The organism is Stenotrophomonas sp. IS26 (assembly GCF_054188265.1).
Genome location: NZ_JBSZJV010000007.1, coordinates 111,471 through 166,556, shown reverse-complemented (window position 1 = coordinate 166,556; position 55,086 = coordinate 111,471). Strand labels below are relative to the sequence as shown.

Annotated in this window: 54 protein-coding genes and 1 tRNA gene; 18 read left to right on the top strand and 37 right to left on the bottom strand. The window is 66.9% G+C overall.

Annotated features, from left to right (window positions below; translation table 11 throughout):
- From ACW6W5_RS08950 to ACW6W5_RS08940, 3 genes are all read right to left on the bottom strand, one after another.
- On the bottom strand, positions 1 to 2,272 hold a 2,272-nt coding region (locus ACW6W5_RS08950; protein WP_458233640.1), incomplete at its 3' end, for an efflux RND transporter permease subunit.
- A 160-nt stretch (positions 2,273 to 2,432) separates the two neighbouring features.
- Positions 2,433 to 3,644, bottom strand: coding sequence for an efflux RND transporter periplasmic adaptor subunit (locus ACW6W5_RS08945; protein WP_121041918.1), 1,212 nt, complete (start codon positions 3,642 to 3,644; stop codon positions 2,433 to 2,435).
- A 90-nt stretch (positions 3,645 to 3,734) separates the two neighbouring features.
- Positions 3,735 to 4,508 (bottom strand): SDR family NAD(P)-dependent oxidoreductase, encoded by a 774-nt coding sequence (locus tag ACW6W5_RS08940; RefSeq protein ID WP_121041916.1) that lies wholly within the window; start codon positions 4,506 to 4,508, stop codon positions 3,735 to 3,737.
- Between the two features lie 366 nt (positions 4,509 to 4,874).
- On the opposite strand from ACW6W5_RS08940, the gene ACW6W5_RS08935 reads away from it, so the two are divergent.
- Complete coding sequence (locus tag ACW6W5_RS08935) at positions 4,875 to 5,897, top strand: LysR family transcriptional regulator (RefSeq protein ID WP_121041912.1); 1,023 nt, start codon at positions 4,875 to 4,877, stop codon at positions 5,895 to 5,897.
- Between the two features lie 224 nt (positions 5,898 to 6,121).
- Here the strand turns inward: ACW6W5_RS08935 and ACW6W5_RS08930 are convergent, their stop codons facing one another.
- A complete protein-coding gene (locus ACW6W5_RS08930) occupies positions 6,122 to 6,817 on the bottom strand; it encodes an OmpA family protein (protein ID WP_088432184.1) in 696 nt (231 codons plus the stop codon).
- Between the two features lie 151 nt (positions 6,818 to 6,968).
- Positions 6,969 to 8,384: a cryptochrome/photolyase family protein gene (locus ACW6W5_RS08925; protein WP_152151588.1), complete on the bottom strand. Its 1,416-nt coding sequence runs from the start codon at positions 8,382 to 8,384 to the stop codon at positions 6,969 to 6,971.
- Between the two features lie 187 nt (positions 8,385 to 8,571).
- Here ACW6W5_RS08925 and ACW6W5_RS08920 point away from each other — a divergent pair, with 187 nt between their 5' ends.
- Together ACW6W5_RS08920 and ACW6W5_RS08915 are read left to right on the top strand one after the other, a co-directional pair.
- A complete protein-coding gene (locus ACW6W5_RS08920; protein WP_152151586.1) occupies positions 8,572 to 9,201 on the top strand; it encodes a superoxide dismutase in 630 nt (209 codons plus the stop codon).
- A 31-nt stretch (positions 9,202 to 9,232) separates the two neighbouring features.
- Entirely contained in the window at positions 9,233 to 9,559 is a 327-nt protein-coding gene (locus tag ACW6W5_RS08915; RefSeq protein ID WP_121041906.1) for a tetratricopeptide repeat protein, read from the top strand.
- A gap of 24 nt (positions 9,560 to 9,583) precedes the next feature.
- Here ACW6W5_RS08915 and ACW6W5_RS08910 read toward each other — a convergent pair whose 3' ends face one another.
- From ACW6W5_RS08910 to ACW6W5_RS08895, 4 genes are read right to left on the bottom strand one after another with little or no spacing between them, the layout of a single operon-like run.
- Entirely contained in the window at positions 9,584 to 10,219 is a 636-nt protein-coding gene (locus ACW6W5_RS08910) for an inorganic diphosphatase (protein ID WP_152151584.1), read from the bottom strand.
- A gap of 49 nt (positions 10,220 to 10,268) precedes the next feature.
- A complete protein-coding gene (locus ACW6W5_RS08905) occupies positions 10,269 to 11,618 on the bottom strand; it encodes a purple acid phosphatase family protein (RefSeq protein ID WP_193222756.1) in 1,350 nt (449 codons plus the stop codon).
- A gap of 32 nt (positions 11,619 to 11,650) precedes the next feature.
- Complete coding sequence (locus ACW6W5_RS08900) at positions 11,651 to 12,766, bottom strand: NHL repeat-containing protein (protein ID WP_152151580.1); 1,116 nt, start codon at positions 12,764 to 12,766, stop codon at positions 11,651 to 11,653.
- A complete protein-coding gene (locus ACW6W5_RS08895; protein ID WP_152151578.1) occupies positions 12,766 to 15,336 on the bottom strand; it encodes a TonB-dependent receptor in 2,571 nt (856 codons plus the stop codon). The genes ACW6W5_RS08900 and ACW6W5_RS08895 overlap by 1 nt, the downstream gene beginning before the upstream one ends.
- 162 nt (positions 15,337 to 15,498) lie before the next feature.
- Here ACW6W5_RS08895 and upp point away from each other — a divergent pair, with 162 nt between their 5' ends.
- Together upp and ACW6W5_RS08885 are read left to right on the top strand one after the other, a co-directional pair.
- Entirely contained in the window at positions 15,499 to 16,134 is a 636-nt protein-coding gene (gene upp / locus ACW6W5_RS08890) for a uracil phosphoribosyltransferase (RefSeq protein ID WP_121041896.1), read from the top strand.
- A 108-nt stretch (positions 16,135 to 16,242) separates the two neighbouring features.
- A complete protein-coding gene (locus tag ACW6W5_RS08885) occupies positions 16,243 to 16,527 on the top strand; it encodes a PsiF family protein (protein WP_121041894.1) in 285 nt (94 codons plus the stop codon).
- Between the two features lie 142 nt (positions 16,528 to 16,669).
- Here the strand turns inward: ACW6W5_RS08885 and ACW6W5_RS08880 are convergent, their stop codons facing one another.
- From ACW6W5_RS08880 to rsmD, 6 genes are all read right to left on the bottom strand, one after another.
- Positions 16,670 to 17,557, bottom strand: a complete 888-nt coding sequence (locus tag ACW6W5_RS08880) for an MBL fold metallo-hydrolase (protein WP_121041892.1) — start codon at positions 17,555 to 17,557, stop codon at positions 16,670 to 16,672.
- 96 nt (positions 17,558 to 17,653) lie between these two features.
- On the bottom strand, positions 17,654 to 19,390 hold the full coding sequence (ggt, locus tag ACW6W5_RS08875; protein WP_152151576.1) for a gamma-glutamyltransferase: 1,737 nt from the start codon (positions 19,388 to 19,390) through the stop codon (positions 17,654 to 17,656).
- Complete coding sequence (locus tag ACW6W5_RS08870; protein WP_070427136.1) at positions 19,387 to 19,671, bottom strand: YfhL family 4Fe-4S dicluster ferredoxin; 285 nt, start codon at positions 19,669 to 19,671, stop codon at positions 19,387 to 19,389. Before ACW6W5_RS08870 ends, ggt begins: the two co-directional genes overlap by 4 nt.
- 125 nt (positions 19,672 to 19,796) lie before the next feature.
- Entirely contained in the window at positions 19,797 to 20,288 is a 492-nt protein-coding gene (locus ACW6W5_RS08865) for a hypothetical protein (RefSeq protein WP_019183240.1), read from the bottom strand.
- A 47-nt stretch (positions 20,289 to 20,335) separates the two neighbouring features.
- Positions 20,336 to 20,845 (bottom strand): pantetheine-phosphate adenylyltransferase, encoded by a 510-nt coding sequence (coaD, locus tag ACW6W5_RS08860; RefSeq protein ID WP_121041888.1) that lies wholly within the window; start codon positions 20,843 to 20,845, stop codon positions 20,336 to 20,338.
- Positions 20,846 to 20,852: 7 nt separating this feature from the next.
- The gene (rsmD, locus tag ACW6W5_RS08855; RefSeq protein WP_121041886.1) at positions 20,853 to 21,455 is read right to left on the bottom strand and encodes a 16S rRNA (guanine(966)-N(2))-methyltransferase RsmD; all 603 of its coding nucleotides are present in this window, start codon (positions 21,453 to 21,455) and stop codon (positions 20,853 to 20,855) included.
- Positions 21,456 to 21,884: 429 nt separating this feature from the next.
- On the opposite strand from rsmD, the gene htpG reads away from it, so the two are divergent.
- Positions 21,885 to 23,783 carry a molecular chaperone HtpG gene (gene htpG / locus ACW6W5_RS08850; RefSeq protein WP_152151573.1) on the top strand — a complete coding sequence of 633 codons (1,899 nt, stop codon included), beginning with the start codon at positions 21,885 to 21,887 and terminating at the stop codon, positions 23,781 to 23,783.
- Positions 23,784 to 23,874: 91 nt separating this feature from the next.
- On the opposite strand, the gene ACW6W5_RS08845 is transcribed toward htpG, so the two are convergent.
- Positions 23,875 to 24,171, bottom strand: a complete 297-nt coding sequence (locus tag ACW6W5_RS08845) for a hypothetical protein (RefSeq protein WP_152151571.1) — start codon at positions 24,169 to 24,171, stop codon at positions 23,875 to 23,877.
- Positions 24,172 to 24,343: 172 nt separating this feature from the next.
- On the opposite strand from ACW6W5_RS08845, the gene ftsY reads away from it, so the two are divergent.
- The 3 genes from ftsY to ACW6W5_RS08830 are packed head-to-tail and all read left to right on the top strand — an operon-like array spanning position 24,344 to position 27,249.
- The gene (gene ftsY / locus ACW6W5_RS08840) at positions 24,344 to 25,780 is read left to right on the top strand and encodes a signal recognition particle-docking protein FtsY (RefSeq protein ID WP_152151569.1); all 1,437 of its coding nucleotides are present in this window, start codon (positions 24,344 to 24,346) and stop codon (positions 25,778 to 25,780) included.
- Positions 25,781 to 25,835: 55 nt separating this feature from the next.
- Positions 25,836 to 26,975, top strand: coding sequence for an A/G-specific adenine glycosylase (gene mutY / locus ACW6W5_RS08835; protein WP_152151567.1), 1,140 nt, complete (start codon positions 25,836 to 25,838; stop codon positions 26,973 to 26,975).
- 4 nt (positions 26,976 to 26,979) lie between these two features.
- On the top strand, positions 26,980 to 27,249 hold the full coding sequence (locus ACW6W5_RS08830; RefSeq protein WP_088432204.1) for an oxidative damage protection protein: 270 nt from the start codon (positions 26,980 to 26,982) through the stop codon (positions 27,247 to 27,249).
- A 63-nt stretch (positions 27,250 to 27,312) separates the two neighbouring features.
- Here ACW6W5_RS08830 and ACW6W5_RS08825 read toward each other — a convergent pair whose 3' ends face one another.
- The 10 genes from ACW6W5_RS08825 to ACW6W5_RS08780 all read right to left on the bottom strand — a co-directional run bounded on the left by ACW6W5_RS08825 (position 27,313) and on the right by ACW6W5_RS08780 (position 34,384).
- A complete protein-coding gene (locus ACW6W5_RS08825; RefSeq protein WP_152151565.1) occupies positions 27,313 to 27,777 on the bottom strand; it encodes a DUF6491 family protein in 465 nt (154 codons plus the stop codon).
- A gap of 105 nt (positions 27,778 to 27,882) precedes the next feature.
- On the bottom strand, positions 27,883 to 28,596 hold the full coding sequence (lolD, locus tag ACW6W5_RS08820; protein ID WP_152151563.1) for a lipoprotein-releasing ABC transporter ATP-binding protein LolD: 714 nt from the start codon (positions 28,594 to 28,596) through the stop codon (positions 27,883 to 27,885).
- Positions 28,589 to 29,830: a lipoprotein-releasing ABC transporter permease subunit gene (locus ACW6W5_RS08815; protein ID WP_088432207.1), complete on the bottom strand. Its 1,242-nt coding sequence runs from the start codon at positions 29,828 to 29,830 to the stop codon at positions 28,589 to 28,591. The genes lolD and ACW6W5_RS08815 overlap by 8 nt, the downstream gene beginning before the upstream one ends.
- 23 nt (positions 29,831 to 29,853) lie before the next feature.
- On the bottom strand, positions 29,854 to 30,303 hold the full coding sequence (locus ACW6W5_RS08810; protein ID WP_152151562.1) for a hypothetical protein: 450 nt from the start codon (positions 30,301 to 30,303) through the stop codon (positions 29,854 to 29,856).
- The gene (locus tag ACW6W5_RS08805; RefSeq protein ID WP_019183252.1) at positions 30,254 to 30,502 is read right to left on the bottom strand and encodes an FAD assembly factor SdhE; all 249 of its coding nucleotides are present in this window, start codon (positions 30,500 to 30,502) and stop codon (positions 30,254 to 30,256) included. Before ACW6W5_RS08805 ends, ACW6W5_RS08810 begins: the two co-directional genes overlap by 50 nt.
- A 105-nt stretch (positions 30,503 to 30,607) precedes the next feature.
- Positions 30,608 to 31,393 (bottom strand): succinate dehydrogenase iron-sulfur subunit, encoded by a 786-nt coding sequence (locus ACW6W5_RS08800; protein WP_088432210.1) that lies wholly within the window; start codon positions 31,391 to 31,393, stop codon positions 30,608 to 30,610.
- Between the two features lie 163 nt (positions 31,394 to 31,556).
- Positions 31,557 to 33,347, bottom strand: a complete 1,791-nt coding sequence (sdhA, locus tag ACW6W5_RS08795) for a succinate dehydrogenase flavoprotein subunit (RefSeq protein ID WP_121041870.1) — start codon at positions 33,345 to 33,347, stop codon at positions 31,557 to 31,559.
- 31 nt (positions 33,348 to 33,378) lie between these two features.
- Positions 33,379 to 33,765, bottom strand: coding sequence for a succinate dehydrogenase, hydrophobic membrane anchor protein (gene sdhD, locus ACW6W5_RS08790; protein WP_121041868.1), 387 nt, complete (start codon positions 33,763 to 33,765; stop codon positions 33,379 to 33,381).
- Complete coding sequence (sdhC, locus tag ACW6W5_RS08785; RefSeq protein ID WP_046273608.1) at positions 33,762 to 34,154, bottom strand: succinate dehydrogenase, cytochrome b556 subunit; 393 nt, start codon at positions 34,152 to 34,154, stop codon at positions 33,762 to 33,764. The genes sdhD and sdhC overlap by 4 nt, the downstream gene beginning before the upstream one ends.
- A gap of 56 nt (positions 34,155 to 34,210) precedes the next feature.
- On the bottom strand, positions 34,211 to 34,384 hold the full coding sequence (locus ACW6W5_RS08780) for a DUF1674 domain-containing protein (RefSeq protein WP_102788321.1): 174 nt from the start codon (positions 34,382 to 34,384) through the stop codon (positions 34,211 to 34,213).
- A gap of 39 nt (positions 34,385 to 34,423) precedes the next feature.
- Between ACW6W5_RS08780 and ygfZ the strand changes: the two genes are divergently transcribed.
- Complete coding sequence (ygfZ, locus tag ACW6W5_RS08775) at positions 34,424 to 35,293, top strand: CAF17-like 4Fe-4S cluster assembly/insertion protein YgfZ (protein ID WP_152151560.1); 870 nt, start codon at positions 34,424 to 34,426, stop codon at positions 35,291 to 35,293.
- A gap of 130 nt (positions 35,294 to 35,423) precedes the next feature.
- Here ygfZ and ACW6W5_RS08770 read toward each other — a convergent pair whose 3' ends face one another.
- Positions 35,424 to 36,515 carry an ABC transporter ATP-binding protein gene (locus ACW6W5_RS08770; protein ID WP_152151558.1) on the bottom strand — a complete coding sequence of 364 codons (1,092 nt, stop codon included), beginning with the start codon at positions 36,513 to 36,515 and terminating at the stop codon, positions 35,424 to 35,426.
- A gap of 354 nt (positions 36,516 to 36,869) precedes the next feature.
- Between ACW6W5_RS08770 and zwf the strand changes: the two genes are divergently transcribed.
- The 5 genes from zwf to ACW6W5_RS08745 all read left to right on the top strand — a co-directional run bounded on the left by zwf (position 36,870) and on the right by ACW6W5_RS08745 (position 42,854).
- Positions 36,870 to 38,309 carry a glucose-6-phosphate dehydrogenase gene (zwf, locus tag ACW6W5_RS08765; RefSeq protein ID WP_121041862.1) on the top strand — a complete coding sequence of 480 codons (1,440 nt, stop codon included), beginning with the start codon at positions 36,870 to 36,872 and terminating at the stop codon, positions 38,307 to 38,309.
- Positions 38,306 to 39,313 (top strand): glucokinase, encoded by a 1,008-nt coding sequence (glk, locus tag ACW6W5_RS08760; protein ID WP_121041860.1) that lies wholly within the window; start codon positions 38,306 to 38,308, stop codon positions 39,311 to 39,313. Before zwf ends, glk begins: the two co-directional genes overlap by 4 nt.
- Entirely contained in the window at positions 39,310 to 40,032 is a 723-nt protein-coding gene (gene pgl / locus ACW6W5_RS08755; RefSeq protein WP_123728961.1) for a 6-phosphogluconolactonase, read from the top strand. Before glk ends, pgl begins: the two co-directional genes overlap by 4 nt.
- A 45-nt stretch (positions 40,033 to 40,077) precedes the next feature.
- The gene (gene edd / locus ACW6W5_RS08750) at positions 40,078 to 41,994 is read left to right on the top strand and encodes a phosphogluconate dehydratase (RefSeq protein ID WP_152151556.1); all 1,917 of its coding nucleotides are present in this window, start codon (positions 40,078 to 40,080) and stop codon (positions 41,992 to 41,994) included.
- A 200-nt stretch (positions 41,995 to 42,194) separates the two neighbouring features.
- Positions 42,195 to 42,854, top strand: coding sequence for a bifunctional 4-hydroxy-2-oxoglutarate aldolase/2-dehydro-3-deoxy-phosphogluconate aldolase (locus tag ACW6W5_RS08745; RefSeq protein ID WP_152151554.1), 660 nt, complete (start codon positions 42,195 to 42,197; stop codon positions 42,852 to 42,854).
- A 54-nt stretch (positions 42,855 to 42,908) separates the two neighbouring features.
- Here ACW6W5_RS08745 and ACW6W5_RS08740 read toward each other — a convergent pair whose 3' ends face one another.
- The 3 genes from ACW6W5_RS08740 to ispG form a co-directional block, all read right to left on the bottom strand.
- A complete protein-coding gene (locus ACW6W5_RS08740) occupies positions 42,909 to 43,556 on the bottom strand; it encodes a response regulator (RefSeq protein WP_019183265.1) in 648 nt (215 codons plus the stop codon).
- A gap of 222 nt (positions 43,557 to 43,778) precedes the next feature.
- Positions 43,779 to 44,486, bottom strand: coding sequence for a phosphatase PAP2 family protein (locus tag ACW6W5_RS08735; RefSeq protein WP_121041851.1), 708 nt, complete (start codon positions 44,484 to 44,486; stop codon positions 43,779 to 43,781).
- A complete protein-coding gene (gene ispG / locus ACW6W5_RS08730; protein ID WP_152151551.1) occupies positions 44,467 to 45,732 on the bottom strand; it encodes a flavodoxin-dependent (E)-4-hydroxy-3-methylbut-2-enyl-diphosphate synthase in 1,266 nt (421 codons plus the stop codon). Before ispG ends, ACW6W5_RS08735 begins: the two co-directional genes overlap by 20 nt.
- Positions 45,733 to 45,876: 144 nt before the next feature.
- Here ispG and ACW6W5_RS08725 point away from each other — a divergent pair, with 144 nt between their 5' ends.
- Together ACW6W5_RS08725 and ACW6W5_RS08720 are read left to right on the top strand one after the other, a co-directional pair.
- On the top strand, positions 45,877 to 47,103 hold the full coding sequence (locus ACW6W5_RS08725) for an ATP-binding protein (protein ID WP_152151549.1): 1,227 nt from the start codon (positions 45,877 to 45,879) through the stop codon (positions 47,101 to 47,103).
- Positions 47,100 to 47,684: a response regulator transcription factor gene (locus ACW6W5_RS08720; RefSeq protein WP_121041845.1), complete on the top strand. Its 585-nt coding sequence runs from the start codon at positions 47,100 to 47,102 to the stop codon at positions 47,682 to 47,684. The genes ACW6W5_RS08725 and ACW6W5_RS08720 overlap by 4 nt, the downstream gene beginning before the upstream one ends.
- 65 nt (positions 47,685 to 47,749) lie before the next feature.
- On the opposite strand, the gene pgi is transcribed toward ACW6W5_RS08720, so the two are convergent.
- From pgi to pcnB, 6 genes are all read right to left on the bottom strand, one after another.
- Complete coding sequence (gene pgi, locus ACW6W5_RS08715; protein WP_152151547.1) at positions 47,750 to 49,264, bottom strand: glucose-6-phosphate isomerase; 1,515 nt, start codon at positions 49,262 to 49,264, stop codon at positions 47,750 to 47,752.
- Positions 49,261 to 49,641 (bottom strand): aspartate 1-decarboxylase, encoded by a 381-nt coding sequence (gene panD / locus ACW6W5_RS08710; RefSeq protein WP_019183273.1) that lies wholly within the window; start codon positions 49,639 to 49,641, stop codon positions 49,261 to 49,263. The genes pgi and panD overlap by 4 nt, the downstream gene beginning before the upstream one ends.
- Positions 49,642 to 49,824: 183 nt before the next feature.
- Positions 49,825 to 50,667: a pantoate--beta-alanine ligase gene (panC, locus tag ACW6W5_RS08705; RefSeq protein ID WP_121041841.1), complete on the bottom strand. Its 843-nt coding sequence runs from the start codon at positions 50,665 to 50,667 to the stop codon at positions 49,825 to 49,827.
- On the bottom strand, positions 50,664 to 51,479 hold the full coding sequence (panB, locus tag ACW6W5_RS08700; protein ID WP_121041839.1) for a 3-methyl-2-oxobutanoate hydroxymethyltransferase: 816 nt from the start codon (positions 51,477 to 51,479) through the stop codon (positions 50,664 to 50,666). Before panB ends, panC begins: the two co-directional genes overlap by 4 nt.
- A gap of 31 nt (positions 51,480 to 51,510) precedes the next feature.
- Positions 51,511 to 51,999 (bottom strand): 2-amino-4-hydroxy-6-hydroxymethyldihydropteridine diphosphokinase, encoded by a 489-nt coding sequence (folK, locus tag ACW6W5_RS08695; RefSeq protein ID WP_152151545.1) that lies wholly within the window; start codon positions 51,997 to 51,999, stop codon positions 51,511 to 51,513.
- A gap of 3 nt (positions 52,000 to 52,002) precedes the next feature.
- Positions 52,003 to 53,370 carry a polynucleotide adenylyltransferase PcnB gene (gene pcnB, locus ACW6W5_RS08690; protein WP_152151658.1) on the bottom strand — a complete coding sequence of 456 codons (1,368 nt, stop codon included), beginning with the start codon at positions 53,368 to 53,370 and terminating at the stop codon, positions 52,003 to 52,005.
- A 50-nt stretch (positions 53,371 to 53,420) separates the two neighbouring features.
- Here pcnB and ACW6W5_RS08685 point away from each other — a divergent pair.
- A tRNA-Glu gene (locus tag ACW6W5_RS08685) sits at positions 53,421 to 53,495 on the top strand.
- Positions 53,496 to 53,646: 151 nt separating this feature from the next.
- On the opposite strand, the gene ACW6W5_RS08680 is transcribed toward ACW6W5_RS08685, so the two are convergent.
- Positions 53,647 to 55,077, bottom strand: a complete 1,431-nt coding sequence (locus ACW6W5_RS08680; RefSeq protein ID WP_121041833.1) for a sugar porter family MFS transporter — start codon at positions 55,075 to 55,077, stop codon at positions 53,647 to 53,649.
- Positions 55,078 to 55,086 lie beyond the last annotated feature (9 nt).

Below are 55,086 nucleotides of genomic sequence, written 5' to 3'. Positions count from 1 at the left end.
GGTAGGTCTGCAGCGTGTCGAACAACTCGGTCAACTCCACGCCCTGGGCCTTGGCCTTGACGCGGTCCACTTCGGCATCCAGCTGCGGCACGTTGGCCTGGTAGCTGGTGATCGGGAACGCCATGCCCGGGGTCTGCGCGACGGCGCCCTGCATCGTGCTCACTGCAGTCTGCAGTGCGCCGTAGCCGAGGTTGCCGCGGTCCTGGATGAACATCTGGTAGCCGTTGCCGTTACCCAGGCCGAGGATCGGCGGCGGCATCATGGAGAACGCGAAGCCCTCCTGCAGCCCGGCGATCTTGGCGTTGATCTCGGCATTGATCTGCGCGGCGGTGCGTCCCTTGCGCTCACTGAACGGCTTGAGCGGAACGAACGCTACACCGGTGTTGGGCGTGTTGGTGAACTGCAGCGCGTTCAGACCCGGGAACTGGATCGTGTGCGCCACGCCATCGGTGTTGCGCGCGATCTCGGCGACCTTGGCCAGCATGGCGTCGGTACGTGCGATCGAGGAGCCTTCCGGCAGCTTCACACCGGCGATCAGGTACAGCTTGTCCTGGGTCGGAATGAAGCCGGCCGGCACCGCCTTGAACATCAGGCCGGTGGCCAGCAGCAGGCCGGCATACACCACGAACACCAGGCCACGGCGGCCCAGCAGGCGGCCGACCGAACCGTGGTACTTCTCCGAGCTGGTCTTGAAGAAGCGGTTGAACGGACGGAAGATCCAGCCGAACAGACGATCGATCAGACGGGTCAGGCCATCCTTCGGTGCACCGTGCGGCTTGAGCAGACGTGCGGCCAGGGCCGGCGACAGGGTCAGCGAGTTGATCGCCGAGATCACGGTCGAGATGGCGATGGTGACGGCGAACTGCTTGTAGAACGCACCGGTCACGCCCGACAGGAACGCCATCGGCACGAATACGGCACACAGCACCAGCGCGATCGCCACGATCGGCCCGGAGACTTCACGCATCGCCTGGTGTGCCGCGGCCAGCGGGGTCAGGCCTTCTTCGATGTTGCGCTCGACGTTCTCCACCACCACGATCGCGTCATCGACCACGATGCCGATCGCCAGCACCAGCCCGAACAGGGTCAAGGTGTTGATCGAGAAGCCCAGCACGTACAGCGCCGCAAACGTACCCACGATGGACACCGGCACGGCGATCAGCGGAATGATCGAGGCGCGCCAGGTCTGCAGGAACAGGATCACCACCAGCACCACCAGCGCGATCGCTTCCAGCAGCGTGGAGACCACGGCCTTGACCGAATCGCGCACGAAGATCGTGGTGTCATACACCGCTTCGTATTTCACACCCGGCGGGAACTGCTTGGTCAGCTCGTCCATCGTGTGGATGACCGAGTCACGGATCTCCAGCGCGTTGGCACCCGGGGCCTGGAAGATACCGATGCCGACCGCGTTCTTGCCGTCCAACTGCGAGCGCAGCGTGTAGTCACCGGCGCCCAGTTCCAGGCGGGCGACATCGGACAGGCGCACCACTTCACCGTCGTCACCGGCCTTGAGCACGATGTCGCGGAACTCCTGCTCGCTGCGCAGGCGACCCTGGGCGTTGATCAGGGTCAGGAAGTCGCTGCTCGGCATCGGTTCGGCGCCGAGCTGGCCGGCCGAGACCTGCACGTTCTGTTCGCGCATCGCACGCACCACATCGCTGGCGGTCAGGCCACGGGCGGCGATCTTGTCCGGGTCCAGCCACGCACGCATCGCGTAGTCACCGCCACCGAACATCTGCGCATCGCCGACGCCCTGCAGGCGTGCCAGCGAATCCTTGACGTGCAGGCGCGCGTAGTTGCGCAGGTACAGCGAGTCGTACTTGCCGTCCGGGGAGGTCAGGTGGACCACCATCAGGAAGGTCGGCGACTGCTTCTGGGTGGAGACACCCTGGCGGCGCACGTCTTCCGGCAGGCGCGCCTGCGCCTGGGCCACACGGTTCTGCACCTTGACCGCGGCTTCGTCCGGATCGGTGCCCGGGCGGAAGGTCACGGTCATCTGCAGCACGCCGTCAGAGCCGGCGACGGACTTGATATACATCATGTCCTCCACGCCGTTGATCGCTTCTTCCAGTGGCGTGGCCACGGTTTCAGCAATCACCTTGGGGTTGGCGCCCGGGTACACCGTGCGCACCACCACCGAGGGCGGCACCACTTCGGGGTACTCGCTGATCGGCAGCATCGGGATCGCGATCAGGCCGGCGGCGAAGATCACGATCGACAGCACCGCCGCGAAGATCGGCCTGTCAATGAAAAAACGGGAAAAGTCCATGGGTGGATTCCTGGGGTTTCACCAGCGCCGGCGTGCACGACCCCGGCCGCTGTCGCAGGCGACAGCGGTGGCGGGTTCCCCTGCACGGGGCGATGGCAGTCACGGTAGAGCCGACCGTTGGTCGGCTGCTATGTAGAACCGACGGTCAGTCGGCTGCCCTTCAATTCTTTGCAACAGCCGGCGCGGCTACCGGTGCGGCAACCGGCTGCATCGCAACGGCCTTGGCCTGAACCGGCATGCCGGGCATGAAGACTTTCTGCACGCCGTCGATGATCACGCGGTCACCGGCCTTCAGGCCCTGCTCGACGATCCGCAGGCCGTCGGCGTTGCGGCCGAGCTGGATATCACGGCGCTGTGCCTTGTTGTCCTTGTCGACCACGTAGACGAACTTGCGGTCCTGGTCGGTCAGCACGGCCTTGTCATCGATCAGCATGGCCTGGAACTGGCCGCTGCCCAGCAACTGCACGCGGGCGAACAGCCCCGGGGTGAAGGCGCGGTCGGCGTTGTCCAGCAGCGCGCGGACCCGGATGGTGCCGGTGCTGCGGGTGACCTGGTTGTCCAGGAAATCGACCTTGCCTTCATGCGGGTAGCCGTCCTCACCGGACAGGCCGACCTTCACCGGCAGTTCGCTGTCGCGCTCGCTCGGGCGTTCCCCCTTGCGGGCCATCTGGGCGTAGCGCAGGAAGGTGCCTTCATCGGCATCGAAGTACACATGCACCTTGTCCAGCGAGACCAGCGTGGTCAGCACGCTGGCGCTGTCGCCGGCGGTGACCAGGTTGCCGGCGGTCACCATCGCGCGGCCGGCACGGCCGTTGATCGGGGCGCGCACCTGGGTGAATTCCATGTTCAAGCGCGCTGCATCCACCGCCGCCTGCGCGGCCTGCACCTGCGCTAGGGCCTGCTCGGACACGGCACGGCGCTGTTCCCAGGTCTCCGTGGAAATCGCCTGCTGGTCGGACAGGCGGCGGGCACGGTCGGCTTCGCTGCGGCTCACCTGGGCCTGGGTGCGCGCGCGGTTGAGCTCGGCGGTGGCGCGGTCCAGCTCGGCGCGGTAGCTGCGTGCGTCGATGGTGAACAGCACATCGCCCTTCTTGACCTCCTGGCCTTCGACATAGTTGACCTTGTCGATGTAGCCGGAGACGCGCGGGCGCAGTTCAACGCTTTCGACCGCTTCAACGCGGCCACTGAAGTCGTCCCACTGGCTGACCTGCTTGACCAGCACCGGGGCGGCACTGACCGAGGGCGGCGGCGGCATGCCGGCTTCCTCAGCGTGGCTGCCACTGCAGGCGGTCAGCACCGCGGCGGCAAGGATGGAAACGCCGGCCATGGCCAGCCGTCGGGTGAAACGATGCGGGGAGGAGTTGGAAGTCATGTCATGCATCCGTACGTAGGGGTGGTGATACAGAATCGAAAACGTGGGCGACGTGGGGGGCGTAGCCTGGGACCTGAACCTTGGTAGAGGTCAAGCAGTGCCGGCCGTGTTGCGCGACATCGGCGGAGGGCGGTCCAGATGCAGCAGCCCGCGCGGCAGTTCGGCATCGCGTGCATCGCAGCGCACGATGGCGCGGTTGTCGGTGCAGTTGTCGAGCAGCGAGACCACACGCCGGCCAACCAGCAGCGCGCTCGGCCATTCGATGCAGGCCTTGGCGGCATTGGCCGGGGTGCACACCGGATCGCACACTTCCAGCATCTGCGCGCGCACGCCCAGTGCCTGGGCTTCCTGGTGCAGCACCTGCGCGTACATGCGGGTGGCGGACATGGTGATGGAGGACTCACCGTGCCCGGCCCACGGTTTGAAGCCGGCCGGCCCGCCAACCAGCACGTAGCGCCGTACCTGGGCGCCACCGCGCACCAGCGGCAGCAGATGGCGGCCGGCATGCACGTGCGGCATCACGTCGGCCTGCAGCGCCTGCAACAGCGCATCGCCGCTGCGGTCGGTCACCCGCCCACGGTTGTACGGCCCGCCCATCGCATCCACCACCGCGGCGAGCGCGCGGGCACGTCCGCCGACGCGCTCGGCCACGGTCCGCGCCGAGCCGTCGTCGCCCAGCGAACCGAGCAGGACCTCCAGCCCCGGCTCATCGGCGAACTGCTCCTGCAGCGCGGCCAGCCGGCCGGGGTCGCGGCCGACCACCAACACGGGGCTGCCGGCCTCCAGCAAGGCCGCCACGATCCCCTGGCCCACGCTGCCGGTGCCACCGAGCACCAGCACCTCGGGGGCCAATGTCCCATTCATGGGACTTTCACTCCCGTCGCCGGGATAATCCCAATTCGGCCCAGTCGGTCGCCGTTGCGGGCGCCCAGCCGGAAGCTGCCGCCGCGCTGCATGTTGGCAGGCGGGGTGAACTCCCGAAAAGCCTTACGGGACAAGGAACCCGGACGGACTTCCACGGTCATCGCGAGGTCCAGCGGGGCGTTGGGGCCGCTACGCAGGCGGCCAAGAATGTTCCGCAACCACATGGTTGTCGTCCTTCATATCTGGAATGGCGCCAGATTAGTCCTCAAACTCCCCCTTGATTAGTCCGGATTTAGGGGAATAATCATCCCGTGCCCGGCACAATCATTTGCGGCACTCTCTCCCTCCCCGACTTTGGATCCCGTCATGGCCCACGATCTCAACGACACGCTGATCTTCGTCAAAGTGGTCGAGCAAGGCAGTTTCATCGCCGCCGCCACTGCACTGGGGTTACCCAAGACGACGGTCAGCCGCAAGGTGCAGGAACTGGAAACGCGCCTCGGCGCGCGTCTGCTGCACCGGACCACCCGCCGCCTCGGCCTCACTGAAGCGGGCTCGGTCTATCACGAGCACTGCCAGCGCATCGCACGCGAGCTGGAAGAAGCCGAAGGCGCGGTCAACCAGCTGCAGTCCGGCCCGCGCGGCTGGCTGCGCTTCACCGTGCCCTACTCGATCGGCATCACCTGGATCGCGCCGCTGCTCGGCCAGTTCCATGCGCAGTACCCGGAAATCCAGCTGGACATGCATCTGGGCAACGAGAAGCTCGACCTGATTGCCGGTGAAGCGGATCTGGCGCTGCGCGTGGGCACCCTGCCCGACTCCAACCTGGTGGCGCGCAAGCTTGGCAGCCTGCGCACGCAGGTGTTTGCCAGCCCGGCCTACATCGAACGCTATGGCGAGCCGCTGCACCCGGATGAACTGCAGTTCCACCGCATCCTGGCGATGCGCAAGGCCCGCAACCTCAACAACAACCGCTTCTTCTGGCAGTTGGGCGAGAACGGCGGCGAACTGCTGGATTTCCCGGTGAATCCGCTGCTGGTGGCCAATGATCCGTCCGCATTGAACGGCGCACTGGTGTGCGGCGAAGGGTTGCTGTTGACCGGTGACGTGATGGCCAAGCCGTTCGTCGAATCGGGGATGGTGCGCCGCGTGCTGGCCGGCTGGACCGGGCCGGAAGTGGACTTCAACGCGGTGTTCGCCGGCGGCCGGCTGGTCTCGCCGAAGGTGCGCGCGTTCGTCGATTTCCTGGTCGAGAAGATGAACTTCGACGCAAACTACATGCTGGCCCAGTGCCCGGCCGCGAAGCTGGCCAAGCAGCAGCAGACGCAGGTGGAAACCGAGCTGCAGGCGGCCGGGAAGCGGATTCTGGAGACGGTGACCGCAGGGTGATGCTGGCGATGCTTCATCGGCGCAGTGCCGTTTGAACGACAACGCCGCCCTTGGGCGGCGTTGTCGTTTGGGCGGTGCGGTCGTGTGGGTGTGCGAGCGGACGGAGTTGTTCCGGGCGTACCGGCCAGCGGCCGGTACCTACAAAAAATGCCGCCTGTAAGGGCGGCATTTTCGTGTTGCGAACCTGGGCTCGCAACACGCAATAACAGCGCGCTGGCGCGCTGTTACTGCTGCAAGGGAATCACACGGATCTCGACGCGGCGGTTCTGCGCGCGGCCGGCATCGGTGTTGTTGTCGGCAATCGGGTAGGCCTTGCCGGCACCGAGGGTTTCGATGCGGGCACGCTGCACACCCTGGCCGGCCAGATAGGCGGCGACCGAGTCGGCGCGTTCCTTGGAGAGGCGGTTGTTGACTGCGTCGCTGCCGATGCTGTCGGTGTGGCCGACCACTTCGATCATGGTCTGGTTGTACTCGGCCAGCGTGCTGGCCACGCCGTTGAGCGAGCTGTAGAACTGCGGCTTCAGCGTGGACTTGCCGAAATCGAAGGTGATGCCGTCCGGCAGGTTCAGGACCAGGTTGTCGCCATTACGGGAGACGTCGATACCGGTGTTGGCGGTACGTTCGCGCAGCGCGCGTTCCTGACGGTCCTGGTACTGGCCGACGGCCGCGCCGCTGAGTGCGCCGATACCGGCACCGATCATGGCGTGCTGGCGGCGCTCGGTGGCGCTGTTGCCGCTGAGCAGGCCGGCGGCGACGCCGACCGCGGTGCCGATCAACGCGTTGCGGCCGGTGCGGTTCTGCTGTTCAACGGGGTTGCCGTACTGGTCACTCTGCACGTAGGAGCCACCGGTGGCGCAGGCCGTCAGGGCGGCAGCAGTCATCAGGGCCAGGGCCACGTTGCGGGTTGCGGGTCGAATCATGAGGTTTCTCCTTGGTTACCGGACGGCGCCGGCGTGCGGGCCGTGAAGAGCATAAACAGCCCAACGCGATGCCGGCATGATGAATGGCACGCCCGGCAGCTCCCTGTTCAGGTAAACGGTTACGGCGAAAGCGACCTTTCCGGGACGCCGGTCACGCCCCGCCGGTATGCCGATACGCTGCCAACGCGGCATCCCGACCCTCGCTCAGATCCACCAGTGGCAATGCCGGGTAGCCCGGCGCGAGCTCGGCCAGCAGCTGCGGCGATTGCCACGGTGCGAAGCGGGCCTTCAACGGAAGCGCTTCCAGTTCCGGCACCCAACGAGTGATGTAACGTGCCTGCGGGTCGAACTTCTGCGACTGTGTGACCGGGTTGAAAATCCGGAAGTACGGCGCGGCATCCGCACCGGTGCCGGCGACCCATTGCCAGCCCATGGTGTTGTTGGCCAGGTCTGCATCGACCAGTGTGTCCCAGAACCAGCGCGCACCTGCGCGCCAATGCTGGCGCATGTGCTTGCACAGATAGCTGGCGACGATCATGCGCACGCGGTTGTGCATGTAACCGGTCGCCCACAGCTCACGCAGGCCGGCATCGACGATCGGGATGCCGGTGCGCCCCTGCTGCCAAGCCTGCAATGCCGCCGGGTCCGGCTTGGCCCACTGGAACTGATCGAAGCGCGGGTTGAGGTTGTGGTCCGGGGTCTGCGGAAAGTGATGCAGCAGGTGGTAGGAGAACTCACGCCAGCCCAGCTCGCGGATGTAGCCATCGATATCCGCATCGCGGCTGGCGCTGCGCTCGCCCTGCAGGCGACGCGCGATCTGCCACGGCGCGATCTCGCCGAAATGCAGGTGCGGCGACAACAGCGAGGTGCCGACCCGGTCCGGCAGATCACGCTGCTGGCGATAGCCGTTGAGGGCACCATCGATGAAAACGGTCAGCGCCTCGTGCGCGCCCGCCTCGCCGGGCTGCCAATGCGTCCAGAACTGCCGGTCCCACGCAATGGAGGGCGCAAGGTCGAGCGCGTCGACACTCTCGCCGCTGGCGCTGTGCGCGGGCAGCCGCTCGGGCAAGCGGGTCGGGGCCGGCAACTGCAGACGGGTCAGCGCATTGCGCCAGAACGGGGTGAACACCTTGTACGGGCCGCCCTGCTGGGTCGCCACATCCCACGGCTCGAACATCAGGCTGCCGTTATGGCTTTCGGCCTCGATGCCCTGCTCGCGCAGTTCCCGTTTGATCTTCGCATCGCGCGGCTGCGTGGCCGGCTCGTACTTGCGGTTCCAGTACACCGCGCCCGCACCGGTCTGCTCGATCAGCTGCTGCAGCTGTGCCTGACTGTCGCCTTGGCGCAGTACCAGCGACGAGCCGCGCGCACGCAGGTCCGCGTCGAGCGCGGCCAACGAGCGGTGCAACCAGGTGTTCGACGCGCCACCGGGCGCCCAGTCGCCTTCTTCGTGTGGCGCATGGATGTAGACCGGTACCGGCACATGGCCGGCATCCAGAGCGGCCTGCAGGGCCGGGTTGTCCTGCAACCGCAGGTCACGGCGAAACCACACCAACGCTACCGACACGAGACTACCCCGGAAGATTCGACAGGCAATGATAGCCAGTGCAGGTGAAGGAGAGGCAGCGATCGCGCGTGGATGGCCCGCACTGTTCCACATCGCCGCGCTTGACCTCAATCACGCTTGAGGTTCTATCGTGGCATCCCCGTGCTGCGTGCCGGCACCGCCCCCACCTGCTCTTCCGGAGATATCCATGGCCTACACCCTCCCCGCCCTGCCCTACGCCTACGACGCACTCGAACCGCACTTCGATGCACGCACGATGGAAATCCATCATGCCAAGCACCACCAGACCTACATCACCAATCTCAATGCGGCACTCGCCGATGCCGGCATCGAAAGCACCGACATCGATGCACTGATCGCCGATATCGGGTCCCTGCCCGAGGGGGTGCGCAACGCCGTCCGCAACAACGGCGGCGGACATGCCAACCACAGCCTGTTCTGGACCGTCCTGACGCCGGACAGCGGCCAACCGGACAATGTGGTTGCCGCCGCCATCGAGCGTGACCTCGGCGGCCACGGCGCGTTCAAGGAGGCCTTCACCAAGGCCGCGCAGACCCGCTTCGGCAGTGGCTGGGCGTGGTTGACGTTGAACCGGGACGGCAAGCTTGCGGTGGAGAGCAGCCCGAACCAGGACAACCCGTTGATGGGCGAGTTCGCCGGCCTCTCCGGTGGCACGCCGATCCTGGGGCTGGATGTATGGGAACACGCGTACTACCTCAACTACCAGAACCGGCGCCCGGACTACATCGCCGCCTTCTTCGAGCTGATCGACTGGACTGAGGTCGCGCGCCGTTACCAGGCCGCCGGCGGGCGTTGATGGGCGCCGGTATTGCACGGTAGAGACATCGATGGATATCCCCGCACTGCAACGTCTGCTCGAACGTGGTCGCGACAGCGCCCTGCTCCGCTTCGGCCTGGGCAAGGCCCTGCTCGATGCGGGCGACACCGCGGAGGCGGTCATCCATCTGCAGCGCTGTGTCGCTCAGGACCCGCGCTACTCGGCGGGCTGGAAATGGTTGGGCAAGGCGCATCTGGCTGCCGGCGATACCGACGCGGCGGCACAGGCGTGGCAGGAAGGCAGTACTGTGGCCGGGACCAACGGCGACAAACAGGCGGTCAAGGAGATGGCCGTATTCCTGCGGCGGCTGCACAAGGCGACTGCGGGCCGGGCGTGATCGCCCGGCATCGCACGTGGCTGATCAATCGCCCTTCGCGCGCCGCTGCTGCGCATCGAAGCGCTGCATGGAGGCACGAATCAGCGCCTTGGCCTCGGCGGCATTGCCCCAGCCATTGAGCTGGACCGGACTGCGGCCGGCCGGCAGGTCTTTGTAGACCCGGAAGAAAGCTTCGATGCGCTGCCGCTCGATCAGCGGCAGATCGTCCAGATCGCGGATGCTGGCGTAGGTCGGGTCGATCTTGTCGGTCGGCACGCCGATGACCTTTTCGTCCTGCTCGCCGTCATCGACCATCTTCAGGAAACCGATCGGACGGAACCGCACGATCACGCCGGGATGCAGCGGCTCACGGGTCAGCACCAGCGCATCCAGCGGGTCGTTGTCGCCCGCCAACGTGCGCGGCATCGAGCCGTAGTTGGCCGGGTACGCCACCGGCATCGACTGGAAGCGATCCACATGCACCAGACCGTCGTCCTTGATCTCGTACTTGGTGAAGCTGCCGGCCGGGATCTCCACGGCCAGATTCACCTCCTCCGGAGCATTCTTCGGCTGCGCGGCAAGGAACGGGTGCTGCACCGCGTTGCCGGCCACGCTGGCACCGGCGAGCAGCAGCAGCGAGGTGGCCAAGGCGGCCCGCGCGATGGAACGGCGATGGATCATCTCGATCTCCACGGAAGGCCGGGCACGCCGCAGCGGCCCGGCCGGTCGGTCATTCCCAGCAACGGTCGGCGCGGCCCTTCAGGGTCTGGGCGCGCGTGCAGTCACGGGGGGCGATGCGTCCCTGCGTCAGTTCGGCCTTCTGTTTGCGGCCATCGGCGCCACGTGTCAACTCGAAGCCGTCGTACAGGCGGCCGGTGACGGTGCGTGCCTCGTAGCGCAGGTGGCTCGGATCAATCTTCAAGACCTGGAACAGCTGCGTGTCCTCACCCACCGGCGCCATGGTGGCACGGGCTTCGTCCGAGAGCCGGTACTGCTTCGGCCCGGCCACGGTGACCACGAACTGCGGCGTCGCACCCTTCCCTTCGCCACGGCGGCCGTAGGTGTGGTCGTGGCCCTGCAGGACCAGATCGACCTGGTGGCGCCGCACCACGGGCAGCAGCACATCGCGCAGTTCGGCGTTCTCGCGGCCTTCGCGCGGGGAATAGAACGGCTGATGCAGCAGCACGATGCTCCACGGGTGCGGATTGTCGGCCAGCACCGTGTCCAGCCAGGCGGCCTGCGCCTTGGCGGTGCCCAGATCGAGCGCGGAGGTGCCGTCGAGTACGGCGATGCGCACGCCCTGGTAATCGAACCAGTAGGTACTGGTGTCGGCGGCGTCCACGCCGTTGCGTGGCAATGCGAACGTCACCGGCCAGTGACGGCCGAGCACGCGGCGCTCCTGCGGCGTGTCTTCGAATTCCTCGACGTACTCATGGTTGCCGATTGCCGGGGCGACCGCGGTTTCCTGCGGCAGCCAGCCGGCGGCGGCGAACCACTCGCCCCACTCGCTGTCATCCTGCCCGTCGCCACCGCTGACCAGATCACCGGCGAACAGGCTCAGGCGTGCATCCGGGGCGGCCTTGATGACGGCCCGCATGACGCGCGAAACGTGGCTGAGGTTCTTGTTCTGGGTGTCACCGAAGTACAACAGCGTGAGCGGCTGGTCGGCACGGCCGGCAGTGCGCAGCTGGTTCCAGGCACTCCAGGTGTTCTGACCCTGCACGCGCCACAGGTACAGCGTGTCCGGCTGCAGGCCGGTGATGTCGGCACGGTGATGATGGGACGTGCCCAGTTCGGTGGTCAGCGCCTGCGTGCTGGCGGAGATGCGGGTGGGCGTCCCCACATCCGGCGAATCACCGGCCAGCACCCATTCCAGCACCGGCGCCTTGACCGAGGTATCGGTCCGCCACGCCACCGAGAAGCCGCGCGCCGCGTCCTGTGCCGGCGAGGCGACCAGGCGGTCGGGGAAGCCGGTCGCTGCGTAGTGCCGGTTGCCGGCCGGCACCTGGGTGTTGGGCTCGGCCCCGGTCTCGGCGTCCTTCTTTGCCACGGCGCTGCCACTGCACAGCAGCAGCGCCATCGTCAGCGCGGTCAAGGCGGCAGGAACGCGGCTCACGCGCCGCACTCCAGCGGCAGCGACACCTGCTTGGCGATGCTCGCCCAGTCGAAGGCCACCACGCCCTGATCATCGTGCACGGCATACAGCGCGCCATGCGGGAAGCGCGCGGACGGTGCCTGCATCGACCAGATGCCGTCGGTGTTGGCCACCGTATTACCCTGGAATGCACCGACATGTTTCAGGCTGTGCCGGTCGAACAGATGGAACACGCTGCGCTGCTTGCCCTGCTCGGTGGTGATCCACCAGCCGTCCTTGCCACAGGTGCGCAGCATCACGCCTTCGGCCTGGGCCTGGAAGGCATCGCGGCCGAACGTGGCGCCGCTGAAGCGGCCTTCCAGCGTGTAGACCTTGAACTCGCTGGCGTAGGTTTCGTCTTCTTCAGCGATCAGCAGGCGGTCGTTGGCCGGGTCGCCCCAGATCGATTCGACCACCCGCAGCGCGCCGGCCTCGGTGGTATCACCGATGCTGGCGGTGAGCGTGGCCTGCGCCTTGCCGCCCTCCAGGGTGAGCGCGTAACGACGCACGCGCTTGTCCAGTTCGGCCAGCGGCGGCAGCACGTCGTTGCCCTGCGCGTCTTCGCCCGCGTCGTAGGAATCGGTGACGTACACGTCGTAGCCGTTACCTTGCTTGTTCACCCACAGCCCGTACGGCTTGCGCAGATCGTCGGCGCCGAACACGCCCAGCGGGCTGAAGTCTGGCAGCTGCAGGACCTGCACGCGGTGATTGTCACGCTCCACGATCAGCACGAGGTCATCGACCACGGCGATGCCGTTGGGGCGGTCGAACTGGCCCGGGGCGGTGCCAAGGCTGCCAACGTCACGCAGCTTCGCGCCGGTCTGCCCGTCATAGACCACCAGCTTGTCGGTGGCCTTGGCGGTTGCGATCAACCAGACCTGGCCCTCGGGCGTGGTCCAGCTGGCCGGCGAGTCGATGTTGTCTTCGGGGGTCATCGGGGTCAGGAACGCCTCGGCGACCGTGGCGACATCGCGTGCGGAGGCGTCGGCGGCCGTCGGGGACGCAGCGGGTGCAGCAGCCTGCGGCGTAGCCGCCGGCCGGCAGGCAGTCAACAGCGCCAGTGCGAGCAGGCTCAGACCATGGGACGCGCGCATCACAGGGCCACCTTCAGGCCAAGGGCGTAGGTGCGGCCATATTCTTCGTTCTGCAGGGTGCGCGAGCGCACGCCCTGGTAGAGCTCCAGCGGCTTGTCGAGCAGGTTCTGGGCTTCGAAGTAAACGCTCACGTTCGAGGTGATCTTGTAGTCCATGCTGAAATCGAGCTGGGTGTTGGGCGCCACATAGATGTCATAGGCGGGGCTGTCGCCGAGTGAATCCAGATACTCGCTGCGGTAGACCGCGGCCACGCGGGTGCTGAAGCCGGCCTTTTCATAGCCGAGGTGCGCGCTGTACACGTGCTTGGAGGCACGCGGCAGCATGAAGTCGTCGCGCTCGCGGCCCACAACGCCTGGATCGAAATCGGTATCCAGCCAGGTGCCGCTGGCGCCGACCAGCAGACCATCCCAACCGGCCGGCAGGAAGGCGAGCTGCTGCTGCCAGTTGAACTCGGCACCCTTCACCGTGGCCTTGTTGCCGTTGATCACCCGGGTGACCTCGTAATCCGGGTACGCCGGATCGGTGTTGCTCACCGTGTTGACGATGTAGCCGTCGATCGACTTGTGGAACACGCCCAGCGAGACGATGCCGGTGCTGCCGAGGTATTTCTCGAGCGACAGGTCGATGTTCCTGGATTCATAGGGATTCAGCTGCGGATTGCCGATCCGGACTTCCTCATCCCCCCGGCTCAGGCCGACGCGCGGTGCCACATCGCCGAACGACGGGCGCGAGACGGTCTTGTTGGCGGCCGCACGCAGCACCCAGTCATCGCCGGCGTCGTAGCGCAGGTGCAGGCCGGGCAGCACGTTGGTGTAGCTGCGGCTCACGCTCAACGGGGTGACCGTGAAGCTGCGGCCATTGGGTGCCACGTCCACGCTGTTGCCAGTGGCGCTGAACTGGGTGTTCTCCACGCGCACGCCACCGATGATGCGCAGCGCGCCGATATCCCAGGTGCCCATCGCATAGCTGGCGAAGATGTCTTCGCTGGCGGTGTAATCCTCTTCCAGCGAGGTCAGCGCATTGCCGCCGGTATCCTGCGGGCGGGCGCTGTACTGACCACCAGACTGCGCCCAGTAGCGGCGCATCGCATCCGAGCTCATGCCCTGGCCGAGGCTGCCGCCGCGGTGATCGGGGGTGGAGGTGGTCCAGTCCGACAACGCCACGTCCGGGCCGACGCGCAGTTCGCGCTCATCGACATTGACGTCGCGGTCGCGCCAGCGGCCGAGCAGGCCAAACTTGATGCTGGAGGATTCGCCATCGAAGCGCACGTTGATCTGCGCGCTGCGCTCGCTGTCGTTGACCTGTTTGGGCGACACCACGAAGCGATCGAAATCGTAGTTGCCGTTATCCATCCACTGCGCGCTGGTCAGGGTGTAACGCGGAATGCCGCTGTTCTGATCGACGCTGGCGCCGAGGTCATCGCCGTTGTACTCGAAGCGCGCCTCCATCTCATCGTTGACGCGCTCTTCGGTACGCGTGTAGCCCAGCTTGTAATCGACCACCGCATTGGAGAGGCGGTTCTCGCCGCCGGCGCTGGTGGTGAAGGTGTTTTCCTTCTTGGTGCGATAGCGCATGCGCTTCTGGATCGCATCGGCCGGCAGGTCGTCCACCCGGTACTGGTTGTTGCCCAGCGCGGTGACCTCGCCATCGCCGAAGTTGAAGAGGGTGCGCTGGCGGGTTTCGGCATCGTCGAACTGGCTGTACAGCGTGCGCAGGTAATAACGATTGTCTTCATCCGGGTGCCAATCCAGATTGAGGTTCGCACCGATACGCTTGCGCTCGATCTCGTACTTGCGCTGCTGCAGGCTGGTGGCGAACAGGTCGTCTTCGGCACCGCCGTCGAACTCGCCGTACTCCACTTCGGTGTTGTCCGATTCGAACTTGCGGTTCTGGTAATTCACGCCCAGCGCCACGCCGAAGGTATCGGCGAACACTTCGCTGTAGTTGATCGCGGCCTTCGGGCTGGTATTGCCGGAGAGCTGCTGGTGGCTGGCCTCGATCTTGCCGCGCAGGTTGCGGCCTTCGCGGTCGAACGCCGAGGCGGACTCGACCAGGATCGCACCGCCGATGGCGTCACCCGGCATATCCGGGGTGGGCGACTTGACCACGCGCAGGCGCTCGGTCGAGTCGGAGGGAATCACGTCCAGCGGTGCAGCGCGGCTGGAGTCTTCCGGGGTGCCGATGGCGATGCCATCCACGCTGACGCTGTTGAGGTTGGCATCCAGGCCACGGATGACCACGAAGCGCCCCTCGCCCTGGTCACGGGTGACACTGACGCCGGGCAGGCGCTGCAGCGATTCGGCCACGTTTTTGTCGGGGTAGACGCCCATGGCATCGGAGGACACCGCATCTTCAATCGCATCGCTGCTGCGCTTGAGGTCGACCGCGCGGGTCTGCGACTCCAGCTGCGGGCGGACTTCGACCCGGTCCAGATCGATCGCGGCGGCACCGGCGGCGGCGCTGCCGGCCACCGTGCCGCCATCGGGCGTATCGGCGGCATGGGCCGACGGGGTGATCACCGCCAGCAACGAAAGGCTGATCGCCAGGCCCAACGGACGCTTCTTCTGCACTGCCTTCCCCAATCTGTGTAAAGAATGGGTCAGCACGGTATGTCCGGGAGGTTGCATGGGGATGACACCGGGGACATCGAACGGTCGGTGGCGGCGTCGGCTTTTGGCTTCGGTGGGGTGTTGCGGCACACTATCGGCCTCTCCTTTGCCAGTCATTCCCCCATGAAAATCGTCGAAGTGCGCCATCCGCTGGTGCAGCACAAGATCGGCCTGATGCGCGATGCGTCCCTGAGCACGAAGGACTTCCGCGAGCTGGCCAATGAGCTTGGTGGGCTGCTGGCCTACGAGGCCACCGCCGATCTGGATACCGAAGCCCACACCATGGCCGGCTGGGCAGGCCCGGTGACGGTGCAGCGCATCGCCGGGGCCAAGATCACCGTGGTGCCGATCCTGCGCGCCGGCCTGGGCATGCTCAGTGGCGTGCTCTCGCTGATCCCTGCCGCGCGCGTAAGCGTGGTCGGCCTGCAGCGCGATGAGGAAACCCTGCAACCGGTGCCCTACTTCGAGCGCCTGACCGGCCGCCTGGAAGAGCGCGATGCGCTGATCCTGGACCCGATGCTGGCCACCGGCGGCACCCTGATCGCCACGATCGACATGCTCAAGCGTGCCGGCGCACGCCGCATCAAGGGCATCTTCCTGGTGGCCGCACCGGAAGGCATCGCCGCCGTGCAGGCCGTGCATCCGGACGTGGAGATCTATACCGCCGCCATCGATGCCCAGCTCAACGAGAAGGGCTACATCCTGCCGGGCCTGGGCGATGCCGGCGATCGGATTTTCGGGACCCGCGTGGTCGGTTGATTTCCTCGTTCCGACCGGCGGTCACCACCAGCCGCCGGTGCTTCACACGGCCTAGCCATGCCCGGGCAGAAGCTGCGCGCATCCTCAACCCGTGCGTGGAGCTGCGTCATGAAGACCTTGTCCCTGCTGGCCTGTCTGCTGCTTCTGGGTGGCCCGGCCGTTGTCAGTGCGGCGACGCCGCAGCAACAGCGCATGGCCGATTGCTCGGCCAAGAACAAAGGCAAGACCGGCGAGGACTACAAGACCGCGCAGAAGGCCTGCCTGAGCGCTCCGGCGCCGGCGGCGAGCACGCCGCAGGAGCGCATGAAGACCTGCAACGCCGATGCGGCTGCGAAGAAGCTGGCCGGCGATGCGCGCAAGACGTTCATGAGCGGCTGTTTGAAGGCGCATTGACGCATCGGGCCGGATTCATGCCCGGTGTCGTGAGGTGCCGTGCCGACCAACGGTCGGCATCTACCGGTGTGGTTGCCCAGGCGGGAGTGCCGGGCGCGGCGCGGTAATACCGGCCGGTGCGCGGCCGGACCTGCCGCAGGCGTCAGGCCAGCGCGCGGGCCTTCAGTTCGCCCTGTTCGTGCACGGTGCCGAAGCGGCCCTTCTCATCGCGTGACACCTGCGCCAACGCGCACTGCGGGTCGTGGGTGAAGAACAGATGGACGTTGCGGGCCAGTTTGTCTTCCAGGAAGCTGCGCTTCTCGTCGATCAGCAGTTCGGCGTTGCGGTCGTAACCCATCGTGATCGGCACATGCACCCACGAGCGGCCCGGGATCAGGTCCGCGCAGAACACCACGCCGCCCCGCGCCTGCCCATCCACCGTCTCCGGCCCGATGATCTCGGCCAGCATCAGCCCCGGGGTATGCCCGTCGCTGAAGCTGAAACGTACGCTGTCGCCCAGGGCGGTGGAATACGGACCGTCGACGATTTCCAGGCGGCCACTGGCCTGCAGCAGACCGGGCAGTTCCGGGATGAAACTGGCCCGATCGCGCGGATGCGGATGCAGCGCGCGCGCCCAGTGCTCGGCCCCGACCAGGAAGGTCGCATTCGGGAACAACAGTTCCGGCGCGCGACCTTCGCTCCACGGTGCCAGCAGGCCGCCGGCATGATCGAAGTGCAGATGGCTCAGCACCACCACGTCGATGTCTTCGTGCTCGAACCCGGCCTCGCGCAGGGATTCGATCAGCACATGGCTGGGTTCCTGCACACCGTAGCGGTCCCGCAGTTTCGGCTCGAAGAAAGCGCCGATGCCGGTTTCAAACAGCACCGTCTTGCCGGCCAGCGGGCTGGCGAGCAGTGCACGGCAGGCCAGTTCGATCCGGTTGAGATCGTCCGGCACTGCCCACTTTTCCCAGACCGCGCGCGGCGCATTGCCGAACATCGCGCCACCGTCGAGTTTCTGGGAGTTACCGCGGATGGACCATAGTTTCATTGGCAAATTATCGTCGTGGCCCCGTTAAATATTCGCTAGCCATCGCCCATGAAAAAACCCCGCCACTGGGACGGGGTTTCTCGTCTGTGCGGTCAATCAGTGTGCTTGGCTGACCGCGGCGCTGCCGACCGGATTGCGCGGGTCGCTGCCACCGCTGAGGACATTGCTGCGGCGGTCCCATTCCACGGTCTGCAGGTTGCCCCAGACGTGGCTGGAGCCGCGGCCACCCGCGGCGGTGTCGCCGGGCAGATCGATCTTGTGGCCCATTGCCTGCAGCTGTTTGATGGTGCCCGCATCGAAAGTGCCGCTCTCGGCCTCGATCAGATCCGGCAGCCACTGGTGGTGGTAGCGCGGCAACGCGGCGACCTGCTGGGCAGTCAGGCCATCGTCGTAGCCGAGGATGCCCAGCAGCACCATGGTGATGATGCGGCTGCCACCGGGCGTGCCGAGCACCACGACCTTGTCGGCGGACTCCATGAAGGTCGGGGTCATCGAGCTGAGCATGCGCTTGCCCGGCTTGGGCGCATTGGCCGCGTAGCCCATCACGCCGAAGGCATTGGGCGTGCCAGGCTTCAGCGCGAAATCGTCCATTTCGTTGTTCAGCAGCACGCCGGTACCCGACGGAATCAGGCCCGAGCCGTACAGCAGGTTCACGGTCTGGGTGGCGCCGACGCGGTTGCCCTCGCGGTCGATGATCGAGAAATGCGTGGTCTCGTCATCTTCAAGCGGGGTCGGGTTGCCCGACAGCAGATCGCTCGGGGTCGCCTTCTCCGGGTGGATGGTGGCACGCAGGCCCTGCGCGTAGTCCTTGCTGGTCAGCACTTTCTGCGGGATGTCCACGAAATCCGGGTCGCCCAGGAAGAAGGTGCGGTCGCGGTAGGCGCGGCGCATGGCTTCCACCACCAGGTGGGTGCGATGGGCCTGGTCCAGCGATTTCAGGTCCCAGCCTTCCAGGATCTGCAGCATGGCCGCCAGCGCGATGCCGCCGGAAGACGGGGGCGAGGCGGTGGTGATGGTCCAGTCGCGGTACTTGAAGGCGATCGGCTCGCGCAGCTTGACCCGGTAGCCGGCCAATTCCTCCGCGGTCCACTGGCCGCCGGCCTGCTTCACGCCCTTGAGCAGCAGCTTGCCGGTCTCGCCCCGGTAGAAGCCATCGAAGCCCTGGTCGGCCAGACGCTCCATGGTCCTGGCCAGTTCCGGCTGGCGGAACACATCGCCCTCGGCGATCGGCTTGCCGTTGCGCTCATAGACCTCGCGCGTGCCGGGATAGCGCTGCATCACCGCGCGCCGCGATTGGTAGCCCTTGGACATGCGCGCATACACCGGGAAGCCATCGCGCGCGATGCGCATGGCCGGTTCCAGCGAGGTCTTCAGCGGCAGCTTGCCGTGCTTGGAGGACAGTTCCACCAACGCTGCCGGCAGGCCCGGGATACCGGCCGACCAGGCACCGTTGACCGAACGGTCGCGGTCCAGCTCGCCCTTCTTGTCCAGGAACGCCTCGGGCGTGGCGGACTGCGGCGCGGTTTCGCGCGCGTCCAGCATCACGTCCTTGCCGGTGGCCGCATCGTGCAGCAGGAAGAAGCCGCCGCCGCCAAGGCCGGAACTGATCGGCTCGACCACCGCCAGCGTGGCGGACACGGCCACGGCCGCATCGAATGCGTTGCCGCCCTTGGCCAGGATTTCCATGCCGGCTTCGGTGGCCAGGTGATGGCCACTGGCGACGGCCACGCCGTCAGGATGTTTGGCCAGCGCCGCCTGCGGGGATTCCGCCGCCCAGACGCTCGGGCTGACCAACAGGACGAGCAGCAACCAACGACGCGACAGCGTTCTCATTTGGGCAGAAACTCCGTGACATACAATTCGGGATGATCGCGCTGCAGCCCGTGCAGCTTGGCCAGCAGGGCGTCCTGGGTTTCCGGAATGTCCGGATCGGGATCGATGCATTCGACCGGGCAGACGACCACGCACTGGGGTTCGTCGAAATGCCCCACGCACTCGGTGCAGCGGGCCGGATCGATCACGTAGATGGTTTCACCCATCGAAATGGCCTGATTGGGACAGGCCGGCTCACAGACGTCGCAATTGACGCAGAGCTCATTGATTTTCAGCGACATGGCGTTACTCCACGCCCGCGCCGGCGGATGAGAACCGGCCCACGCGGGCGCGCGGGCCGGTCATCGGTGACGCCCCTGCGGGCGCCACCCGGGCCGCGCACACGGCGCAGCCGCCACTGCACGGGTTACTTGGCTTCGACGAAGATGTACTCGGCGCCGGTCGGCTGGATGATCGACTGGACGCGGGCGTTGTCGGCGGCTTTGCCGATGAACACCACGCGCACACCCTTCATCGAATCCGGCGAGACGTCCTTGAACACGGCCTGGATCATGTCGGCCATCTTGGCCGAGGCCGAGGAACCGAAGGCCAGCATGTTGCCCGGCTGCACGCCACGGCCCACGGCCTGGGTCGCGCTTTCGACCTGACGCTCATACTTGGCCGCGAATTCCGGGTCCGATTCCGGGGCGAGGTAGTACAGGTACGGGCTGTTGCTGATGTTGCCCATGTTCTGCACGGCCACGGCCTGCAGGTACTTCTTCCAGCCGGCGTCGTCATCGGCAGCCGGGGCGACCAGCGCCTGCTGGGCTTCGACGACCGGCGCGGCCTCTTCCTTCTTGCAGGCGGTGAAGGCCAGCGCGAACGACGCGATCAACATGGCACGCATGGTGTTGTTCATGGAATTCCTCCCTTGGTGATTCTTGGTATGTATGGGTCTGACAGGTACTACGCTTGGGCCGACTTCGCTTCACGGACCTTGCGCAGCGCCTCAAGCACGGCGGACGGCACAAAGCCGGACACGTCGCCGCCCAGACGGGCGATCTCGCGGACCAGCGAAGACGAAATGAAACTGTGTTGCTCGGCCGGGGTCAGGAACAGGGTCTCGACCTCCGGGATCAGATGGCGGTTCATGCTCGCCATCTGGAATTCGTATTCGAAATCGGACACCGCGCGCAGGCCGCGCAGCAGCACCCCGCCCTGCACCGAGCGCACGAAATGCGCCAGCAGGGTATCGAAACCACGCACTTCCACGTTGCGGTTGTGGCCCAGCGCATCGCGGGCCAGCTGCACGCGCTGCTCCAGCGGCAGGGTCGGCCCCTTGGACGGACTCTGCGCCACGCCCACCACCACCTTCTCGAACAGGGGTGCGGCGCGGTTCACCAGATCGATGTGACCGTTGGTGATCGGATCGAAGGTGCCCGGGTAGACAGCAATGCGGCGGTTGGCCACGGTCATACGTCAGCTACGCGTGTTGGTCTGGTGAAAGTGTAGCAGTGGCGCGCCGATACAGGGCAAAACGGACCTCCCGGGTGCCCCCCTCACGGTGCAGCAGCCACGGCGCGGGCATCTTCGGCGCCTGATCGGCCGGGGACTCCACGTACAGCCAGGCATCGGCGGCCAGATGCGAGGGCAGCCCGGCGATCACCGCCTCCCACAGCCCATCGGCGAACGGCGGATCGATGAACACGATATCCGCCAGCGCCCCGGCCGGCTGCCGCAGCCACTGCAGCGCATCGGCCTGCACCACCGCGATCTGCTCCTGCGCCCCCAGCTTGGCGACCGACTCGCGCAATTGCCGGGACAACGCCACATCGCGCTCCACCAGCGTCGCCTGCGCCGCCCCCCGCGACACCGCCTCCAGCCCCAGCGCCCCGCTGCCGGCGAACAGATCCAGCACCCGCGCCCCACCCAGCCGCGGCATCAGCCAATTGAACAGCGTCTCGCGCACCCGGTCACTGCTGGGCCGCAGCCCCGGTGACAGCGGCACCGGCAGCTTCGTATTGCGCCACTTGCCGCCGATGATCCGCACCTGGCCCACGGCGGCCACCGGCTGACGCGGCGTCATGCGTGGCTCCGGAGACAGCTGGCAGCGGGATGGGCGAACGGGCAGAAGAGAGTCATGGGCACGGATGGCAGGCGGTTCAGGACGACATTCTAGGTTGTAGCGGTAAGAGCCGCCTCGTCCTCGGACCAAATCATGTGCCGGGGCAACGACGTCCATGTACCGCACGGATCCAACCGCACCACACGCGCCCCCTGACAGGAGGGTGGCGGGTACGGGGGGCCGGGACCGTTGGGCAGCATGGATGCTGCCCACGAGGCCCCATGGAGGGGTTCACGCCGCGTCCCGGCACCCCGTACCCGCCGCCCTCCCCACGCAGACAGGCAGGCGCCGTGCCGGACCGCGCGGCCTTGAATTCGGGACAATCCACCCCTACCCCTTGAGCCAGCCGCCGCGCCGGGCGCGGCAATGCCCCAAGGAGCAACACGACCCATGACCGTGCAGACCCAAAAAGAAACCCTGGGCTTCCAGACCGAAGTCAAACAGCTGCTGCAGCTGATGATCCACTCGCTGTACTCCAACAAGGAAATCTTCCTTCGCGAGCTCATCTCCAACGCCGCCGACGCCTCGGACAAACTGCGCTTCGAAGCGCTGACCCAGCCGGCCCTGCTCGAGAACGACGGCGACCTGCGCATCCGCGTCAGCTTCGACGCCACCGCCAAGACCCTGACCATCGACGACAACGGCATCGGCATGAGCCGTGACGAGGCGATCGCGCACCTGGGCACCATCGCCAAGTCCGGCACCGGCGACTTCCTGCGCCAGCTCTCCGGCGACCAGAAGAAGGACTCGCAGCTGATCGGCCAGTTCGGCGTCGGCTTCTACAGCGCCTTCATCGTCGCCGACCAGGTCGATGTCTATTCCCGTCGTGCCGGCCTGCCCGCCAGCGAGGGCGTGCACTGGTCTTCGCGCGGCGAAGGCGAGTTCGACGTGGAAAGCATCGACAAGCCCGAGCGCGGCACCCGCATCGTGCTGCACCTGAAGGACGACCAGCGCGACTTCGCCGATGGCTGGCGCCTGCGCGGCATCATCAAGAAGTACTCCGACCACATCGGCCTGCCGATCCAGATGGCCAAGGAACACCACGGCGAAGACGCCCCGGCCGAGATCGAATGGGAAACCGTCAACCGTGCCAGCGCGCTGTGGACCCGCCCGCGCACCGAGATCACCGACGCCGAGTACCAGGAGTTCTACAAGCACGCTGCGCACGATCATCAGGATCCGCTGGCGTGGAGCCACAACAAGGTCGAAGGCAAGCTCGAGTACACCTCGCTGCTTTACGTCCCCGGCCATGCCCCGTTCGATCTGTACCACCGCGACGCGCCCAAGGGCCTGAAGCTGTACGTGCAGCGCGTGTTCGTGATGGACCAGGCCGAGCAGTTCCTGCCGCTGTACCTGCGTTTCATCAAGGGTGTGGTGGATTCCAACGATCTGTCGTTGAACGTCTCGCGCGAAATCCTGCAGTCCGGCCCGGTCATCGATTCGATGAAGTCGGCGCTGACCAAGCGCTCGCTGGACATGCTGGAAAAGCTGGCCAAGGACAAGCCGGAGATCTATGCCGGCTTCTGGAAGCAGTTCGGCCAGGTGCTCAAGGAAGGTCCGGCCGAAGACTTCAACAACCGCGAAAAGATCGCCGGCCTGCTGCGCTTCGCCTCGACCCATGATGCCAGTGGCGAGCCCAGCGTCTCGCTGGCCGACTACGTGGGCCGCATGATCGAGGGCCAGGACAAGATCTACTTCCTGACCGGCGACAGCCACACCCAGGTCAAGGACAGCCCGCACCTGGAAGTCTTCCGCAAGAAGGGCATCGAAGTACTGCTGCTCACCGACCGCATCGACGAATGGCTGATGGGGTACCTGACCGAATTCGACGGCAAGTCGTTCGTCGATGTCGCGCGTGGCGATCTGGACCTGGGCGCGCTGGAAAGCGCCGAAGACAAGCAGGCGCAGGAAGCCGTCGCCAAGGACAAGCAGGCGCTGGTGGACCGCATCAAGTCCGCACTGGGTGAGGACGTCGCCGACGTGCGCGTCTCGCACCGCCTGACCGATTCCCCGGCGATCCTGGCGATCGGCGAGCAGGATCTGGGCCTGCAGATGCGCCAGATCCTGGAAGCCAGTGGGCAGAAGGTGCCGGACAGCAAGCCGGTGTTCGAGTTCAACCCGGCCCATCCGCTGATCGGCAAGCTGGACCAGGAAGGCGATGCCGCGCGCTTCGACGACCTGAGCCGCGTTCTGTTCGATCAGGCCGCGCTGGCCGCGGGCGACACGCTGAAGGACCCGGCCGCGTATGTGCGCCGGCTCAACAAGCTGCTGCTGGAGCTGTCGGCGTAAGTCGTGCTGCCGATGGGTGCCGGCCACGGGTCGGCGCCCACCGCGGTTGATGATGCATGGCGCCGCGCGGCGGTCAGCGCGCGCGCTTGGCTCAGGCCCAGCGGTCGAGCAAGGTGCCCAGCATCTCGTCCTGACGCCGGACCACGGTTGCGTTGGCGGCAAACGCCAGCGCAGCCTGCTTGGCCGTGAGCATATCCGCGATCGGCGCGTTGGCATCGTCGGGGGCGGCGACCACGGTGGCGGTGACTCCGCCGCCTGCCGTTGCGGCCTGCGCCACACCCAGGCGTGTGGAATCAGCCACCGGCAATCGCGCCACGTTGGCGGCGGCCGCCTGTATGCCCAGCGAAGCGGCACGCATGCCGGCGCTGGCAATGGACATCACGCTCATCGTTCACCGTTTCCCGTTTCGCTGTCCCGGCCGCGCCCGCATGGCGCAGCCCTTCACAACCGGTAACGGCCGCATCGGCCATTACTTGAGTCCCGCCCCACCGCACCTGCACGCCCATGGGCATTCGGGGCGCAGTGGTAGCATAGCCCTCTGATTTCAGCGTCTTTTGCCAATGCTCAGCTTCTTCCGTCGCAAAAAGCCCCAGGACGCCCCGCAAGAGGCGGCCAAGACCCAGCATTACTCCGCCGAGGAGCTGGCTGCCGCGTTCCCGCAGGCCAGGGCCGAGCCCGCTGCACCGCCAGCGCCTGCGCCGCTGCCGCCCGTGGTGGAAGCCCCGGCACCTGCTGCCGAGCCGGTCGAGCGCGAGATCGCGCCGACGCCGGTTGAGACTGCGCCTGTCCTTGCCACCCCGGTTGTGCCTGCGCCCGTCGTACCGGCGCCTGTGGTCGCACCGCCTGTTGCCCCGGCACCGGTCGCCCCCGCACCCGTGGTGACCGCACCGGTTGTCCCGACTCCGACTCCGGCTGCGCCGGTGAGCACGCCTGCGCCGGCTGTCGTCGCGACGCCGGTCGCCGCTCCGGCAGCGCCCGCCCCGGTTACTCCGGCAACGCCCGTTACGCTGGTTGCTCCGGCTGCGCCGACCACCGTGACCGAGCGCCCGTCCTCCCAGGACATCGCCCCCGCCGCCGCCGGCAAGAGCGGCTGGCGCGAGCGCCTGCGCAACAGCGTGATCGCCCGCAGCTTCGGCGGCCTGTTCTCGCGCAATCCCAAGCTCGATGACGACCTGCTCGACGAACTGGAAACCGCGCTGATCACCGCCGATGTCGGCGTCGGCGCGACCACGGCGCTGGTCGAAGGCCTGCGCAAGCGCATGAAGGCGCGCGAGTTCACCGATGCCAATGCACTGCTCACCGCGCTGCGCGCCGAGCTGATCGCGATCCTGCAGCCGGTGGCCAAGCCGCTGGTGATCGACCGCACCGCCAAGCCCTTCGTGGTGCTCACCGTCGGCGTCAACGGCGTCGGCAAGACCACCACCATCGGCAAGCTGGCCAAGCGCTTCAAGGATGATGGCCACAGCCTGATGCTGGCCGCCGGCGATACCTTCCGTGCCGCTGCCGTCGCGCAGCTGCAGGCCTGGGGTGATCGCAACGGCGTGGCCGTGGTCGCGCAGGGCCAGAACGCCGACGCGGCCTCGGTCGCCTTTGATGCTCTGCAGGCCGGCAAGGCACGCGGCACCGAGGTGCTGATCGCCGATACCGCCGGCCGCCTGCATACCCAGGCGGGCCTGATGAACGAGCTCGGCAAGATCCGCCGCGTGCTCGGCAAGATCGACGCCCATGCGCCGCATGAAGTGCTGATGGTCATCGATGGCACCACCGGCCAGAACGCGCTCTCGCAGCTGCGTCAGTTCCATGCTGCGGTCAACGTGACCGGCCTGGTGGTGACCAAGCTGGATGGCACCGCCAAGGGCGGCGTGGTGTTCGCGCTGGCGCGTGAGTTCGGCATTCCGATCCGCTTCTGCGGCATCGGCGAGCGTCCGGAAGACCTGCGCGTGTTCGATCCGGAAGCCTTCGTCGACGCATTGCTGCCGGAAGCGCTGGGCACCTGAGCCGATGCCGATGCAGCCACGCATGGCGTGGCTCCAGCCCTTCTCCGGAACCTGCATGACCCGCCAGCCTACCGCCAGTGCCCCGTTGCCGACCGACGATGTCTTCGTCTCGCGGCTGTTGCACTGGTTCGATGACCACGGCCGGCATGACCTGCCGTGGCAGCACCCGCGCTCGCCGTACCGCGTATGGCTGTCGGAAATCATGCTGCAGCAGACCCAGGTCAGCACGGTCATTCCGTACTTCCTGAAGTTCCTCGAGGCGTTCCCGACCCTGCCCGACCTCGCCGCGGCGAGCAATGATGCGGTGATGGCGCAGTGGGCAGGCCTTGGCTATTACGCCCGTGCCCGCAACCTGCATGCCGCCGCGCAGCGCTGCGTCGAGCTGCACGGCGGCGAGCTGCCGCGTGATTTCGATGCCTTGCATGCGCTGCCGGGCATCGGCCGCAGCACCGCGGGCGCGATTCTCAGCCAGGCCTGGAATGATCGCTTCGCGATCCTGGATGGCAACGTCAAACGCGTGTTGACCCGCTATCACGGCATCGAGGGCTTTCCCGGACTGCCGGCGATCGAAAAGCAGCTCTGGGCGGTCGCCGAGGGGCACGCAGCGCAGGTACCCGGAACGCGCATGGTCGATTACACCCAGGCGCAGATGGACCTCGGCGCCAGTGTCTGCAGCCGCAGCAAGCCGGCCTGCGTGATCTGTCCGCTGCAGACCACCTGCGTCGCCTGTCGCGAGGGGCGTACCGATCAGCTGCCGACACCCAAACCGGGCAAGACCTTGCCCGAGCGCGAGGCGGTGGCGCTGCTGCTGCGCGATGCACGCGGCCGGGTGCTGCTGCAGAAGCGGCCGGACACCGGCATCTGGGCGCAGCTGTGGACCCTGCCCCAGGCCGACAGCGGGATCGCGTTGCAGGACTGGTTCGACGCGCACATCGACGGCTCGCTGGACGATGCCGAGCCGTTGCCGGTGCTGGAGCACACCTTCAGCCACTACCGGCTGCATCTGCAGGTACTGGTGGCAACGGTACAGGGCTCGCGCGGTAAGGATGCCGGCGTGCGCTGGGTCGCTGCCGAGGAGCTGGCCACGCTGGGCCTGCCCGCCCCGATCCGCAAGCTGCTCCAGACCGGCGCACCGCCCGCTCAGCCCAAGCGCCGTACAATGCGGCGCGCAGCAACATCCCAAGACATCGAGTAACGCTATGCCCCGCACCGTTTTCTGCCAGTACGAACAACGCGACGCCGAAGGCCTGGACTTCGTGCCCTACCCCGGCGAGCTGGGCCAGCGCATCTTCAACCACATCGGCAAGCCGGCGTGGTCCGCGTGGCTGGCGCACCAGACCATGCTGATCAACGAAAACCGGCTGTCGCCGCGGGATCCCAAGCACCGTGCGTTCCTCGAAGAGGAACTGGTGAAGTACCTCTTCAGCGGTGGCGCCGAGAAGCCGGCCGGGTTCGTACCGGAGGCCTGATCGGCTCTGATACCGACCAACGGTCGGTATGGTCGGGATCCGGTTGCCGGCCAGCGGCCGGCACTACCGGGTTGGCGACTGCTGGCCTTCTTCGCGCTCCTGCACCTGTGCCTGGCGCAGCTCCTGCTCGGACGCGCGCAACGCCTTGGTATCCAGCTTGCGGATGCTGCTGATGAAGCACGGCAGATTGACCGGGCCGGCCGTCGGATCGCGCACCAGCACCTTGTCAAAGCGTGACGAAACGCGGCCGATCCTGCTGGTCAGACCGATCGCCGAGGCATAGTCCAACCCTTGGCACGGCCCGGTCAGATCCAGCAGATAGCCCTCGCTCGGGCGCGTCCAGACCGCCAGCGCACTGTCGCCGAGAGCCGTCCAGCCCGACAGCGAGCCGTACAGCGGCATGTCCTGCTGCGGCGGCCCGGCGTGGGCGCGGTAGAGATCGAGCTTCTGCGCGGTGGACAGGCGGCCGGTACTGGCGCACGCGGCCAGCCCAAGGCACAGGGCCGCGATGGCAAGGGTCAGCTTCATGACGCCTCCTGCTGGGGAATGTGCGCCGATCATGCGCCGCCCGGCGTGCTCCCGGCGAGAGGAACCCGCCGGGTGTTCAGCGCTCAGGCAGGCACGGTTGCCTGCTCAGACCTCGCTGTGGGCCAGGCTGTGCAGCCGCCCTTCGCGCAGCTCCAGCACGCGGTCCAGCTTGCGTGCCAGGGAGCGGTCGTGGGTCACCAGGACCAGGCTGGTGTGGTGCGCGCGGTTGAGCTCGAGCATCAGCTCGAACACGGTCGCGGCGGTCTTGTCGTCGAGGTTGCCGGTCGGCTCATCGCCCAGCACGCAGGCCGGACGGTTGACCAAGGCGCGGGCTACGGCCGCACGCTGACGCTCGCCGCCGGAGAGCTCGCCCGGCTTGTGGTCCCGGCGATGGCCCAGGCCGACCGATTCCAGCAGCGCCTGCGCACGGGTGCGCGCGTCGACCACTTCTTCGCCACCGAGCAGCACCGGCATCATCACGTTTTCCAGCGCGGTGAATTCGGGCAGCAGGTGATGGAACTGGTACACGAAGCCGAGCGCGCGGTTGCGCAGCTGCCCGCGCTGGCTGTCGGACAGGCCGGACATGCGCTGGCCGGCCACGTAGACCTCGCCCGCCGTCGGCGTATCCAGCCCCCCCAGCAGATGCAGCAGGGTGCTCTTGCCGGCGCCGGAAGCACCGATGATGGCCACGGTCTCGCCGGCCGCTACGCGCAGGTCCAGCCCGTTGAACACGGGGGTCTGCATGCGGCCTTCGGCATAGGTCTTGGCCAGCGCTTCGGCGCGGATGACTTCCTGGCCCAGGGTGAGTGCTTCATTCATAACGCAGGGCCTCCGCCGGCTGGGTGCGTGCCGCGCGCCAGGCGGGATACAGGGTGGCAAGGAAGCTCATGACCAGTGCCACGGCGGTGATCACGATGATGTCCGGGGTCTGCATGTCGGTCGGCAGGCCGGTGATGTAGTACACGTCCTCCGGCAGCAGCTTGACGTTGAACAGGGTCTCGATCGCGCCGAGGATGCGCTCCAGGTTCAAGGTCAGGGTGATGCCACCGATCACGCCGAGCACCGTGCCGAAGATGCCGATCAGCGAGCCCTGCACCATGAACACCTGCATGACGCCGCCCGGGGTCAGGCCCAGGGTGCGCAGGATCGCGATGTCGGCCTGCTTGTCGGTGACCAGCATCACCTGCGAGGAGACCAGGTTGAACGCGCCCATGGCGATGATCAGCGAGAGCAGGATGCCCATCACCACCTTCTCCATCCGCAGCGAGTGGTAGAGGTTGGCGTTCTGCTGGGTCCAGTCGCTGACCCGGTAGGCACCGGTCAGGTTGTGGGCCAGATCGACGCCGACATCCAGCGCCTTGTCCATGTCATGCAGCTTCAGGCGCACGCCGGTGACGCCATCGATGCGCAGTACTTTTTCCAGATCGGCCATGTTGGCGTAGGCCACGCCGCGGTCGACCTCGTTGTAACCGGCTTCGAAGATGCCGCTCACGGTGAAGCGTTTCATGCGCGGGATCGCGCCGATCGGCGTGCCCTGCACTTCGGCCAACGTGACCAGCACGGTATCGCCCACGCCGACACCGAGGTAGATCGCCAGCTCCTGGCCGACCAGCAGGTTGTAGCTGCCTGCGGTCAGGCTGTCGAAGCTGCCTTTCTTGACCTTCTGGTTGATCACCGAGACGTTGGGCTCCAGCGCCGGATCGATGCCCTGCACGATGGCGCCCTGCACCCGCGGCCCGCTGAGCATGGCCTGGATTTCGATGTACGGCGCCGCGCCGGCAACCCGCGGATCCTTCTTGGCCACCTCCACCGCATGCGCCCAATCGGCCATGGGGGCACCGTCGGTGGTGATGGTGGTATGCGCGGTCATCTGCAGCAGCCGATCGCGGATTTCCTTCTGGAAACCGCTCATGACCGCCAGCGTGGTGATCAGCACGGTCACGCCCAGGGCAATGCCGAGGATCGAGGCCATGGATATGAAGGAGATGAAGCCGTTGCGGCGTTTGGCGCGCAGGTAGCGCAGGCCAATCGAGACAGGTATGGGTTTGAACATGCAGGTACGCCGGACAATTCAGGCTATGGTGCCACTGCAGGGGGTGAACGGGAAATGCAGTGTGCCCGGACGGCTAGTCGCAGTTCACGTGCCTGCCCCTGCGGAAGCGTATCGGGCCAGAACAAACGCCAGTGGCGGCGCCCGTCGTGCCGCCAGGCCAACTGCACCAGCGGGCCGCGGCGCCGCATCTGCAGCGCCTCGACCGGCTCGCCATCCACCTGCGCCGGGTCTTCGTCCGCCGGAATCACGAAGACGCAGCCCGGGCGGCGCGCATATCGCCACGCCTCCCACCAGGTGCCGGCCATCGCCACCATGCCCAGCGCCAGGCCCCACGGCGCGGGCAGATCGGTCGCCCACAACGCCCAGGGCATCACCGCGCCCATGGCGATCAGCGCGCGGCACTGCCAGCGCGAGGGATGCCACTCACGCTGGAAGGGCGCGGATCCGGGCGATGAGGGCGGCGGGCGCGGCATGCGGGCACTCCTCGTAACCCATGAACCAGCGCCACAACTTATCGTCCTCGCTCTCGAGCAGGAACAGGAAAACCTCCCGCTCGTCTGTCGGTGCCTGCAGCCAGCAACGGTCCAGGTATCGGCCGAACAGCTGGTCCAGCTCGCGCATGCCGCGGCGGCAACGCCAGCGCAGCTTTTTCAGTTCAGTGGCTTCGTCCATTTTCTGCGTTTCCAGATAAGGCAAAGCCACGCATGGCGTGGCTCGACCGTTTCGATCATTTTCTGCGAAGCCACGCATGGCGTGGCGCTACAGGACACACTTGGATCAGGCGCGACGCGCCATCATCAGCTTCTTGATCTCGGCAATGGCCAGCGCCGGGTTCAGGCCCTTCGGGCAGGTCCGCGAGCAGTTCATGATGGTGTGGCAGCGGTACAGCTTGAAGGGGTCTTCCAGCTCGTCCAGGCGCGCACCGGTGTCTTCATCGCGCGAGTCGATGATCCAGCGGTAGGCCTGCAGCAGGATGGCCGGGCCCAGGTAACGCTCGCCGTTCCACCAGTAGCTCGGGCAGCTGGTCGAGCAGCAGGCGCACAGGATGCATTCGTACAGGCCATCGAGCTTCTTGCGGTCTTCCGGCGACTGCAGGCGCTCACGATCCGGCGGCGGCGGGGTCTGGGTACGGATCCACGGCTTGATCGAGGCGTACTGCGCGTAGAAATGGGTCAGGTCCGGCACCAGATCCTTGACCACGCTCATGTGCGGCAGCGGGTAGATCGGCACTTCGGCCTTGCCGCAATCGGCGATCGCGCGGGTGCAGGCCAGCGTGTTGGTGCCGTCGATGTTCATCGCGCACGAACCGCAGATACCCTCGCGGCACGAACGGCGGAAGGTCAGGGTCGGATCGATCTCGTTCTTGATCTTGATCAGCGCGTCCAGGACCATCGGGCCGCAGGCGTCCAGATCGATCTCATACGTATCGGTGCGCGGATTGCTGTCGTCGTCTGGACTCCAGCGGTAGATCTTGAAGGTGCGGGTGTTCTTCGCACCGGTCTGGGCGGGGAAGTGCTTGCCCTTTCCGATCTTGGAATTCTTGGGGAGGGAAAACTCGGCCATGGCTGTTCTCGTTGGCTCAGGCGGCTCGCGCTGCAGAGCAGGCGCGGGTAGCACGGAAGATGAGGAAGTCGACACCACCGGCCCGCGGCGCACGCACCACCCCACCCGTGCGGGAGGTGGCGGTGGCGAGCGCTGCGTGGACGGAGGTCATGCCGCAGGTCTCTTAGTAAACGCGCGGCTTGGGCGGGACGACGTCCACGTCCTTGCTCAGCGTGTACATGTGGACCGGACGGTAGTCGAACTCGCACTTGCCGTTCTCGTCGACGTTGACCAGCGTGTGCTTCTGCCAGTTGACGTCGTCGCGGTCCGGGAAGTCCTCATGCGCATGCGCGCCGCGGCTTTCCTTGCGCTGTTCGGCCGAGTTGATCGTCGCCACCGCGTTGAGCAGCAGGTTGTTCAGCTCGTAGGTTTCGATCAGGTCCGAGTTCCACACCAGCGAACGGTCGGAGACCTTGACGTCCTGGAAGGAGTCGAAGATCTCGGCCATCTTGGTGCAGCCCTCTTCCAGCGTCTTGCTGGTACGGAACACCGCCGCGTCGTTCTGCATGGTGCGCTGCATGCGATCGCGGATGACCGAGGTCGGGGTGTCGCCGTTGGCGTAACGCAGCTTGTCGAGCAGGCCCAGGGCCTTGTCGCAGGCATCGGACGGCAGGGTCTTGTGCGGTGCGCCGGACTTGATGGTGTCGGCGCAGCGGTTGGCCACCGCACGGCCGAACACGACCAGATCCAGCAGCGAGTTCGAGCCCAGGCGGTTGGCGCCGTGCACGGACACGCAGGCCGCTTCGCCGATGGCGTACAGGCCCGGCACGACCGCATCGGGGTTGTCGCCGACCTTGCGCACGACTTCGCCGTGGTAGTTGGTCGGGATGCCGCCCATGTTGTAGTGCACGGTCGGGATGACCGGGATCGGCTGCTTGTGCACGTCCACGCCGGCGAAGATGCGGGCGCTTTCGGCGATACCCGGCAGCTTGTCGTCGATGACGCCCGGGCCGAGGTGGGTCAGGTCGAGCAGGATGTGATCCTTGTGCTCGCCGACGCCGCGGCCTTCGCGGATCTCGATGGTCATCGAACGCGACACCACGTCGCGCGAGGCCAGATCCTTATAGTGCGGTGCATAGCGTTCCATGAAGCGCTCGCCGTTGCTGTTGCGCAGGATGCCGCCTTCGCCACGCACGCCTTCGGTGATCAGGCAGCCCGCGCCGTAGATACCGGTCGGATGGAACTGCACGAACTCCATGTCCTGCATCGGCAGGCCGGCACGCATGACCAGACCGCCGCCGTCGCCGGTGCAGGTGTGGGCCGAGGTGGCGCTGAAGTAGGCGCGGCCGTAGCCGCCGGTGGCCAGCACCACGCCATGGGCGCGGAACAGGTGCAGCGAGCCGTCGGCCATGTCCAGCGCGAGCACGCCGCGGCAGACGCCTTCATCATCGAAGATCAGGTCGAGGGCGAAGTACTCGATCATGAAGCGTGCGTTGTGCGCCAGCGACTGCTGGTACAGCGTGTGCAGCATGGCGTGGCCGGTACGGTCGGCGGCGGCGCAGGTGCGCTGCGCGGACGGGCCTTCGCCGTACTTGGTGGTCATGCCACCGAACGGGCGCTGGTAGATCTTGCCTTCTTCGGTACGGCTGAACGGCACACCGTAGTGTTCCAGTTCGATGATGGCCGGGATCGCTTCGCGACACATGTACTCGATGGCGTCCTGGTCACCCAGCCAATCCGAGCCCTTGATGGTGTCGAAGAAGTGGTAGCGCCAGTCGTCTTCACCCATGTTGCCCAGCGCGGCGGAAATACCGCCCTGCGCGGCCACGGTGTGCGAACGGGTCGGGAAGACCTTGGTCAGGCAGACCGTCTGCAGGCCCTTGGCGGCAAGACCGAACGTGGCGCGCAGGCCAGCACCGCCGGCGCCGACCACGACCATGTCGTACTTGTGTTCCGTAATCTTGTAAGCGGACATCTAATCTGGATTCCTGTCTTGGTGCCTGGACTCAGGCGACGCCGAGCGTAATGCGGGCGACCGCGAAAACACTGACGATCCCGCCGAGCACGGCGATGAACTTCACCGTGGTCTGCAGCGCCAGGGCCAGCAGCGAATTGTGGATGTAGTCTTCCAGCACGACCTGCAGGCCGAGCTGGGCATGCCAGAACATCGCGACCAGGAAGCCGACCAGCAGCACCGCGTTCCACGGCTTGGATACCGCGTCGGTGGCGGTCACGTAATCGGCGCCGATCAGGCTCAGTACGAACACCAGGAACCAGATGGTCAGGCCGACCAGCGCGGTGGCGGTCAGGCGCTGCATCACGAAGTGCTCGGTGCCGGTCTTGGCAGCGCCCAGGCCACGCACGTTCTTCAGCGGGGTACGGTACTTGTTCATGCGGCCGCTCCCATGAAGACATAGGCCCAGATCAGGGCGGTGATCACCAGGCTGGCGAAGACCGAGACCCAGCTGCTGCGCACGAAGGCGGGAATGGAGAAGCCGATCGCGAAGTCCTGCACGATATGGCGGATGCCATTGCACAGGTGGTAGGCGAAGGACCAGGTCCAGGCGAACAGGAAGAGCTTGCCGTACCAGCTACCGGCGTGGCCGGTGAAGCAGTTCCAGGATTCAGGACCCATCATCAGGGCGAGCAGGCCGCCGGCAATGATCAGGGCTCCAACAGACAGAAAGATGCCGGTCGCTCGATGCAGGATCGAGGTGGCCATCTGAATCTGCCAGCGATACACCTGAAGGTGCGGGGAAAGGGGACGTTCTCTGGCGGCCATTCGCTGGGCTCGTTATCTCGGCTGGGCGGCGCAATGCCGCGTTGGCTCAATGCTGATCAAAAATCGATGCAGCGTCCGTTTTTTTCCCAATCTCCGTACCGCACCGGATCAAGTCCGCCGCGGCCGCCGATTTCCAAAGGCACTGCCGGCGTCGCGGGGAGCGGTTGCTCCTCCGGTACCAGCGTGCCTTCAGCTTCAGAATCTGGAGTGGGGGTTGTTTGGCCTATCATGGGTGTTCTCGCAACGCACAAATTTTAGACCCCGTTCACGTGCCTGACAACCTGCCCTCCGATTTCGCCGGCTTTTCGCGCCTCCCCGGTCACCAGCTGCTCAGTCTCAGCGGTGCCGATGCGGCCGCCTTCGCCCATGCCCAATTCTCCAGCGACGTCACCGCCCTGCCCCTGCGACATTGGCAGTGGAGCGCCTGGCTGACGGCCAAGGGCCGCACCATTGCTGTGTTCCAGCTGTTGCGGCTGGACGAGGAGCGCATCGTGCTGCTGCTCGCCGACGGCGATGCCGATGCGATTGCGTCGCAGTTGCAGCGTTTTGTATTCCGCCGCAAGGTGCGGATCGAGCTGCGAAACGATCTGGCGGTGGTGGCGAGCTTCACCGCGCCCGAAGCGGCCTCCGGGGCCGCGATTGCGCAACTTGCCGGCGAAAACCTCGAACTGGACCTCGGCAGCGACGTACTTCCGCGCAGCCTGCGGATCGGTGCGGCCGATGCCGTGGCCGGTGCGGCCGACAGTGCGGATATCGCGCTGGCCTGGCGCCAGTCCGACCTTCGCTATGGGCTGCCGCGGCTGGATGCCGATCAGCGTGAACAGTGGACGCCACAGCAGCTCGGGCTGGACCGCCTGAACGGGTACAGCGTCAAGAAGGGCTGCTACCCGGGCCAGGAAATCGTGGCCCGCACCCATTTCCTCGGCAAGGCCAAGCGCGCCCTGCAGCTGCTGCGGGTCGTGGAGGGCACGACCAGCGGCACGCAGGTGCACCAGGACGCGGCGGCGATCGGCACGGTAGCCTCTGTGGCCGGTGACCTGGCCCTGGCGGTGCTGCCGCTGGAGATCGCGCCGGAGCCGCTGTCGGTCGGCGGGGTTGAAGCCGCCCACCTGCCGTTGCTGGACGGTCTGGCGCGGTAATAGACATCGACCGGTGGTCGATGCGTCCGCCCCCCCGCCCCGGCCGCGGTCACGACCAACGCGTGTGACCTGCCGCGCGGCAATGCCGGCCGCTGGCCGGCAACCCGTAACCCGGTAACCCGTCCGCGCCTTACGCGTCGTTCAAGCGCTCGCCGGTCTCTGCGTCGAAGAAGTGCAGGCCCTGCGGCTGGATCGCCACCCGGATCGGCTCACCGACGGACGGCAACGCCTGCGGCGCCACGCGCATCACCAACGGCTGGCCGCCACTGGTCATGTTGACGAAGATCTCGTTGCCGACCGGCTCGATGCCATCGATCATCGCTTCGAAGGCCGTTGCCTCACCGGCGGCGGCCGGCTGCAGATGCTCCGGGCGCACGCCCACGGCGATCGCCTTGCCGACCCACGCCTGATCGACCCGGGCCTGGCCCAGCGGTGCGGTCAGCCTGGTGTCCTGCACGGCGAAGCCACTGTCGGTGCGCTGCAGAGTGCCGCGCAGCACGTTCATCGCCGGGCTGCCGAGGAAGCCGGCCACGAACAGGTTGGCCGGCCGGTCGTACAGCGCCATCGGGGTATCGATCTGCTGGATCACGCCATCCTTGAGCACCACGATGCGCTGGCCCAGGGTCATCGCTTCCACCTGATCGTGGGTCACGTAGATCATGGTGGTGCCCAGCTTGCGGTGCAGCTGCGCGATTTCCGTGCGCACGCTGTGACGCAGCTTGGCGTCCAGGTTGGAGAGTGGCTCATCCAGCAGGAACACTGCCGGCTCGCGCACCAGCGCACGGCCCAGCGCGACGCGCTGACGCTGGCCACCGGACATCGCCTTGGGCAGCTTGTCGAGCATGTCGGTCAGGCCGAGCGTTTCGGCCGCCTCGCTGACCCGCTTGCTGATCGTCGCCTTGTCGTGGCCGCGCAGCTTCAGGCCGAACGCCAGGTTCTCGGCCACGGTCATGTGCGGGTACAGCGCGTAGCTCTGGAACACCATCGCGATGTCGCGATCCTTGGGCGCCACGTCGTTGACCACGCGGTCGCCGATCGTCAGCGTGCCGCCACTGATCTCTTCCAGCCCGGCCACCATGCGCAGCAGTGTGGACTTGCCACACCCGGACGGCCCCACCAGCACCATCAATTCACCATCGGCCACTTCGAAGGTCGCGCCCTGCACGGCCACCTGACCGTTGTCGTAGACCTTGCGAACGCCCTGCAACTGCACTTTTGCCATATCACCATTCCAGTCCGCCCGGTCTCCGGGCTGTTATGCGGAACTGCCTTCGGCCCTCCCGATGGCAGGTCGATGGCGTGGTGCCGCATGACGGCGACCACTGCAATCGAATACAGTCTGCGCATTCTGCCATGTAAACGTTTTCACGTGGCACTATCCGATGGTCGGCCGTGATCGGGATGCCGGGGAGGATGCGATATCTCCCACGACACCCGGTCGGCAGGCCATCATGCCGGGCGGAATCCATGGGGCGTGCTGCACCCGCAACAAGCAGACAACGGACCCCGCCCGACCCCCGAGAACATAGACGAGAAGCGATTGACAACGATGTCACCCGGATCTGAAACTCGAGCGATGCACGACACCCTCTTCCTGTTTGGCGCCACAGGTGACTTGGCCCAGCGCTATCTGTTCCCCTCGCTGCTGCGATTGCTGGGCGACGGCCTGCTCCCCGAAGACTTCAAGGTCCGTGCGCTGGCGCTGTCGCCGCACGATACCGAGGCCTTCCGCGAGATCCTGCGCCCACGCCTGCAGCAGGCCATGCCCATGGCCAGCCAGGACGACATCCACTCGCTGCTGCAGCGCATCGACTACCGTTCGGTGGATCTGCGCAATCCCGAGTCGGTGGCCGAATCGGTCCATGACCTGGTCGACCGCCACTGCGTGAGCTACCTGGCGATCCCGCCGGGCCTGTACATCTCCACCTGCGAAGGCCTGGCCAAGGGCGGCGCACTGGCCGCACCGCACCGGCTGATGCTGGAAAAGCCGATCGGCAGCGACAGCGCCAGCGCCGAGGAGATCATCTCCACCATCGGCCAGTGGATCGACGAAGACCGCGTGTTCCGCCTGGATCATTACCTGGGCAAGGCCGCGGTGCAGAACCTGATCGCGCTGCGCTTCGGCAACACGCTGCTCGAGGCCGTCTGGAACCGCAACTACATCGAATCGGTGCACATCCTGGTCGCCGAGAGCGAGGGCGTGGACGGCCGCGATGCGTATTACGCCCGCTCCGGTGCGCTGCGCGACATGGTCCAGAGCCACATCCTGCAGCTGCTGTGCCTGGTCGCGATGGAGCCGCCGGCCTCGCTGGAGGCCGATCGCATCCGCGATGAGAAGGTCAAAGTCCTGCGCGCCCTGCGCCCGCTGGATGCCAAGCATGCCGCGCGTGACAGCGTGCGTGGCCGCTACACGGCCGGCACCATCAACGGCCAGCCCGCGCAGGCCTACCAGCCGCCGGAAGGCAGCGATGTGGAAACCTTCGCCGGCGTCACCGCGCATATCGACAACTGGCGCTGGTCCGGCGTGCCGTTCCATCTGGTCACCGGCAAGCGCCTGGCCGAGCGGACCACCCGCGTGGTGGTCACGCTCAAGCCGGTCACGCATTGGCTGTTCGAGCGCCCGCACCGCGGTAACGCCACCCCGAACCGGATCACCTTCCAGCTGCAGCCGCAGGAAAACATCGAGCTGGGCCTGATGAGCTCGCTGGCCGGCCCGGAATGGGGGGCGCTGGAACTGCACCCGCTGGAACTGGAGCTGTCCGTACCCACCGGCCTGCACCGCCGCATCGCCTACGAGCGCCTGTTCCTGGATGCCTTCAACGGCAACCACGCGCTGTTCGTGCGTGATGACGAAGTGCGCGCGGCCTGGGCCTGGATCGACAGCGTCAGCGACGCATGGAAGGAAGCCAAGCTGCCGCTGCAGCCCTACCCGGCCGGCGAATGGGGTCCGGAACAAGCTGCCGGCTTCCTGCCCGCCGATGCCGACGCCGACGCTGCCCGTGGTGGCCAGGCATGACGGTGTTGTCCCAGCCGGTCCTCGTCGCGGATATCGGCGGTACCAACGCTCGCTTCGCGCTCGCCGACACCTCGCTGGCCGCGCCGCTGCAGCAGGACAGCATCCGCGAATTCGCCGTCGCTGATTTCCCTTCGCTGGGCGAAGCGGCACGGCACTATCTCGAGCAGATCGGCGCAGAAGCCAAGCGCGGCGTGTTCGCCGTGGCCGGCCGCGTGGACGGTGACGAAGCGCGCATCACCAATCACCCGTGGGTGATCTCGCGCATGCGCACCGCGCACATGCTCGGCTTCGATGAGTTGCACCTGATCAACGACTTCGCCGCCCAGGCGATGGCCATCTCGCTGCTGCAGCCGCAGGATGTGATCCAGGTCGGCGGCGCGGCGTGGGTGCCGGGCAAGCCGGGCCAGCCGCGCAACTATGCGGTGATCGGCCCCGGCACCGGGCTGGGCGTGGGCGGGTTGATCCTGCGCCACGGCCGCTGCTATCCGCTGGAAACCGAGGGTGGCCACGTCAGCTTCCCGCCCGGGACGCCGGAAGAGATCCGCATCCTGGAGATCCTCTCCGAGCAGTTCGGCCGTGTCTCCAACGAACGCCTGATCTGCGGCCCGGGTCTGGTCAACATCCATCGCGCCGTGTGCGAGATGGCCGACATCGACCCGGGCCAACTGCAGCCGGTGGACGTCACCGCGCGTGCGCTGCATGGCGACCCGCAGGCGATGCGGACCGTGGATGTGTTCTGCGCGGTGTTCGGCGCGATCGCCGGTGACCTGGTGCTGATGCAGGGCGCCTGGGATGGCGTGTTCCTGACCGGCGGCCTGGTGCCGAAGATGCTCGATTCGCTGCAGCATTCCGGCTTCCGCCAGCGCTTTGAACACAAGGGCCGCTTCTCTTCGATCATGTCCAAGGTGCCGTCGCTGGCCGTGATGCACCCCAGCCCGGGCCTGCTCGGCGCGGCCGCGTATGCGGCGGATGTGGAACGCGATCTGCCGGGAGGCACCGCATGAATACCCTGGATACGTCCGATCGTTTCACCCTGATCCGTCACGGCGATGCCGATGGCTGGATCGAGGCCGTGGCCGCTGAAATGGCCGCTGAGCTCAACCGCGACATCGCCGAGTTCGGCCGGGCGCGCATGTTGCTCTCCGGCGGCACCACGCCGGCGCCGATCTACCAGGCACTGGCCGAGCTGGATGTTCAATGGGACCGGGTGGAAGTGAGCCTGGTCGATGAGCGCTGGCTGTCACCGCAGGATCGCGACAGCAATGCCTGGCTGGTGCGGGAGAGCTTCCTCACCCGTGCCGAAGGCGCGCATTTCGATCCGCTGGTGCGGGTCGGCAAGCCGCTGCCCGAATGCGTCTACAGCGCCAACCTGCAGGCCCAGCACAGCCAGCGGCCGTGCCTGAGCGTGATCGGCATGGGCAACGACGGCCACACCGCCTCGCTGTTCCCGGGTTCGAAGGATCTGACCCGCGCCCTGGAAAGCACCCTGCCCTACGCGGCGCTGGATGCCACCGGCTGCCCCGGTGCCAATCAGTGGCCGCTGCGCATCACCCTCACCCCGCATGGCTTGAAGCAGAGTCGCCAGCGCCTGTTGCTGCTGCGTGGCAAGCAGAAGCTGGAAGTGCTCAAGCACGCGCTGGAAAGCAACAATCCGCAGCTGTATCCCATCCTCAATGCGATCGATCTCGACGGCGCGAAACTGCGCGTCCACTGGTGTGACTGAGTTGCCCTGGTGTTGTTCCGTTCGCCTTCTCATAGCCGGTAGCCAATGAGCCTGCATCCCAAACTCCATGCCATCACCGAGCGCATCGTCCAGCGCAGCGTCGCCTCCCGCGCCGCCTACCTGGCCGGTGTCGACGCAGCACTGCGCGACGGTCCGTTCCGCTCGCGCCTGAGCTGCGGCAACCTCGCCCACGGGTTCGCCGCGTGCGGCCCGACCGACAAGTCGCGCCTGCGCGGCGGCGTGACGCCCAACCTGGGCATCATCACCGCGTACAACGACATGCTTTCGGCACACCAGCCGTTCGAGCATTACCCGGAGATCCTGCGCGAGACCGCGCGCGAACTCGGTGCGACCGCACAGGTCGCCGGTGGCGTGCCGGCGATGTGCGACGGCGTCACCCAAGGCCGCGGCGGCATGGAACTGTCGCTGTTCTCGCGCGATGTGATCGCCCAGTCGACCGCGATCGGCCTGAGCCATGACATGTTCGACGCCAGCGTCTACCTCGGCGTCTGCGACAAGATCGTGCCCGGCCTGCTGATCGGCGCGCTGGCCTTCGGTCACCTGCCGGCGATCTTCCTGCCGGCCGGCCCGATGACCCCGGGCATCCCGAACAAGCAGAAGGCCGAAGTGCGCGAGCGCTACGCGGCCGGCCAGGCGACCCGCGAGGAACTGCTGGAAGCCGAAGCCGCTTCGTACCATGGCGCCGGCACCTGCACCTTCTACGGCACCGCCAATTCCAACCAGACCCTGCTCGAAGCGATGGGCGTGCAGATGCCGGGCGCCTCGTTCGTCAATCCGGATACACCCCTGCGCGACGCACTGACCCGCCACGCGGCGGTGCGCGCACTGGAAATCAGCGCCCTGGGCGACGACTTCCGGCCGCTCGGCCGCTTGATCGACGAACGCGCGATCGTCAACGCGGTGGTCACCCTGATGGCCACCGGCGGCTCGACCAACCACACCATCCACTGGATCGCCGTGGCGCGTGCGGCCGGCATCGTGCTGACCTGGGACGACATGGACCAGCTCTCGCAGCTGATTCCGTTGCTGGCCCGCGTCTATCCGAACGGCGAAGCCGACGTGAACCGCTTCGCCGCGGCCGGCGGCACCGCGTTCGTGTTCCGCGAGCTGATGGAGGCCGGCCTGATGCATGCCGACCTGCAGACCGTGGCCGAAGGCGGCATGCACCAGTACGGCCAGGAGCCGGCGCTGCGCGACGGCAAGCTGACCTACATCGATGGCGTGCGCGAGAGCGCCGATCCGGATGTGGTGCGTGGCGTGGCCAATCCGTTCGAGTCGCAGGGCGGCCTGCGCCTGCTGCGCGGCAACCTCGGCCGTTCGCTGATCAAGCTGTCGGCGGTGAAGCCGGAGTTCCGCACGATCGAAGCACCGGCGGTGGTGGTCGATGCGCCGCAGGTACTCAACAAGCTGCACGCCGCCGGTGTGCTGCCGCACGATTTCGTGGCAGTGGTCCGTTACCAGGGCCCGCGCTCCAACGGCATGCCGGAGCTGCATTCGCTGGCGCCGCTGCTGGGCCTGCTGCAGAACCAGGGCCGTCGCGTGGCGCTGGTCACCGATGGTCGTCTGTCGGGTGCCTCGGGCAAGTTCCCGGCGGCGATCCACATGACGCCGGAAGCCTCGCGTGGCGGTCCGCTGGCACGCGTGCGCGAAGGCGACATCATCCGTCTGGATGGTGAGGCCGGCACGCTGGAGCTGTTGGTGGACGCGGCCGAGTTCGCGGCACGTGAGCCGGCGCCGAACACCGCGCCGGCGGCACATGATCTGGGCCGCAATTTGTTCGCGATGAGCCGCCGTCTGGTGGGCCCGGCCGATCAGGGCGCGATGTCGATTTCGTGTGGGCCGGCGGCCGATGACGGCAGCATCTGGAATTACGATGCCGAATACGAGCTTGGGCATGATGCCGCGGCGGCGGATGCGCCGCATGAGGGTAAGGACGCGTGAGCTGACGCGGCGGTGGGGTTTCCTGGTTGAGGCAGCGGGATGGCCCCAACCAGGACGCGCCGTGAACCCATCCATGGGGGCTCGTCAGCGCCATCCATGGCGCTGTAACGGTCCTGGTTGGGGCCATCCCGCTGCCTCCCGACACATTCCGGCGCGTCGTTCGCGCTGCAGACATTGATGAAAAGAAGGATTGGAAACGCATGAGCATCGCCGAACATCAGACGCGCGCTGAAACCCTGTTGAAGGCTGCCGGCATTCTGCCGGTGGTGACCGTGCATACGCTGGATCAGGCCCGTGCGGTCAGTGCGGCGTTGTTGGAGGGCGGGCTGCCGGCGATCGAGCTGACGCTGCGTACGCCGGTGGCGATGGACGCGCTTGCCATGCTCAAGCGCGAGCTGCCGGATGTGGTGGTGGGTGCGGGCACGGTGTTGACCGTGGAGCAGATGCAGCAGTCGATCGATGCCGGTGCCGATTTCCTGGTCACGCCGGGTACGCCGGCGCATATGGCCGATGCGTTGGCGCAGGCGCCGTTGCCGGTGGTGCCGGGTGCGGCGTCGCCGACGGAAATGCTGGCGCTGTATGCGCGCGGCTTCCGGGCGTGCAAGTTGTTCCCGGCCTCGGCCGTGGGCGGGCTGGCGATGATCAAGGGTCTGGCCGGTCCGATTCCGGATCTGAAGCTGTGCCCGACCGGTGGCATCACCGAAGACACGGCGGCCGAGTACCTGGAGCAGAAGAACGTGGTCTGCATCGGCGGTTCGTGGATGGTGCCGGGCGGTTGGATCGAGCGCGGTGAGTGGGACAAGGTGCGCGAGAGTGCGGCCCAGGCCGCGAAGATCGTGGCGCGGGTCCGCGCGCACTGAACGAAAACGCCCGGGCATGCCCGGGCGTTTTTTCATCCGCCGCCAGAACGCGGATTACATCGGGCGTGCCGGATCCACCAGACCGTACTGGCTGGCCATGCGCGCGAGCGCGATGTTGTCGTTGATGCCCATCTTCTCGAACAGGCGCGCCTTGTGCGTGTTGACGGTCTTCGCGCTCAGGCTCAGGCGCTTGGCGATGTCTTCCTGGCGCAGGCCCTGGGTGAGCAGCAGCGCCACTTCCAGTTCGCGCGGGGACAGGGTGTCGAACGGCGAATGGTTGCCTTCCACGTTCGACAGCGCCAGGTTCTGCGCGATGCTGTTGCCCAGGTAACGGCGGCCGAGTGCGGCATCACGCACCGCGCGCAGCAGTTCCTGTGCATCGCAGGCCTTGCCGATGTAGCCGGACGCGCCGGCTTCGAGCAGGCGCTTGGGCATCGGGCCATCTTCAAGGACGGAGACGATCACCACGCGGGTGCCGTGATCGCCACGGACCACGCGCTCGGTGACCTCCATGCCGCTCACGCCCGGCAGGTGCAGATCGCACAGCACGACGTCGGGCCGCAGGCGGCGGATATCCGGCAGCGCATCTTCACCGCTCTCCGCCTCACCGACCACCTCGATGTCGGTCTCGTTGGAGAGGATCATCTTCATGCCCGTACGCACCAGAGCATGATCGTCCACCAGATACACTCGAATTGTCATCCGCCAACCTCGTCAAACACTGTGAACGGGGGCAAGCCTAGCTGCGCTATGTGGCGATCACAAGGAACCGGGTTCCCCATCATCGCGTTCTGGTCCGCGCATCACAGACGTGCTGTCCTGCCCCTCCCCCTGCGCCTCTCATCCTAGCCTGTTCCAAAGGGACAGCCTATCGATGCGGCCGGCCTTCATGCCGTTTTCGGCCAGTTTACCGCCGTAATGCCCTCAGTGGCGGTGCCGCCACGGATGCCGGCGGCGGAACATGACCAGGAAGCAGCCGACCACCCACACCAGGGCGGCACACCAGCCGGCCAGGATGTCGGAGGGGTAATGCACCCCCAGGTACATGCGCGAGATGCTCACCAGGACCGCAAATGTAAGTGCGGCAAGGGCCACCGGCCAGCGCCAGCGGGTGTTCCAGGCCAGCAGCACCAGCGTGACGGCCAAGGTCATCGAGCCCATGGCGTGGCCGCTGGGGAAGCTGAAGGTGCTCTCCGGGGCAATGGACTCCCACAGGCTGGGCCGGTCGCGCTGGAAAAAGCGCTTGCTGCCCAGGTTCAACAGCGCCGAGCCGGCGAAGCAGATCGCGACAAAACTGGCCTCGCGCCAGCGTTTGCGCCACGCCAGCAGGCCCACGATCAGCACGTCGGCCGGAATCAGGAACCACTCGTAGCCCAGCTTGGACAGCAGCACGAAGAAGCGGTCCAGGCCCGGCGAATGCAGGGCGTGCAGCTTCCACAACAGCAGGTCGTCGAAGTAGATCGCCTCCAGGGCGTGCACTTCATCGGCCAGGGCCACGAAGCCCGCCAACGGCAGCAGCACGCCCACGAACAGCAGCACGAAGCGCCAGGCGTTGCGGCTCATCCAGTGGCGGACGCCGGCGGCCGGCTCCGGCGCGGCCAGCACCGCCGGCTTATCCAACGCGTCGGACATAGGTGCGTTCGACGTACTCATCGATCAGCGTGACGAAGTCCTGGGCGATGTTCTCGCCGCGCAGGGTGACCGTCTTTTCGCCATCCACGAACACCGGCGCGGCCGGCGTTTCACCGGTGCCCGGCAGCGAGATGCCGATGTTGGCATGGCGCGATTCGCCCGGCCCGTTGACGATGCAGCCCATGACCGCCAGGGTCATGTTCTCCGCACCCGGGTGGCTCACCTTCCAGACCGGCATTTTCTCGCGCACGTGGTTCTGCACGACCTTGGCCAGCTCCTGGAAGAACTCCGAGGTGGTCCGGCCGCAGCCGGGGCAGGCCGTGACCAGCGGGGTGAAGGCACGCTGCCCGGTGGTCTGCAGCAGTTCCTGCGCCACGATCACTTCGGCCGTGCGCGACTGGCCCGGTTCGGGGGTCAGCGAGATACGGATGGTGTCGCCGATGCCTTCCTGCAGCAGCACCGCCAGCGCCGCCGAAGAGGCGACGATGCCCTTGCTGCCGATGCCGGCTTCGGTCAGGCCCAGGTGCAGGGCGAAGTCCGAGCGCTGGGCCAGGTCGCGGTACACCGCAATCAGCTCCTGCACGCCGCTGACCTTGGCCGACAGCACGATGCGATCGCGTGGCAGGCCCAGTTCCACGGCGGTCTGCGCCGAATCCAGCGCCGAGCGGATCAGCGCCTCCCGCAGCACGCGCCCGGCATCCCAGGGCTGCGCGCGCTGGCTGTTCTCGTCCATCAGGCGCGCGGCCAGGGACTGGTCCAGCGAGCCCCAGTTGGCACCGATGCGGACCGGCTTGTCGTAGCGGATCGCAAACTCGATCAGCTGCGCGAACTGGGTGTCTTTCTTCTTGCCGAAACCCACGTTGCCCGGATTGATCCGGTACTTGGCCAGCGCTTCGGCGCAGGCCGGCTCCTGGGTCAGCAGCTGATGGCCGTTGTAATGGAAGTCGCCGATGAGCGGGACATCGATCCCCATCATCTGCAGCTTCTCCACGATCCGCGGGATGGCCGCGGCCGACTCGGGATTGTTGACGGTCAACCGCACCATCTCCGAGCCCGCGCGCCACAGTTCGGCCACCTGCTTCACGCTGGAGGCGACATCGGCGGTGTCGGTATTGGTCATGGACTGCACCACCACGGGATGGCCCCCGCCCACGACCACGCCGCCGATATGAACGGGATTGGTCTGGCGGCGGGCCCACACGGCGGAGTCGGCGGGTTGGGTCGGTCGGGTCACGGCGTCATGCATCCGCCTATTTTAGCGCGCCCAGCGCACAGGTAGGTGCCCAGCGTTGGTTGGCACTCATGTTCAGCGCCCGTCGTGCGCCGCCTACCCCGGATGCGGCCTATTGTCGCAGGCAGGTCCTGGCCGGAGCGCATACGATGTGCGCACATGACCGGTCCCGACGCCCCCTTCCTCCGCACCCTGTGCAGCCTGCGCTGGCTGGCCGTGGCCGGCCAGGCCGCCACGATCCTGGTCGCTACCTGGGTACTGGGCCTGGAACTGCAGCAGCTGCCACTGTGGGCCGGCGTGGCTGCACTGGCGCTGTTCAATCTGTATGCGCAACTGCGCGTACACGATGCCGACACGGCACCGCTGACCGCGTTCTGCCACATCCTGGTGGATGTCACCGTGTTGACCTGGATGGTGGGCTGGAGCGGCGGCATCGCCAATCCCTTCGGCTCGCTGTTCCTGATCCTGATCGCGCTGGCTGCGCTCGCCCTGCCCCTGCGCTGGACCCTCGCCGTGGCCGCGGCCTGCCTGATCGGCTATGCGGCGAGCGGCGTGTTCGGGCTGCCGCTGCCGAGCGGCTATTTCACTGGTGCGCAGATGCAGCAGTGGGGCGTGGTCTGCAACTTCCTGCTGTCGGCCACGGTGGTGCTGGTGTTCGCGACCCGGCTGGCGATCGCCCTGCGCCAGCGCGAACACGAGCTGGCCATGCTGCGCGAACGCTTCGTGCGCAACGAGGGCATCGTCGCGCTGGCCACCCACGCCGCCTCGGTCGCGCATGAGCTCAATACCCCGCTGGCGACCATGACCCTGCTCGCCGACGATATCGCCGACCAGACCGAAAGCAGCGAGGTCCGCGATGACGTGGAAACCCTGCGCGAGCTGCTGGTGCAGTGCCGGGAGCGCGTGCTGGCGCTGGCCCGCCCGGCCGCCGGCGATGCGCCCGGCCGCGATGCGGTGACGTTGCCGCAGGTGCTGGAGCAGTGGCGGCTGGTGCGCCCGACCATCGCGCTGAAGCGTAATGAGGATGCCCCGCTCACCCTGCCGCTGGACCCGGGTATCGGGCACCTGCTGATGGTGCTGCTCAACAATGCCGCCGACGCGGGTGAGAAGGCCGACCGACCGCAGGTGGATCTGTCGCTGCGCATCGAGGGCGATGACCTGATCGGCGAAGTACGCGACTACGGCCATGGCTTCGACGCCCGCCAGGCCGTGCTGCCCGGCACCTTGTTCAACAGCGGCAAGACCGACGGCATGGGCGTCGGCCTGGCCCTGTCCCACGCCACCATCGAACGCCTGGATGGCGAGCTGTGGATGCGCCCGGCCAACGGTGCCGGCACGCGCGTCGGCTTCCGCCTGCCCTTGTCCCCACGGGAGACTTCCGCATGACCGCTTTCACCCCCGCGCCCGGCCAGGCCAGCCATGGCCTGCTGGTCGACGACGACGAACTCTATCTGCGCACGCTGCAGCGCAGCCTGGCCCGTAAAGGGCTGGACACCGTCACCGCCAGCGACACCGCCTCGGCCCTGCTGCTGGCCCGGCAACAACCGCCGGCCTATGCGCTGATCGACCTCAAGCTCGGCACCGAATCCGGCCTGGCGCTGATCCAGCCGCTGCGCGCCCTGCGCGAAGACATGCGGATCCTGCTGGTCACCGGCTATGCCAGCATCGCCACCGCGGTGGAAGCGATCAAGCTCGGCGCGGACGACTACCTGCCCAAGCCGGCCACGGTGCCGATGATCCTGCGCGCACTCGGCGAGGAAGACGATGGTCCGGCCGACGATGGCGACATGGAACCGCCGGATGCGATGACCCCGATCAGCCGGCTGCAGTGGGAGCACATCCAGCAGGCGATGCATGAGACCGGCGGCAACGTGTCTGCCGCGGCGCGCCTGCTGGGCATGCACCGGCGCTCGCTGCAACGCAAGCTGGCCAAGCGGCCGAGCCCGGAGCGCGACCCAAGCCGGTAATGCCGACCGTGGGTCGCCCGCGCAAGAATCGGTAGCGCCGACCAGCGGCCGGCTCTACGTGGCCGTCAGGCGGTCAGGCGCCCCAGCAGCTCCAGCGTCACCGGATCGGTGATCGCATGCGCCTGGCCCTGCAGCGCCGGCAGCAACTGGCTGGCCAGCTGCTTGCCCAGCTCCACGCCGAACTGGTCGAATGCGTTGATGTTCCAGATCAGCGACTGCACGTACACGGCGTGTTCGTACATGGCGATCAGGGCACCCAGCGACTGCGGGGTCAACGCATCGAGCAGGATCAGGGTGCTCGGACGGCCACCGGGGTACTCGCGGTGCGGATCCTCGCTGCCCTGGCCATTGGCCAGCGCCTCGGTCTGCGCCAGCAGGTTGGCCATCAGCGCCTGGTGGTTGACCACGTAGGGATCATCGTTGTGCACGCAGCCGATGAAATCGGCCGGGATCACGCTGGTGCCCTGGTGCAGCGCCTGGAAGAAGCTGTGCTGCACATCGGTGCCGGCCCCGCCCCACCACACCGGTACGGTGTCGCTGGCGACCGGGCTGCCATCAAGCTGCACCCGCTTGCCCAGGCTCTCCATCACCAGCTGCTGCAGGTAGGCCGGCAGCAGCGCCAGGCGCTGGTCGTAGGTCATCACCGCATGCGTGGCATGGCCGAGCAGGTTGCGGTTCCAGATATCGGTCAGCGCATGCAGCACCGGCAGGTTCTGCGCCAGCGGAGCGGTCAGTGCGTGTTCGTCCATCTGCGCCGCACCCTCGAGCAACTGCTCGAAACGCGCAAAGCCGATGGCCAGTGCGATCGGGAAACCGACCGCCGACCACAGCGAATAGCGCCCGCCCACCCAATCCCACATCGGCAGCACGCGGCCGGCGGCGATCGAGAAGGCCTTGGCGGCACGCTCCGGATTGGCGCTGACCGCATACAGCCGCTCGCTGCCGCCCAGCCAGTCATGCAGGATCTGCCCGTTGAGCAGGGTTTCCTGGGTGCCGAAGGTCTTGGAAATCAGGATGCCGGCCGTGGTGGCCGGATCCAGCGTGGCGAGCGTGCGCTGCATCGCGGCGCCGTCCACGTTCGACACGAAATGCACGCGGAAACGTGCGCCGGTGACCGGGCGCAGCGCATCGGCCACCAGCCGTGGCCCAAGGTCCGAGCCGCCGATGCCGACGCTGACGATATCGGTGATGTGGGTCGCTTCCAGTGCGGCGATCAGCTCGCCCATCTGCTGGCGCACCTGGGCCGCCGTGGCGAAGGCCTCACCGGCCACCGGCGCGCCGCTGGCATCACCACGCAGCGCGGTATGCAGCGCGGCGCGGCCTTCGGTGACATTGACCGTTTCACCGCGGAACAGGCGCTGGAAGCCGCCGGCGACATCGCGCTCGGCAGCCAGCTGCAGCAGTGCGTCCAACGCCGCGCGGTCGTACTTCTGCCGCGCGAAATTGACGTACAACGGACCGACCCGCAACCCCAGCGATTGTGCGCGGCCCGGTTCGGCGGCGATCAACGAAGGGATGCTCGCGCCTCGCAGGCGCTGGGCATGGGAATGAAGCGGGTCGAATCCGTTGTGCTGTGTCATGCGGCCTGTGTCGGGATCGTGTCGTTGGTGTGGGAGATCTGGTTCTTGCCGTCCACATATACCAACTTCGGCTTGAAGCTGTCAGCTTCTTCTTCGCTCATGCTGGCGAAGGCGGCGATGATGATGATGTCGCCCACCTGCACGTGGCGCGCGGCGCCACCGTTGAGCGACACCACGCCGCTGCCGGCTTCGGCGCGGATGGCATAGGTGGAGAAACGCGCACCGTTGGTCACATCCCAGATGTGCACCTGCTCGAACTCACGGATGCCGGTCGCAGCCAGCAGGTTGTCATCGATGGCGATGGAACCTTCGTAGTTCAGCTCGGAGTGAGTGACGGTGGCGCGGTGGATCTTGGTCTTCAGCAGGGACAGATGCATGGCAACGGGGAAACGGTAAAGGAAAGGGAAATTCTAGCACCCGGGGGCCCGGCGGCAGGGGGTAGCCCGACCCCGACCCTCCGGCGCTGCCGGCCGTTCAGGCAGGCGGCCGGAAGCCTCTGGCCTGCGCAAACGCACAGGGCCACCCGAAGGTGGCCCTGTGGCGGCACCGCGTTGGCCGGCTCAGAACTCCAGGTTGTCGATCAACCGGGTATTGCCGATCCGCGCGGCGATCAGGGCCACGCGGGTGCCGTCATTGGCATCGGCCGGCTCGGACAGGTCCGGGAGGCGGACCACGGCGTAGTCGACCTGGAACCCGGCCGCCTGCAGCGCCGCCGCGGCTTCGGCCTCGATCAGGCTGCGGCTCTTGCCGGCGATGAAGCCTTCGCGCATGCCCAGCAGCACGTGGTGGATGGTGGTCGAGACCGGGCGTTGCTCGGCGTTGAGGTACTGGTTGCGCGAGCTCATCGCCAGGCCGTCGTCTTCGCGCACGATGTCGCCCCCGACGATCTGGATCGGGAAGGCCAGGTCTTCCACCATCTGGCGGATCACCGCCAGCTGCTGGTAGTCCTTCTTGCCGAAGGCTGCCACATCCGGCTGCACCTGGTTGAACAGGCGCGAGACCACGGTGCAGACGCCATCGAAATGGCCCGGGCGATGCGCGCCTTCGAGCAGCCCACTGATGCCGGGCACATTGACGCTGGCCGCCAGTTCCACACCGAACGGGTACATCGACTCAACCGTGGGCAGCCACAGCACATCGCACCCGGCCTGCTCCAGGCCGGTGGTGTCGGCTTCGGGCGTGCGCGGGTAGCGGGTGAAGTCCTCGTTCGGGCCGAACTGGGTCGGATTGACGAAGACGCTGGAGACCACGCGATCGGCGTACTGCCGGGCCAGCGTGACCAGTGAATAATGCCCTGCGTGCAGGTTGCCCATGGTCGGGACCAGCGCGACGCGCAGGCCCTCGCGCTTCCAGCCGTTGACGACGGCGCGCAGGCGGGACAGTTCGGTGACGGTTTCGATCATGAGGCGTAGGCGTGTTCTGCGTCGGGGAAGGAGCCGTCGCGCACGGCGTCGGCGTAGGCACGGACCGCACCGGCAACCGACCCGCCTTCGGCAAGGAAATCCTTGACGAACTTGGGACGGCGATGGCCGCTGTCCAGACCGAGGAAATCATGCAGCACCAGCACCTGGCCATCGCACTGCGGGCCGGCACCGATGCCGATGGTGGGCACGCTGATGTCCGCGGTGACCTGGGCAGCCACCGGCGTGGGCACGCATTCGAGCACGACCAGGCTGGCGCCGGCGGCTACCGCGGCCTTGGCGTCATCGCGCAGCTGCTGGGCGGCATCGCCACGGCCCTGCACGCGATAGCCGCCCAGCCGCAGCACCGACTGCGGGGTCAGGCCCAGGTGCGAACAGACCGGAATCTCGCGCTCGACCAGGTAACGGATGATGTCCAGCTTGAAGCCGGCACCTTCGATCTTGACCATCTCCGCACCGGCCTGCAGCAGGCGCAGCGAGGCATCCAGCGCGCGCTCGGGGGTGGCGTCGGCGCCGAACGGCAGATCCGCCACCAGCAGCGCGCGTTGCAGTACGCGGGCCACGGCGCGGGTGTGATAGACCATGTCGTCGGTGGTCACCGGCAGGGTCGAGTCATGCCCCTGCACCACCATGCCCAGCGAGTCGCCGATCAGGATCAGGTCCACGCCGTTGGCGTCGAAGCTGCGGGCGAACCCGGCATCGTAGGCGGTCAACATCACCAGCTTCTGTCCGTTGCGCTTGGCCTCGGCCAACGCGGGCACGGTCCAGGGCTTGCTGTCTGCGTGGGTACTCATGAGCTGATAACCGGTGGCGATAAGCCCCGCATTATCCTCCTATTGAAGCGATCCCGCAGGCCTGGACCCGCATCACAGCATCCCGCACGCGGCCGTGCCCGGCAATGATGGCGTCCGGCGCGATCTCGGCCAGCGGCAGCAGCGCGAACGCGCGCTCATGCAGATAGGGGTGCGGTACCTGCAGCTGCGGCAGATCGATGATCTGTTCGCCGTACAGCAGCACGTCCAGATCCAGTGCACGCGGCCCCCAGTGCACGGCAGGATCACGGACGCGGCCGAAGCGGCGCTCGATCTCCAGCAGGGCAGCCAGCAGATCCGGTGCGGGCAACGTAGTCTCCAGCACGGCGGCAGCATTGACGAACGCCGGCTGGTCTTGGTTGCCCCAGGCCGGCGTGCTGTACAGCTGCGAGCGCGCGCGCAGTGTGGTCTGCGGCAGGGCCGCCAGCACCGGGAACGCATCGCGCAGGGTCTGCGCGGCGTCCCCGAGATTGGCGCCCAATCCGATACAGGCCAGGGTCACGGCTTACTCGCCTGCCACTCCACCGGGCCGACGGCGGCGGCGGCGACGCTTGCGCGGCGCACCGTCTTCGCCCTCGCCGTCGGCCTGGGCGGCATCCAGTGCCGAATCCAGCTCGGTGCCGGACTGCAGCTGGGCTTCGCGCCAGAACGCCACATCGGCTTCGTGCTCGCTGGAGGCGACCTGGCGCAGGACCAGGAAGTCGTAGGCGGCGCGGAAGCGCGGATGGGTCAGGGTTCGGATCACGCGCTTGCGCTGACGCGAGCCGAAGCGGCCCTGCAGCAGCCAGATTTCCTGCATCGGCAGCGAGAAGCGGCGCGGCAGGGCGATCGTGGTCAGCTGGTGCAGGGTCACGCGGTCCGCCGCACGGCGCTGCGCTTCTTCCAGCGCGACGCCCTGCTTCTGCAGGCTGGCCAGGGCGCGGCAGAACGCCGGCCACAGCAGCAGCGCGAACAGGAACGACGGCGACACCGGCTCATCATTGGCCACACGCAGATCGGTGTTGTGCAGACCTTCGATGACCATCCGGCGCAGCGCGCCACTGCGGTTGCTGCGCAGCGCAGCGGCGCTTTCCGGGAACATGACGTCAAGCAGACCGTATCGCTCCAGGCCTTCGAAGCTGGCCACGCCGTGCCCGGACAGGAACAGCTTGAGTACTTCCTCGAACAGGCGTGCCGGGGCGGCCTCGGCCAACAGGTTGGCCAGGCGCGGCAGCGGTTCGGCGGTGGCCTCTTCGATCTGGAAGCCCAGCTTGGCGGCCAGGCGCACCGCGCGCAGCATGCGCACCGGGTCTTCCTGGTAGCGCTGCTCAGGATCGCCGATCAGCTTCATCAGGCGGGCCTGCACGTCTTCAAAGCCGCCGGTGTAATCGCGGACCGAGAAATCCTCGATCGCGTAGTACAGGGCGTTGCAGGTGAAGTCGCGGCGGATCGCGTCGTCTTCGATGCTGCCGTACACGTTGTCGCGCACGAGCATGCCGTTTTCCATCTCACGGTCGCCGCTGCCATCGTCGATGTTGGCGCGGAAGGTGGCGACCTCGATGATCTCGCGGCCGAACACCACGTGCGCCAGGCGGAAGCGGCGGCCGATCAGCCGGCAGTTGCGGAACAACTGCTTGACCTGCTCGGGCGTCGCGTCGGTGGCGACGTCGAAATCCTTGGGGTGGCCGTTCACCAGCAGATCGCGGACGGCGCCGCCGACCAGGTAACCGGCAAACCCGGAATCACGCAGCCGGTACAGAACGCGCAGGGCGTTGGGGCTGATGTCCTTGCGGGAGATGTTGTGCTGATCGCGCGGGATCACGCGCAGGCTGAACGGTGATGTAGCAGAGGAATTGATGTTGGCGCTTCCGGTTGAGTTTTCGGGATTGCCCAATGGCATCTAGGTCCATATACTAGCGCGCTGCGCAGTTCGCGACAAAGCCTGCTCCCTTCGTCTAATGGTTAGGACGTGGCCCTCTCAAGGCTAAAACAGGGGTTCGAGTCCCCTAGGGAGCACCAGTCGCGGTGCAGAAAGCCAAAAACCCCGCCACGGCGGGGTTTTTTGCGTTCAGGGGCCCAGGGCCTGCGGCGCCTGCCCTGCCTGGCCCGGACCGGGGAGCGCACTCCCCGACCCGGCCCCTACTCTGCGCGCAGGGCCGTCCGGAGCGGCTCAGCCCTCCATCTGCTCCAGTTCCTTGCCCTTGGTCTCCTTGACGAAGCGCAGCACGAAGAACACCGAGATCACCGCCGCCACCGTATAGATGCCGTAGGCACCGGCCAGGCCGATGCTGCCCAGCAGGATCGGGAAGGACACGGTGATGGCGAAGTTGGAGGTCCACTGCGCCGCGCCGGCCACCGCCAGCCCCGAACCGCGGATCTGGTTGGGGAACATCTCGCCCAGCATCACCCACATCACCGGGCCCCAGGACATGTTGAAGAAGATCACGTAGACGTTGGCCGCCACCAGCGCCAGCACGCCCATGTTGTCCGTGAGCTGCAGCTTCCCGGCGGTATCCAGCGAACCACTGGCGAAGGCAATGGTGACCAGCGCCAGCGAGATCGCCATGCCGACCGAGCCGACCCACAGCAGCGGCTTGCGGCCGATGCGGTCGATCAGGACCACGGTGATCAGGCAAGCACCGATGCTCAGCGCACCCGAGAGCACGTTGATCAGCAGCGCGTCGTTCTCCGAGAAGCCCACCGCCTGCCACAGCACCGCGCCGTAATAGAAGACGACGTTGATGCCGACCAGCTGCTGGAACACCGCCAGGCCGATGCCGATCCAGACGATCGGGCGCAGTTTGCCGGTGGTCTTGCTGATCAGATCCGAGAAGGTCGGGCGGTGCTGGTCCTGGGACAGCGAGCCTTCGATCTCGGTGATCTTGGCCTGCGCCTCGACCGGGCCGTACAGCCGGGTCAGCACCGCCAGGGCCTGGTCACGGCGCCCTTTGACCACCAGGAAGCGCGGGCTCTCCGGGATCACCAGCAGCAGGCACAGGAACAGCAGCGAGGGAATGGCCTGCATCCAGAACATCCAGCGCCATGCCGCCTGCCCCAGCCACAGCGCCTGGGTGGAGGCACCGGCCGCCTTGGCCAATAGATAGTTGCTGAGGAAGGCGCAGAACAGGCCGCTGATGATCGCGATCTGCTGCACCGTCGCCAGCCGGCCGCGGTAGCGGGCCGAGGCCACCTCGGCAATGTAGGCCGGCGACATCACGCTGGCCGCACCCACCGCGAAGCCACCGATCACCCGGGCGATGATGAACACCGTGGAGCTGTGTGCCGCCCCTGCCCCCAAGGCGGAGAACAGGAACATCACCGCGGCGATGATCAGCACGCCGCGGCGGCCGAGCCGGTCGCCGAGGCGGCCGGCGAAGAATGCACCGATCGCGCAGCCGAGCAGCATCGAGGCGACCTCGAAGCCGATCCCGGCCGAACTGGACTGGAAGGTGTCCTTCAGACCATCGACGGTGCCGTTGATCACGCCGCTGTCAAACCCGAACAGGAAGCCACCGATGGTGGCCACGCAGCTGATCAGGACGATGAAACCGGTGTTCTCGCCGCTACCGGCGCGGGTACTGCTGAGCGAAGCACTGGACATGGGAACCCC

Bases quoted from the DNA above. Each gene is read 5' to 3' on its own strand.
- ACW6W5_RS08735 (WP_121041851.1), bottom strand. From the start codon at position 44,486: ATGTCCGACGCGTTGGATAAGCCGGCGGTGCTGGCCGCGCCGGAGCCG.
- ACW6W5_RS08910 (WP_152151584.1), bottom strand. From the start codon at position 10,219: ATGATCCATCGCCGTTCCATCGCGCGGGCCGCCTTGGCCACCTCGCTG.
- ACW6W5_RS08805 (WP_019183252.1), bottom strand. From the start codon at position 30,502: ATGGACGAAGCCACTGAACTGAAAAAGCTGCGCTGGCGTTGCCGCCGC.
- ACW6W5_RS08880 (WP_121041892.1), bottom strand. From the start codon at position 17,557: ATGAAACTATGGTCCATCCGCGGTAACTCCCAGAAACTCGACGGTGGC.
- ACW6W5_RS08680 (WP_121041833.1), bottom strand. From the start codon at position 55,077: ATGTCCAGTGCTTCGCTCAGCAGTACCCGCGCCGGTAGCGGCGAGAAC.
- ACW6W5_RS08740 (WP_019183265.1), bottom strand. From the start codon at position 43,556: ATGACAATTCGAGTGTATCTGGTGGACGATCATGCTCTGGTGCGTACG.
- ACW6W5_RS08940 (WP_121041916.1), bottom strand. From the start codon at position 4,508: ATGAATGGGACATTGGCCCCCGAGGTGCTGGTGCTCGGTGGCACCGGC.
- htpG (WP_152151573.1), top strand. From the start codon at position 21,885: ATGACCGTGCAGACCCAAAAAGAAACCCTGGGCTTCCAGACCGAAGTC.
- upp (WP_121041896.1), top strand. From the start codon at position 15,499: ATGAAAATCGTCGAAGTGCGCCATCCGCTGGTGCAGCACAAGATCGGC.
- ACW6W5_RS08900 (WP_152151580.1), bottom strand. From the start codon at position 12,766: ATGCGCGCGTCCCATGGTCTGAGCCTGCTCGCACTGGCGCTGTTGACT.
- zwf (WP_121041862.1), top strand. From the start codon at position 36,870: ATGCACGACACCCTCTTCCTGTTTGGCGCCACAGGTGACTTGGCCCAG.
- ACW6W5_RS08865 (WP_019183240.1), bottom strand. From the start codon at position 20,288: ATGAACAACACCATGCGTGCCATGTTGATCGCGTCGTTCGCGCTGGCC.
- pgi (WP_152151547.1), bottom strand. From the start codon at position 49,264: ATGACACAGCACAACGGATTCGACCCGCTTCATTCCCATGCCCAGCGC.
- ACW6W5_RS08745 (WP_152151554.1), top strand. From the start codon at position 42,195: ATGAGCATCGCCGAACATCAGACGCGCGCTGAAACCCTGTTGAAGGCT.
- ACW6W5_RS08780 (WP_102788321.1), bottom strand. From the start codon at position 34,384: ATGATAGGCCAAACAACCCCCACTCCAGATTCTGAAGCTGAAGGCACG.
- ACW6W5_RS08815 (WP_088432207.1), bottom strand. From the start codon at position 29,830: ATGTTCAAACCCATACCTGTCTCGATTGGCCTGCGCTACCTGCGCGCC.
- panB (WP_121041839.1), bottom strand. From the start codon at position 51,479: ATGAGTACCCACGCAGACAGCAAGCCCTGGACCGTGCCCGCGTTGGCC.
- sdhD (WP_121041868.1), bottom strand. From the start codon at position 33,765: ATGAACAAGTACCGTACCCCGCTGAAGAACGTGCGTGGCCTGGGCGCT.
- ACW6W5_RS08935 (WP_121041912.1), top strand. From the start codon at position 4,875: ATGGCCCACGATCTCAACGACACGCTGATCTTCGTCAAAGTGGTCGAG.
- pgl (WP_123728961.1), top strand. From the start codon at position 39,310: ATGAATACCCTGGATACGTCCGATCGTTTCACCCTGATCCGTCACGGC.
- sdhC (WP_046273608.1), bottom strand. From the start codon at position 34,154: ATGGCCGCCAGAGAACGTCCCCTTTCCCCGCACCTTCAGGTGTATCGC.
- ispG (WP_152151551.1), bottom strand. From the start codon at position 45,732: ATGCATGACGCCGTGACCCGACCGACCCAACCCGCCGACTCCGCCGTG.
- ACW6W5_RS08920 (WP_152151586.1), top strand. From the start codon at position 8,572: ATGGCCTACACCCTCCCCGCCCTGCCCTACGCCTACGACGCACTCGAA.
- ggt (WP_152151576.1), bottom strand. From the start codon at position 19,390: ATGAGAACGCTGTCGCGTCGTTGGTTGCTGCTCGTCCTGTTGGTCAGC.
- panD (WP_019183273.1), bottom strand. From the start codon at position 49,641: ATGCATCTGTCCCTGCTGAAGACCAAGATCCACCGCGCCACCGTCACT.
- mutY (WP_152151567.1), top strand. From the start codon at position 25,836: ATGACCCGCCAGCCTACCGCCAGTGCCCCGTTGCCGACCGACGATGTC.
- coaD (WP_121041888.1), bottom strand. From the start codon at position 20,845: ATGACCGTGGCCAACCGCCGCATTGCTGTCTACCCGGGCACCTTCGAT.
- ACW6W5_RS08725 (WP_152151549.1), top strand. From the start codon at position 45,877: ATGACCGGTCCCGACGCCCCCTTCCTCCGCACCCTGTGCAGCCTGCGC.
- edd (WP_152151556.1), top strand. From the start codon at position 40,078: ATGAGCCTGCATCCCAAACTCCATGCCATCACCGAGCGCATCGTCCAG.
- ACW6W5_RS08870 (WP_070427136.1), bottom strand. From the start codon at position 19,671: ATGTCGCTGAAAATCAATGAGCTCTGCGTCAATTGCGACGTCTGTGAG.
- ACW6W5_RS08825 (WP_152151565.1), bottom strand. From the start codon at position 27,777: ATGAAGCTGACCCTTGCCATCGCGGCCCTGTGCCTTGGGCTGGCCGCG.
- ACW6W5_RS08800 (WP_088432210.1), bottom strand. From the start codon at position 31,393: ATGGCCGAGTTTTCCCTCCCCAAGAATTCCAAGATCGGAAAGGGCAAG.
- ftsY (WP_152151569.1), top strand. From the start codon at position 24,344: ATGCTCAGCTTCTTCCGTCGCAAAAAGCCCCAGGACGCCCCGCAAGAG.
- ACW6W5_RS08810 (WP_152151562.1), bottom strand. From the start codon at position 30,303: ATGCCGCGCCCGCCGCCCTCATCGCCCGGATCCGCGCCCTTCCAGCGT.
- panC (WP_121041841.1), bottom strand. From the start codon at position 50,667: ATGATCGAAACCGTCACCGAACTGTCCCGCCTGCGCGCCGTCGTCAAC.
- ACW6W5_RS08915 (WP_121041906.1), top strand. From the start codon at position 9,233: ATGGATATCCCCGCACTGCAACGTCTGCTCGAACGTGGTCGCGACAGC.
- ACW6W5_RS08885 (WP_121041894.1), top strand. From the start codon at position 16,243: ATGAAGACCTTGTCCCTGCTGGCCTGTCTGCTGCTTCTGGGTGGCCCG.
- ACW6W5_RS08845 (WP_152151571.1), bottom strand. From the start codon at position 24,171: ATGAGCGTGATGTCCATTGCCAGCGCCGGCATGCGTGCCGCTTCGCTG.
- ACW6W5_RS08930 (WP_088432184.1), bottom strand. From the start codon at position 6,817: ATGATTCGACCCGCAACCCGCAACGTGGCCCTGGCCCTGATGACTGCT.
- rsmD (WP_121041886.1), bottom strand. From the start codon at position 21,455: ATGACGCCGCGTCAGCCGGTGGCCGCCGTGGGCCAGGTGCGGATCATC.
- lolD (WP_152151563.1), bottom strand. From the start codon at position 28,596: ATGAATGAAGCACTCACCCTGGGCCAGGAAGTCATCCGCGCCGAAGCG.
- ACW6W5_RS08830 (WP_088432204.1), top strand. From the start codon at position 26,980: ATGCCCCGCACCGTTTTCTGCCAGTACGAACAACGCGACGCCGAAGGC.
- ACW6W5_RS08945 (WP_121041918.1), bottom strand. From the start codon at position 3,644: ATGACTTCCAACTCCTCCCCGCATCGTTTCACCCGACGGCTGGCCATG.
- sdhA (WP_121041870.1), bottom strand. From the start codon at position 33,347: ATGTCCGCTTACAAGATTACGGAACACAAGTACGACATGGTCGTGGTC.
- glk (WP_121041860.1), top strand. From the start codon at position 38,306: ATGACGGTGTTGTCCCAGCCGGTCCTCGTCGCGGATATCGGCGGTACC.
- ACW6W5_RS08770 (WP_152151558.1), bottom strand. From the start codon at position 36,515: ATGGCAAAAGTGCAGTTGCAGGGCGTTCGCAAGGTCTACGACAACGGT.
- ACW6W5_RS08905 (WP_193222756.1), bottom strand. From the start codon at position 11,618: ATGGCGCTGCTGCTGTGCAGTGGCAGCGCCGTGGCAAAGAAGGACGCC.
- ACW6W5_RS08720 (WP_121041845.1), top strand. From the start codon at position 47,100: ATGACCGCTTTCACCCCCGCGCCCGGCCAGGCCAGCCATGGCCTGCTG.